This window comes from Pseudorhodoferax sp. Leaf267, from assembly GCF_001422405.1.
GTDB lineage: Bacteria > Pseudomonadota > Gammaproteobacteria > Burkholderiales > Burkholderiaceae_C > Pseudorhodoferax.
This window is the reverse complement of the sequence record NZ_LMMV01000021.1, coordinates 447,202-504,872: the sequence shown is the minus strand read 5'-3', so window position 1 is coordinate 504,872 and position 57,671 is coordinate 447,202. Positions and strand designations below refer to the sequence as shown.

Sequence of the window (57,671 nt, the reverse complement as noted above, 5' to 3'; positions counted from 1 at the left end):
ATGGGCGCCAGCGCCGCGTCGCGCACGCTAAGCCGGCCCTTGACCAGGTTGCCGAGCTCCAGCAGACGCATGCCCAGACGGTAACTGCCGGCCTCGGGCCGGTCGACGAAGCGGCCGGTGGCCAAGTCGTTCAGGATGCGGTGCGTGGTCGAGGGGTGCAGGCCCGTCTTCTCGCTGATCTCCTTGAGCGACATCGCTTCCTCGCGCGAGGCCAGCACGTCGATCAGCGCGAACATGCGCTCGATCACCTGCACCGTGGGCACGGCCGGCGTTTGCGGGTCGTTCTTCTTCATGAAGGTGCGCCATCCTGCCAGCGCCCATCCATGCGCAGCTGGTGGGGCCGGAAACGGGACTTGTAATTCATCTTGTCGCTTTGCCGTATCCAGTAGCCCAGGTAGACATGGTCCAGCTCCATGGAGCGGGCCTGGTCGATCTGCCAGAGCACGCTGTAAGTGCCGTAGCTGGTCCGGGGCTCGGGTTCGTAGAAGGTGTAGACCGCCGACAACCCGTCGTTCAGGATGTCCAGGATGGACACCATCTTGAGCCGCTCAGGCTGGTCGCCCTGGGCCGGCTCGTGGAATTCGACCAGGCGCGAGTTCACGCGACTTTGCAGCAGGAACTGCGTGTACTGGTCGATGCTGTCGTGGTCCATGCCGCCGCCGGCGTGCCGGCCGTTCTGGTAGCGCAGGTAGAGCTGGTAGTGCTCTGGCACGAAGCACAGCTTGAGCACGCGCGCCTGCAGCCCTCGGTGCTGCGCCCAGGCGCGGCGCTGGCTGCGGTCGGCCACGAAGGCCTTGGCCTGCACGCGCAGCGGCACGCAGGCCTGGCACCCGTCGCAATGCGGGCGGTAGGTGAACATGCCGCTGCGGCGAAAGCCGCTCTGGACGAGTTCGGAGTAGGTGTCGCTCTGGATCAGATGTCCCGGTGTGGCCACTTGCGAGCGGGCCTGCCGGTCGGCGAGGTAGCTGCACGGATACGGCGCCGTGGCATAGAACTGCAGGGTCTGCAGCGGGAGATCGTTCAGGTGTGTCACGCTGATGCCGGCGGCGAGGAGAACAACGCGGGCCAGTATACGGGGTCGAATCTCCAGCGCAGGGGGCCTTTGGCGGCGTCCCTTTGCAGCTGCAGGGTGAAGTCCGATCGCGCGATTTCGCGCGCGCCCAGCGAGGCCAGATGGGCCGTGTTCTGCTGGCAATCGATGCGCGTCACGCCGTGCGCGCGGCACAGCGCGACGAGCGCGGACAGCGCGATTTTGGACGCATCGGTCGCACGCGCGAACATGGATTCGCCAAACACAGCCCGGCCGAGGGCCACGCAGTACAGGCCGCCGACCATCCGGCCGTCGACCCATGTCTCCACACTGTGGGCGTCGCCGGCTGCGTGCAGCGCCTCATACGCCTGCACCATGTCCGCGACGATCCAGGTGCCCGATTGCCCGTCGCGTGGGCTGGCGGCGCAGGCGCGGATGACCTCGCCGAACGCGCTGTCGATGCGCACCTCGCAGCGCGGGTGGGCCGCGAAGCGTTGCAAGGTTTTGCGCAGGGAGCGGTGGAGCCGGAACTCGTCCACGTGCAGCACCATGCGCGGGTCCGGGCTCCACCACAGGATGGGCTGGCCCTCGCTGAACCAGGGGAACACCCCACTGCCATAGGCCAGGCGCAGGCTCTCCACGTCCAGGCTACCGCCGGCCGCCAGCAGGCCTGGCGCGGGATCGTGCGGTCCCCATGCGCCGCTGACCGCAGGCAGGCGGTCGCCGGGCGCGAGCCAGGGCAGAGGAGTTTGTGGATTGGCCATGAAACCGTCAGCAATGGCGCGCCCGCCGTGCCGTGCCGGGCGGAAGCGGACGCCGGATGAGTGGCAGGGCGAAAAACCCATTGGGTGGCATGGCGGCCTCATCATCCGAAATGATCAGAGCGAGCATGGTAACGAGATGTGGGCGACGGTACAGTGCACGTTTCAAATTCCGGCCACATCACGTCGTTCAACGTGAACGGTTGGTCCGGACGACAAGGAACACTATGGCGATGGATCTCGTGGGCGACCTGCTTGCCCGGCTGGACCAACTCAATGCGATCGGCGCGGCTCTGTCCAAGGAGCGGAACACCGATGCCCTGCTCGAAGGCATCCTGATCGCGGCCAAGAACATCACGCATGCCGATGGCGGCACGCTCTACCGCATGACCGAGGACGGCAGCGCGCTGCGTTTCGAGATCATGCGCACCAACTCCCTGAACCTGTTCCTGGGTGGCACGACCGGCCGGTCCATCGACTTCCCGCCGCTGCAATTGATCAATCCGGACGGCGGGTTCAACGACGTCATGGTGGCGACCTACGCCGCCATCCACGACCGCACCGTCAACATCGCCGACGCCTACGCCGAAGAGGGCTTCGACTTCTCCGGCACGCGGGCCTTCGACGCGCGCACCGGCTACCGCTCGCAATCCTTCCTCACGGTGCCGATGAAGAACCACGACGGCGAGGTGATCGGCGTGCTGCAGCTGATCAACGCGCAGGAGCCGGACCTGAACCGTGTCGTCACCTTCTCCGAGGCCGACCAGCGCCTGGTCGAATCGCTGGCGTCCCAGGCGGCGATCGCGTTGTCGAACCGCGCGCTGATCATCCAGCTGGAGGAGTTGTTCGAGTCCTTCATCCGGCTCATCAACATGGCGATCGACGACAAGTCGCCTTATACCGGTGGCCACTGCAACCGCGTGCCCGAGCTCACGATGATGCTGGCTGATGCGGTCGACGCCACGGCCGAGGGCCCGCTGGCCAGCTTCAAGATGACCGAGCGTGACCGCTACGAGCTCAAGATCGCCGGCTTGCTGCATGACTGCGGCAAGATCTCCACACCCGTCCATGTGGTCGACAAAGCCACCAAGCTGCAAACCCTGTTTGACCGCATTGCGCTGCTCGATACCCGCTTCGAGGTGGCCCGGCGCGACGTCGAGATCGAGACACTCAAGCGCCAGCTGGCATTGCGCCCCCGCACCGATGCCGCGGCCGAGGCGCGCGTGGCCGAGGAGGGCGCAGCGCAGCGCGCCGCCTTGGAGGACGACCGCAATTTCGTGCGCCGTCTCAACGTGGGCGCCGAGCGCATCGACGACGGCACCCTGGCGCGGCTGCAGGCGTTGTCGGCCCAGCGCCGCTGGACCGGCCCGGACGGCGAGGTCGTACCCTTCCTGACGGCCGACGAGCTGGAGAACCTGTCGATCCGCCGCGGCACGCTCAACGCCAAGGAGCGCGACATCATCAACTACCACATCGTCGCCACCATCCGCATGCTTGAGCAGGTGCCATGGCCCAAGCACCTGCGCAACGTGCCCGAATTCGCCGGCGGCCACCACGAGCGCATGGACGGGCGCGGCTACCCCAAGGGCCTCACGCGCAACCAGATGTCGCTGCAGGCGCGCATGCTGGGCATCGCCGACATCTTCGAGGCCCTGACGGCCGTCGACCGGCCCTACAAGGTGGGCATGAAGGTGTCCAAGGCGCTGGAGATCATGGTGCGCTTCAAGAAGAGCGGCCACATCGACCCGGACCTGTTCGACGTGTTCATGCGCGAAGGCGTGTACCGGCGCTATGCGGAGCGGTTTCTCGACGCAGAGCAGTACGACGTCGTGGCCGTCGACCAGATGGTGCAGGCCGACGAGGCAGCGCAGCCGGCCTCGCCCTGAGGCTCAGGCCAGCTTCTTCACCAGCACCTGGCTGCGCCGGTCCCAGTTGTACTTGCGCTTGCGCGCCTCGGGCAGCCATTCCGGGTCCACCACCTGGAAGCCGCGCTTGATGAACCAGTGCATGGTGCGCGTGGTCAGCACGAAGATGCTGGTCAGGCCCGCGGCGCGCGCGCGGTGCTCGATGCGCTTGAGCACTTTCTCGCCATCGCCCTGGCCCTGGCTTTGCGGCGACACCGTCAGCGCCGCCATTTCGGCCGTCTTGGCCTCGGGGTAGGGGTACAGCGCCGCGCACGCGAAGATCACGCCGTCGTGCTCGATCACGGTGTACAGCTGCACGTCGCGCTCGATCTCGGTGCGGCTGCGCTTGACTAGCGTGCCGTCCTTCTCGAAGGGCTCGATGAGTTGCAGGATGCCGCCCACGTCGTCCACGCTGGCCTCGCGCACGCTCTCCAGCTTCTCGTCGATGACCATGGTGCCCACGCCGTCGTGCACGTAGATCTCCAGCAGCAGCGCGCCGTCCAGCGAGAACGGCAGGATGTGGCTGCGCTCCACGCCGGCCTTGCAGGCCTTCACGCAGTGCTGCAGGTAGAAGCCCGAGTCGGTGGGCTGCAGCGGCGCCGGCAGCTGGGCCAGCAATTGCTCGGCGGCGGCCAGCGGCAGTTCGGTGTCGATGGGGTTGTCCTCCGACTCGGGCTCGGTCGGCTTGATGCGGATGCCGGGAACCTCGGTCAGGAACACCAGCTTGTCGGCCTGCAGCGCCGTGGCCACGCTGGTGGCCACCTCTTCCATCGCCAGGTTGAAGGCCTCGCCCGTGGGCGAAAAGCCGAACGGCGACAGCAGCACCATGGCGCCCATGTCCAGCGTGCGCAGGATGCCGGCCACGTCGACCTTGCGCACCGAGCCCGAGTGCTGGAAGTCCACGCCGTCCACGATGCCGATCGGCCGCGCCGTGATGAAGTTGCCCGAGATCACGCGCACCGTGGCGCCGGCCATGGGCGTGTTGGGCAGGCCCTGGCTGAAGGCCGCCTCGATCTCGTAGCGCAGCTGGCCCGCGGCCTCCTGTGCGCAATCGAGCGCCACGCTGTCGGTGATGCGCATGCCGTGCGAGAACTTCGCCGCATGGCCCTTGGCGCGCAGCTGCTCGTTGACCTGCGGCCGAAAGCCATGCACCAGCACGATCTTCACGCCCATGGCCTGGATCAGCGCCAAATCTTGCGCGATGCTTTGCAGCTTGCCGGCCGCGATCGCCTCGCCCGCGATGCCGACCACGAATGTCTTGCCGCGGTGCGTGTGGATGTAGGGCGCCACCGACCGGAACCAGGGCACGAAGGTGAAATTGAAGACTGCGGACATGGGCGGCGGGTGGGCGCTGAGGGCTTGGGGTTGTGCAGGGGCTGCACTGGGATAATCCCGGATTCTCTACGAAGTCCCCCCGCGGAACGCGCCCCATCTCCATATGCCCGAAGCCCCCGCGGCGCCCCCGGCGCCAGCCTTCACGCTGAGCTTTCCCGAATCGCTGCCCGTCTCCGGCCGGCGCGAGGAAATCATGGCCGCCATCGCGGCTCACCAGGTCGTCATCGTCTGCGGCGAGACCGGCTCGGGCAAGACCACGCAGCTGCCCAAGATCGCGCTGGCGCTGGGCCGCGGCAAGTGCAACGCGCCCGAGGGCAGGGGCCGGCTCATCGGCCACACGCAGCCGCGCCGCATCGCCGCCAGCTCGGTCGCCAAGCGCATCGCCGAAGAGATGAAATCGCCGCTGGGCGAGGTCGTGGGCTTCAAGGTGCGGTTCCAGGACCGCCTGTCGCGCAACGCCTCGGTCAAGCTGATGACCGACGGCATCCTGCTGGCCGAGACGCAGACCGACCCGCTGCTCAAGGCGTATGACACGCTGATCATCGACGAGGCGCACGAGCGCAGCCTGAACATCGATTTCCTGCTGGGCTACCTGCGCCAGATCCTGCCGCGCCGGCCCGACCTCAAGGTCATCGTCACCTCGGCCACCATCGACGCCGACCGTTTCGCGAACCACTTCAAGAGTGCGAATGGCCCGGCGCCCGTCATCATGGTCTCGGGCCGCATGTTCCCCGTGGAGCAGCGCTGGCGCCCGTTCGAGGAGTCGCGTGACTTCGGCTTGAACGAGGCCATCGCCGAGGGTGTGGATGAGCTTTGGCGCGACCCGCGCCAGGCCGGCGACATCCTGGTCTTCCTGCCCGGCGAGCGCGAGATCCGCGAGGCCGCCGACCACCTGCGCGGCCACCTGCAGCACCAGCCCGTGCTGCGCGACGCCCAGGTGCTGCCGCTGTTCGCGCGCCTGAGCCAGGCCGAGCAGGACGAGATCTTCGTGCTGCGCGGCAAGAGGCGCATCGTGCTGGCCACCAACGTGGCCGAGACCTCGCTCACCGTGCCCGGCATCCGCTACGTGATCGATGCCGGCACGGCGCGCGTCAAGCGCTACAGCCTGCGCAGCAAGGTCGAGCAGCTGCTGGTCGAGCCCATCAGCCAGGCCGCGGCCAACCAGCGCGCCGGCCGCTGCGGCCGCGTGGCCGACGGCATCTGCATCCGCCTGTATGGCGAGGACGACTTCAACGGCCGCCCGCGCTTCACCGACCCCGAGATCCTGCGCAGCTCGCTCGCCGGCGTGATCCTGCGCATGAAGTCGCTGCACCTGGGCGAGGTGGAGGATTTCCCCTTCGTCGAGGCGCCGTCCAAGCGTGCCATCACCGACGGCTACCAGCTGCTCAACGAACTCGGCGCGGTGGACGACAACAACGTGCTGACCGCTGTCGGCGCCGAGCTGGCGCGCCTGCCGCTGGACCCGCGCGTGGGCCGCATCATCCTGGCCGGCCGCGACCGCAAGGCCCTGAGCGAGGTGCTGGTCATCGCGTCCGCGCTGTCGGTGCAGGACGTGCGCGACCGTCCCATGGACATGCAGGCCCAGGCCGACCAGCAGCATGCCAAGTTCGACGACGAGAAGAGCGAGTTCAGTGGGTATCTGCGGCTGTGGCACTGGATCCATGATGCGCGGGGCGGGGCACCCTCACCCCAACCCTCTCCCGCGGGCGGGAGAGGGGGCAAGACCGGCGCGCCTGCCGAGGTTCCGCATGCCACGCACAAGCTCAGCAACCGCCAATACGAGCAACTGCTGCGCCAGAACTTCATCAACATCCGCCGCGTGCGCGAGTGGCGCGACATCCACAGCCAGCTGCTGACCGTCGTCACCGAACACCGCTGGAAGCTCAACGACGAGCCCGCCAGCTACGAGCAGCTGCACATGGCCATGCTGGCCGGCCTGCTCGGCAACATCGGCCTGAAGCCCGAGGACGACGACGCGTACCTGGGCGCGCGCGGCATCAAGTTCTACCGCCATCCCGGCGCGCACTTGAAGAAGAAGCCCGGCCGCTGGATCGCCGCTGCGGAATTGGTCGAGACCACGCGCCTGTTCGGCCGCGGCATCGCCAACATCGAACCGCAGTGGCTCGAAGAGGTCGGCGGCCACCTGCTCAAGAAACAACTGCTCGACCCGCACTGGGAAAAGAAGGCCGCCGAGGTCGTGGCGTTGGAGCGCGCCACGCTGTACGGCCTGGTCATCTACAACAACCGCCGCGTGCCCTTCCACCGCGTGGACGCGGTCGGCGCGCGCGAGGTTTTCATCCGCGAAGGCCTGGTCGCGGGCCAGTGGGAGACCAGGCTGCCGTTCGCCGCGGCCAACCAGCGCACCATCGCGCAAGTGGAGGCGCTGGAGCACAAGTCGCGCCGTCAGGACGTGCTGGTCGACGAAGAGCTGATCTACGCCTACTACGACAAGCAGCTGCCGGCCGACGTCTACAGCGGCCGCACCTTCGAGGCCTGGTGGCGCGAGGCCGTCAAGACCAACCCCAAGCTGCTGCTGCTCTCGCGCGAGGAGCTCATGCGCCACGAGGCCGCTGGCATCACGACCGACGCCTTTCCGCGCACGGTGCGCCTGGGCGGCGTGGACTGCGCGGCCACTTACCTGCACGAGCCTGGCAACGCGCGCGACGGCCTCACCGTCACCGTGCCGCTGTTCGTGCTGAACCAGGTGGCGGACGAGCGCTGCGAATGGCTGGTGCCCGGCATGCTCAAGGACAAGATCCAGGCGCTGCTGAAGAGCCTGCCGCAGCGCCCGCGCTCGCGCTTCGTGCCGCTGCCCGAGTCGGCTACGCGCCTGGCGGCCGAGCTGCCGTTCGCGCAGGGCAGCCTCTCCGACACGCTGCTCAAGGCGGTGCGCGATGCGAGCAGCCTGGACGTCAAGCGCACCGACTTCAAGCTCGACATGCTGAGCCCGCATTTGTTCATGAACCTGCAGGTGGTGGACGAGCATGGCCGCCAATTGGGCATGAGCCGTAACCTCGCGGCGCTGAAGGCCGAACTCGGCGCGCAGGCGCGCGGCGCATTCCAGGCCCTGGCCGGCCTGAAGCTGGCGGCCACCGTGCAGGCGCCGCAGCCCGAGGCTCCCAAGGCGCCCGTGAAGGGCCAGGCGCCCGACAAGCCCAAGCCCGTCGTGCCCGAAGGCCAGTCCTACACCGCCTGGACGTTCGGCGAACTGCCTGAGCTCATGGAAATCCGCAAGGGCGGCCAGTCGTTGGTGGGCTTTCCGGCGCTGATCGACGGCGGGGACGCCGTGCGCATCGAGGTCTTCGACGAGCCCGATGTCGCCGCGGCCAGGCACCGCGCCGGCCTGCGCCGCTTGTTCGCGCTGCAGATCCGCGACGCGCTGAAGTACCTGGAAAAGAACATCCCCGACCTGCAGAAGATGGCGGTCGCCTTCATGCCGCTGGGCACGGTGGAAGAGCTGCGCACGCAGATCATCGCCGTGGCGCTGGACCGCGCCTTCCTGCTCGACCCGCTGCCCAGCGACGCCATCGCCTTCAAGCGCCGCGTGGAGGAGGGCCGGGGCCGCCTGACCCTGATCGCGGGCGAGGTCGCCCGCCTGGCCAGCGGCATCCTCGTCGAATATGCCGCCGCCGTGCGCAAGCTCAAGGACGCGCGCCCGCCGGCCGACATCGCGGCCGACGTGCAGCAGCAGTTGCAGCGCCTGATGCCCAAGCGCTTCCTCGAAGACACGCCCTGGGCGCAACTGCAGCACGTGGTGCGCTACCTGAAAGCCATCACGCTGCGGCTGGACAAGCTGCGCGCCGACCCGGCGCGCGACGCCGCCCGCATGGCCGAGCTGCGCCCCCAGGAGCAGCGCTACTGGCGCCTGGTGGCGGACCGCAAGGGCCAGGTCGACAGCCGCATGCTCGAGCTGCGCTGGCTGCTCGAGGAGCTGCGCGTGAGCTTCTTCGCGCAGGAGCTGCGCACGCCGCAGCCGGTCAGCGTGAAGCGGCTGGACAAGACCTGGGCGCAGCTGAACCAGTAGCGCCGACAATCCAGCCCCTTTCGTTCACCTGGAGACGGTGACCCATGCAGTCCCACAAGCCCACGCAGTTGCGGCTGGATCTGACCTCCGACCTGCAGAAATGGCGCGCCTTCCTGGCCATCGCCGAGCTCGGCAGCCTCACGCGCGCGGCCCTGTTCCTGGACAGCAACCAATCGCTGCTGAGCCGCCACCTCAACGCGCTGGAGCGCGAGTGCAAGGCGCGGCTGTTCAACCGCACGGGCCGCGGCGTGGCGCTGTCCGATGTGGGCCAGCGCATCTTCCCGCTGGTCAAGGCCTTGCTGTCGGACGCCGAGCAGCTGGAGGCCGAGATCCTGGGCGAAGCGCGCGAGCCGGCCGGCCGCGTCACGCTGGGCTCGCTGCCCTCCATCACCAACCCCATGGTCGGCCGGCTGTTCAAGCAGCTGCGCGAGAAGCACCCGGGCGTGCAGCTCAAGGTGCTGGAAGGCTCCAGCGGCCAGGTCGAGGAATGGTTGGCCGACGCGCGCGTCGACATCGCCATCCTGTACCGCTACGGCAGCGCGCCGCCCGAGAGCGAGCAGGCCCTGGCCATGGTGGACAGCTACCTGATCGGCGCCGCGGGTGATCGGCTCACGGCTGCCGACGAAGTGCCGTTCTCCGCGCTCGATGGGCTGCCCTTTATCCTGCCCGGCGTGCCCAACGGCCTGCGCACTGCGCTGGACGCCATGGCCCGACACGAGCGCATCACGCTGGCCCCCGTCATCGAGGCCGATTCGCTGCCGCTGATGCGCTCCACCGTGGCCGAGGCGCGGCTCTACACCGTGCTGCCGATCCATGCCGTGTGGTCCGAGGTGCAGGAGGGCAAGCTGCAGGCGGCCCGTATCGCGTCGCCCACGCTGCAGCGCATCGTGTCCATGGCGATGGCGCGCAGCAAGGGCCCGAGCCGGGCCGTGGCCGCGGTGGCCGCCGAGATCGTGCAGATCGTGGAAGACAGCGCGCGCAGCGGCATGTGGCGCTCGGGCGCTGCCACACCTGGCGGTTTGCCGGCCGCCGCATAGCAGCCTTGCGCACGTCGGCCACGCGGCCCGGCATGCAGCCTCTAAGCTGGCGGGCCAGCTTTGGCCGACAGGAGACGACCGCATGCCCCGCATCACGCTATTTCCCACCGACACCATGGACGACGCACAGCGCGCCGTCCACGACCGCATCGTGTCCGGCCCGCGCGGCCGGATCCAGGGCCCGCTGCGCGCCGCGCTGCACAACCCAGAGCTGGCCGACAAGTGGCAGGCTTTCGGCGCGCTGCTGCGTTACGGCACCACGCTCACGCCGCGCCAGTCCGAGATCGCCATCCTCGTCACGGGCCGCGCCTGCCAATCGCCCTTCGAGTGGTACGCCCACCGCAGCGAGGCCGAGAAGGCCGGCATCGAGCCCGCCGTCATCGCGGCCCTGCTGGCGCAGACCGAGCCGGCCGGCCTGTCGGAAGACGATGCCGCGCTGCACGCCTACGCCGTCGAGCTCAACCGCCACCGCTCCGTCTCCGACGCCACCTACGCCCGTGCGCTGGCCCGCTTCGGCGAGCGCGGCGTGGTCGAGCTCACGGCGTTGATCGGCTACTACACGCTGGTCGCCATGACGCTGAACTGCCACGAGATCCCGCTGCCCGAGGGCGTGGCGCCGGCTTTCCTGCTGCCGCAACACGGCGCGCTGGCATGACCCGCGCCGGCTGGGACTGCCACGCCCACCTCTTCGGCCCCTACGCACGCTACCCGCTGGCCGCCGAGCGCAGCTACACCCCGCCCGAGGCCGTCGAGTCGCAGTACGACGCCCTGCTGCAGCGCCTGGGCCTGGCCCACGGCGTGCTCGTGCATGCCAGCGCCTACGGCAAGGACCGCGCACTGCTGCTCGACGCCCTGGCCGCCCGGCCCGGCTGGCGCGGCGTGGTCGTCGTGCAGCCTGGCGACACGCTGCCACTGGCCGGCCTGCACGCACGCGGTGTGCGCGGCGCGCGCTTCAGCCACCGCAGCGGCCCGGGCAACAACTTCGCCGGCAGCGCCTCGTTCGACGATCTGCTGGCGTTGGCACCGCACCTGGCCGATGCCGGCCTGCACGCCGAGCTGTGGACCGACTGCAAAGTACTGCCCGCCATCGCGGCGCAACTCAAGGCCTTGCCCGTACCGGTCGTCATCGACCACATGGGCGGCTTCGACGTGGCGGCCGGTGTCGATGACCCGGGCTTTCGCACGCTGCTGGATCTGCTGGCGACGGGCAAGGTCTGGGTCAAGCTCTGCGCCTACCGCAACCTGCTGCACGCGCCCGATTGGCAGGCCGGCCGCGTGTTCCAGCAGAGGATGGTTGAGGCCAACCGGGAGCGCCTGGTCTGGGGCAGCGACTGGCCGCACTTGCGCATGGTGCCCGAGCCGGATGCGGCGCGGCTTCTGGCGATGTTCAAGGAATGGGCCGGCGACGATGCCCTAGTGCAGCGGGTGCTGCAGGCCAATCCCGAAGCGCTGTACCGCTGACACTGCGCGGCAAGCGCGCATCGCCTGTCAACGTCCGGGTTTCCTGGGTGAACCCAATTGCTTCAACGCACTTTGCAGCGCTTTGCTGAACCGTGGGTCCATCACGGCACCCACGTTGTAGCGTGACCATGGCGAGATCGCCGCGGTGTCAACGCTGAAAATCCTGCCAGGCGCCAGTCGGATGTTCTGCGGCAACAGCGCTGTGGCCAGGGCCATCGAATCCTCCACGCCAGGCAGGGATGCCCACAGGTAGAGCGACTGGGCGTTCTTCGCGAAGATGTGCGCGCCGACAGACTCGAACAGCGCTCGCGCACCATCGGTCGCTTCGCCCAGCCGGTTGCGCAACCGGGTCAGATGACGTTGGTAGTGGCCTTCGCTCAACATAACGTCGACCGTCCGCTCGCAATACTCGGAGCTGCTCACGTGGATCAGCGCCTTCAGGTCGGCCAGGTCGCTGGCCAGGTCAGCGCCGCAGGCGATGAAGCCCACGCGCAGCGCGGCCGAGAACGACTTCGAGAAGCTGCCGATGTAGATCGTGCGCTCCAGCTGGTCCAGTGAAGCCAGGCGCGGCGACGAGGTCGGCTTGAAGTCTGCCAGGGGATCGTTCTCCACGATCAGCAGGTCGTATTTCTGTGCCAGTTGCAGCACGCGAAAGGCCTTCGCCGCGGACAGGTCCGAGCCGGTCGGGTTGTGGGCGAGCGACTGCGTGAAGAACAGCCGGGGACGCTGGGTGATCAACAGCTGCTCCAGCGCTTCCAGGTCCGGCCCGTCGTGCAGGCGCGGCACGCCCAGCACCTCGGCGCTGGCCATCTTCAGCTTGCCGAACAGCGGGTAGTAGCCGGGGTCGTCGACCAGCACCTTGCCGCCGGGCGGCACGAAGTAGCGGATGACGATGTCCATCGCTTCGTTGGCGCCGTGCGTCAACACGATTTGCCGCGGCTCGGCGCCGATGCCGAAGTCTGCGAGCTTGCGCACCAGGTGCTCGCGCAGCGGCGCGTAGCCGAAGCGGCTGCCGTAGCGGAACAGCGAGCCCAGCCCCGTGCGCACCACCTTGTGGTGGTACTTGTCGAGCCGCACATCGGCCAGCCACTCGACCGGCGGAAACCCGTCTGCCACGGCCAAGGCGTCTGGCTCGGTCTTGAGCTGCTCGCGCATGAGCCAGACGATGTCCATCGCCCGGCCCAGGCTGCCGGCTTCGTCGTCGGCCGATCTGGACGGCGGCTTGTCGACGACGAAGTAGCCCGCACCGCGGCGCGGCTCCACCAGGCCGCGCGACACCAGCAGCTCGAACGCGGTGACCACCGTGTTCTTGGCGTACTTGTGCAGATCGGCCATCTCCCGCAGCGAGGGCAGCCTGTCGCCGGCCTGGTAGGCGCCGTCCCGGATCTGCCGTTCGATGGCGTCGGCCACGGTCAACGGCAGCGTCGCAGACCGGCTCCGGCGTGTCTTGGATGTGGCATCAACTGTCATTGGTTGACTATGACACACCGAAAAATTGTCACCAAGCATCGGCGTCTGTTTGGCAAAACTGTACCTTTTTAACTTGGTACAGATCTTCTACAGTTTGCCCATGCCGCAACCTTCCCTCAGGAGACAGCCCTTGGTCGATTCCCGCCTGCCCAACTTCCGATCCCTCACGCCCGCGCAACGTTTCGAGCACGTCGCGCGCATCGCCCACCTGTCCGAAGACGAGATCGCCCTCATGACCAGGCCAGGTGCGCTGAGCGTGGAGCGCGCCAACGGCATGATCGAGAACGTCATCGGCACCTTCGAGCTTCCATTCGGCATCGGCAGCAACTTCCTGGTCAACGGCCGCGATGTGCTCGTGCCGATGGTGGTCGAAGAGCCGTCCGTCGTGGCCGCGGCCTCGTTCATGGCCAAGCTGGCACGTGACTGCGGCGGCTTCGAGGCGTCCAGCACCGGGCCGCTGATGCGCGCCCAGGTGCAGGTCATCGGCATCGCTGACCCCTACGGCGCGCGCCTGGCCCTGCTGCGCCAGCGCGCCGAGATCCTGGAGATCGCCAACAGCCGCGACAAGATCCTGATCGGCCTGGGCGGGGGCTGCCGCGACATCGAGGTCCATGTGTTCCCGGACACGCCACGCGGCCCGATGGTCGTCATGCACCTGATCGTCGACGTGCGCGACGCCATGGGGGCCAACACGGTCAACACCATGGCCGAGTCGGTCTCTCCGCTGGTCGAGAGGCTGACCGGCGGCACGGTGCGCCTGCGCATCCTGTCGAACCTGGCCGACCTGCGCCTGGCCCGGGCCCGCGTGCGGCTCACCCCCGAGGTGCTCCAGACCGGGGAGCGTAGCGGCGAGGAGATCGTCGAAGGCGTGATCGATGCCTACACCTTCGCGGCCGTCGACCCCTACCGCGCGGCCACGCACAACAAGGGGATCATGAACGGCATCGACCCCGTCATCGTGGCCACCGGCAACGACTGGCGTGCCGTCGAAGCCGGTGCCCACGCCTACGCCTGCCGCAGCGGGCGCTACACCTCGCTGACCACCTGGGAGAAGGACGCCAGCGGTGCACTCGTCGGCACCATCGAGATGCCGATGCCGGTCGGCCTGGTGGGCGGGGCCACCAAGACCCACCCGCTGGCCCGTCTGTCGCTGAAGATCATGGGTGTGCAGTCGGCGCAGGAGCTGGGCGAGGTGGCAGTCGCCGTGGGCCTGGCCCAGAACCTCGGCGCCCTGCGTGCCCTGGCCACCGAAGGCATCCAGCGCGGCCACATGGCCCTGCACGCCCGCAACATCGCGCTGGTCGCGGGTGCCACGGGCGATGAGATCGACGCCGTCGCCAAGCGCATGGCCGCCGAGCACGACGTGCGCACCGACCGGGCGGCCGCGCTCCTGCAGGAACTGCGTCGCACGTAAGCCAACGCCCCTCCATCCATCCAACAAATCGGAGACAACAGAAATGACACACCTTCAGATCACGCGCCGCGCCATCCTCGGCTCCCTTGGCGCCGCGATGTTGCCAACGTTCGCGACCTCCACGCTCGCCCAGGGCGGTGCGTACCCCAACCGGCCGATCAAGATCATCGTGCCATGGGCCGCTGGCGGCGGCGGCGATGTGATCGTGCGCCTCATGGCCCCGAGTCTGCAGAAGCGGCTCGGCGGCCAGGCGATCGTGGTCGACAACCGTCCAGGCGCCATCGGCACGATCGGGAGCGTGGCTGCGGCGCGCAGCCCTGCCGACGGCTACACGCTGGTCTACGGCGGCCTGGAGTCGCACACCATCGCGCCCAGCGCCATGAAGAAGGCGCCGTACGACGCAAAGAAAGACTTCGTCGCCATTGCACCGCTGGGCTTCTTCCCCGCGGCCCTGGTCGTGAGCGCCTCGCACCCGGCCAAGAACCTCGCCCAGTTCCTGCAGATGGCCAAGGACGCCAAAGCCCCCTTGAGCTTCGGATCATGGAGCACCGCGACGTCCGGGCACCTCATCATGGAGGCGTTCAAGCAGGCGAAGGGCGTCGACCTGCTGCATGTGCCCTACAACGGCACCGCGCCGCTGTTGCAGGCCCAGCTGTCCCAGCAGCTCGACTGTTCGATCAATGTGCTGTCCACCGTCGAACCGCATATCCGCAACGGCGCGCTGCGCCTGCTGGCGGTTGCCATGCCGCAGCGGCTGCCGGAGTTTCCGGACGTTGCGACGTTCAAGGAGAACGGCGTTGATGTCGCGAGAGGGCCGTGGGTGGGCATCTTCGGCCCGTCCGGCTTGCCGGCGGACGTCATTGCGCGCGTGCACGAGGCGGTCGACGCCACCCTCAGCGAGCCTGCCGTCGCCGAGCAGACCAAGAAGATGTTCTTCGTCTCCGAGCACATGGAGCAGCGCGCGTACCAGAGCTTCTACCTGAGCGAGATCGATCGCTGGGGCCGGTACGTCAAGACGGCCAATGTCGCCATCGAGTGACATGCGCACTGTTCGGTCCGCCAAAGCCTGGAGCGCTGCGTAGCGGTGATGCACAGGCGACTCGGCCCGCAGCCCCAACCGATCCCAGCCTACTTGTCCAGCAGATTGAGCTTGCCCAGCAACTGCCCCATCGCCACCTTGTCGGCCTGCACGAACGCCGTGGTCTGAGCGGGCGACAGCTCCAGCCGCTCTGCGCCCAGCGACGTCAGCAGCGTCTGGTAGGCCGGGTCGGCTTGCGCCTGTGCCACGGCCTTGCGCAGCACTTCCAGCACAGCGGGCGGCGTGCCCTTGGGTGCGGCCAGCGTGTACCAGGTGGAGACTTCCGAGCCCTTGAAGCCGGCCTCGGCCATGGTGGGCACCTGGGGCAGCAGCGGCGAGCGCTGGGCGCCGCCGTAGGCCAGCGGTATCAACTTGCCGTCGGCGATGAAGGCCTGCGTGGCTCCCAGGTTCAGCATGCCCATCTGCAACTGGCCGCCCAGCACGTCCTTGATGGCCGGCGCCGCGCCGCCGTAAGGCACGTGTGTGATCTGGATGCCGGCGCGCTGCAGGAAGGCCTCGGCCCCCAGGTGCGTGGCGCCGCCGCTGCCGGCCGATGCGTAGTTGAGCTGGCCGGGCCTGCTCTTGGCGAGTGCCACCAGTTCGGCCACGCTGGCCACGCCTACCGAGGGGTGGACCACCAGCACGCTGGGCTGGTTGGCCACACCGGCGATGAACGCGAAATCGGCCACGCCGTCGAAGGGGATCTTCTGCATCAGCGGCGTGACCACGTGGCCGGCCGAGGTGCCGATCAAGAGCGTGTAGCCGTCGGCACGCGCGCGTGCCACGAAGCCGGTGCCGATGGTGGCGGCACCGCCGGGCTTGCTGTCGACCACGATGGGCTGCTTGAGCCTGGCCTCCAGCAGGCGCGCCAACCCGCGCGCCAAGGTGTCGGCCGGGCCGCCGGCCGCATAGGGGTTGACCAGCGTGATCGGGCGCGCGGGGTAGGGCGCCTCGGCATGCAGCGCGGGCGCCAGGGCCAGCGCGGCGGTGGCGAGCAGGATGGAACGGCGGGGGATCAGATTCATGGCGTGTCTCCGGGTCTGTTGTGGTCGGGCGTCGGCGCCCAGCCTTCGCCACCGGGCGGGCGCTGCAGCATGGGCCGGTGGAAGATCTCGCCCAGGCCCGCGTAGAACGGGCCGCCCAGGCGCGCGATGGGCCGCATGCGCTCGGTGTCCACACGCTGACCGTCGTAGACCTCGGTGGCGAGATGGAAGGCCACGATCTCGCCGATGTACAGCGTGTTGATGCCCCGGCCCAGCACGATGGCCTGGTCGAGCCGGCATTCCATCTGCACGGGCGAGATCGCGATGCGCGGTGGCTTCACATGGCGGCTGGGCAGCAGCGCGATGCCAAGCGCCTCCACCTCGCTGACCTCGGGCGCGAACTCCTGCGCGCTCTGGTGCATGAGCTCCATGTTGTGCTCGGTCGCCACGTTGACGACGAACTCGCGGCTGGTGAGGATGTTGCGCGCCGTGTCCTTGGTGCGGCCGTCGCCGGCACGCTGGGCGATGTTGATGGCCAGCATCGGCGGGCTGGTCGCCACGTAGTTGTAGGAGCTGAAGGGCGCGGCGTTGACGCGGCCCTGCTCGTCGACGGTGGTGATCCAGGCCACCGGGCGCGGCGCCACGCAGCCCACGACCAGGCGGTAGGCGGTGTCGGTGTCCAGGCCCTGGCCATCGACGCAGACGAAGCCGGCGGGCGCGTCAGCCATCGACGGCCACCGTTGCCTGAAACGAAGGCCTGGCGCTGAGCTGGGCGAACCATGACGCCAGCCGTGGCGCCTGTTCGCGCCAGCCGAAGCTGTCGAAGCGGTAGTCCAGGTAGCCCAGCGCGCAGCCCACGGTCAGCGTGCCGATGGAGAACGGGGCGGCCTGCAGCGCGACCGCCTGCGCGTCCAGCAGGGCCAGCGTGGCGCGGGCCTTGCGCTCGAAGGCATCAATCAGCGGCTGCAGCGGCTGTGTGCGTTCGCGCTCGTTGCGCCACAGGATGGACAGGTCCAGCAGGCCGTCGCCCAGGGCGTGCCAGCGCAGCGCCTGCCAGCGCGCGGCGCCCGCTTGCGGGAACAACGGGCCGTCGGCCAGCGCGTTGAGGTACTCGCAGATCACCACCGAGTCGAACAGCCGCGTGCCGTCGGCGCAGACCAGCGTGGGGATCTTGGACAGCGGGTTGTCCTGCATCAGCGCCGCATTGGGCCTCTGCATCGCCGCCACGGAGCGCACCAGCGCCAGCTGCGGCACCAGCCCCAGTTCGTGCGCGCAGACCATCACCTTGCGCACATAGGGCGATTTGGGCGACCAGTGCAGTTGCATCGTGGGGGTGTCCATCAGATCGCTCCTGCCGTGCGCAGCCTGGCGATGCGATCGGCGCCGTAGCCCAGCTCCGAGAGGATGTCTTCGCTGTGCTGCCCCAGCAGCGGCGGCGCGGCGGGCACCTGCAGCGCCGCGTCGGCAAAGCGCATGGGCGTGCCGACCTGGGGCACGTCCACGCCACAGGGGTGGGGCACATGGCGCAGCATGCCGCGCTCGCGCACCTGCGGTTCCTCGAACACCTCGGCCACGTTGTTGATCGGCCCGCAAGGCACGCCGGCCGTGTCCAGCGCGGCGATCAGCTTGTCGCGCGGCCACTGCGCGAAGTCCTCGCGCAGCAGGGCCGACAGCGTGGCGATGTTGCGCACGCGCTGGGCGTTGGTGGCGAAGCGCTCGTCCGTGGTCCAGTCCGGGCGGCCCAGCACCTGGCACAGCTTGGCGAACTGCCCGTCGTTTCCCACGACCAGGATGGCATCGCCATCGGCACAGGCGTACACGTCCTGCGGCTGGATGTTAGGGTGGGCATTGCCGTTGCGCTGGGGCAGCTTGCCCGAGACCAGGTAGTTCATGGCCTGGTTCGATAGCGTGGCGACCTGCACGTCCAGCATGGCGATGTCGATGCTGTCGCCCACGCCGCTCTCGTTGCGGCGCGCCAGCGCGGCCAGCACCGCCACTGCGGTGTACATGCCGGTCATGAGGTCCACGATGGGGATGCCCACCTTCTGCGGGCCGCCGCCGGGCAGGCCGTCCTTCTCACCGGTCACGCTCATGAGGCCGCCCATGGCCTGGATCAGAAAGTCGTAGGCCGGCTGGTCGCGGCGCGGGCCGGTCTGGCCGAAGCCGGTCACCGAGCAGTAGATCAGCCGCGGGTTGATCTTGCGCAGTGCGGCCTCGTCCAGCCCGTAGCGCTTGAGCGTGCCGGCCTTGTAGTTCTCCAGCACGATGTCGGCCTTGAGCGCCAGGTCCTTCACGATCTGCTGGCCCTCGGGCGTGTCCAGGCTCACGGTGATCGAGCGCTTGCCGCGGTTCACGGCCAGGTAGTAGCCGGCCTCCTTGGTGTCGCGGCCCTCGGCGTCCTTCAGGAACGGGGGGCCCCAGGTGCGCGTGTCATCGCCGGCGCCGGGGCGTTCGACCTTGATGACATCGGCGCCCAGGTCGGCCAGGATCTGGCTGGCCCAGGGGGCGGCGAGGATGCGGCTGAGGTCGAGCACTTTCACGTGCGACAGCGGGCCTTGGGCGGTGGTCATGGGCGGGGTCTCCTTGAGATGCAGCCGATTCTGTAAGCCGCCCGCTCTCGGAGCTACCAGCCAGTCGGCAAGGCTGTGATGCGCCGCGGCGCATAGCAGCGCCGGCTTTGCATAGCAGGTATGCGCGTGGCCCCGGTGGCAGGCGGGCGGCTGATTCCTACAGTGCCTGCACGTTCAATCCCGTGGAGACATCGCCATGCACAAACTCATCCAAACCGCTGCTGCCATCGCGCTGGGCATCGCCGCGCTGTCTGCCGCAGCCCAGGGCTACCCCAACAAGCCGATCCGCGTGGTCGTGCCGTTCCCGGCGGGCGGCCCGGTCGACCAGACGGCCCGTGCACTGGGCGCCAAGATGGGCGCGGCGCTCGGGCAGACGCTGGTCATCGACAACAAGGGCGGCGCGGGCGGCCTGATCGGTGCCGACGCCGTGGCCAAGGCCCCGGCCGACGGCTACACCGTGCTGTTCTCATCGGCCGGTGCGCTGGCCATCGTGCCGCACATCGCGGCCTCCATGCCCTACGACCCGCAGAAGGACCTGATCCCCGTCACCCAGGCGCTCAAGGTGCCGGCCGTGCTGGTGGTCTCCAGCGCCTCGCCGTATAAGACCTTCGCCGAACTCAAGACCGCCGCCACGGGCCAGGGCAGCAAGATCAACTACGCGTCGGCCGGCAGCGGCACCACGCCGCACCTGCAGGCCGAGCTGCTCAAGCGCGAAGCCCAGCTCACGATCAACCACATCCCCTACCGCGGCGCGGCGCCGGCCATCACCGACATCCTGGGCGGGCAGGTCGACATGATGATGGTGGACATCCCCGTGGCGCTGCCCTTCATCCAGTCCGGCAAGCTGCGCGCGCTGGCCGTCACCAACAACAAGCGCATCCCCGTCGTGAAGGACGTACCCACCATGGCCGAGCTGGGCCTGCCCAAGGCCGAGGCCTACAACTGGTACGGCATGCTGGCGCCGGCCCGCACGCCGGCCGACATCGTGGGCAAGCTGTACACGACGACTGGGGCCGCGTTGCGCTCGCCCGAGCTGCTCAAGCAGTTCGAGGAGCAGGGCGTGGAAGTGGTGGGCAGCAAGCCGCAAGAGTTCGGCCCGTTCATCGCGGCCGAGTCAGCCCGCTGGGGGGCGTTGGCGAAGGCCGTGGGGGCCAAGCTCGATTGAGCGAACAGTGCTGGCTTTCGAAAACACACGGAGACACCATGCAAAAGAAAAGAGCCCTGGCCTGGCGTCCATCCAGCATGCGCATTGGCGCCGCTGCCTTGGCCTGCCTGAGTCTGGGCGCCTGCGGCGGCAGCGGCGATGACGAGCCCACGTTCGTCGACACCAGCGCCTTGCCGCTCCAGGCGCCGCGCACACCCTGCGCGGCCCTGGCCGGCACCAGCATTCCCGCGGCGGCGATCGCACTGCCGACCTCCGGCGCCACCGTGACATCCGCTGCCCTGGTGCCTGCGGCGCCGGAAGTGGTGGGAGCTGCCCGCGTGACGCACGCGCTGCCGGAGCACTGCCGCATCCTCGGATCGATCCGGCCCGTCGATCCTGCGGCACCGCCGATCAACTTCCAGCTCAACATCCCGACGCAGTGGAACCAGAAGACGATCCAGGTCGGCGGCGGTGGCCTCAACGGGGCGATCCCGGCGAATCTTGCCGCCATCGGTGCTTCGGGCTCGCCGATCAGCGGGGCTTTTCCGCCGGATGCGCCGTATCCGCTGGCCAGCGGCTATGCGATGTTCGGCGGCGACTCCGGGCACCAGGTGTCGAGCACGGCGGCCGACTGGGCGTTGAACGACGAGGCCTGGACCAACTTCGGCCATGCGGCACTGAAGAAGACGCACGACGCGGCCTTCGCGCTGGTCGAGGCGCTGTACGGATCACGCCCGCGCGTCAGCTACTTCATGGGCCAGTCCCAGGGTGGTCGCGAGGCGATGGAGGTGGCCCAGCGCTACCCGGAGGACTACGACGGCATCGTCGCCACGTCGCCCCTGATCGGCTACACCGCGCACGTGGTCCACAAGACGCTGCTGGCGGCCGCGCAGACCGGCCCGCGCTGGATCCCGCCGGCGAAGCAGGCCACCATCGGGGCCGAAGTGCTGCGCCAGTGCGACAGCCTGGACGGCCTGGCGGACGGGGTGATCGGCAACTACCTGGCATGCGCGGCACGCTTCGATCCTTTGAGAGTGGCGCAGCCCTATGCGGCGATCCGCTGTGCCGGCGGCGGCGACACCGGCGACAGCTGTGTCTCGGACAGCCAGATCGAGCTGCTGAACCAGATGCACGCACCGCTGCGCTTCGGCTTCGAACTGGCCAACGGCTGGTCGGAGTTTCCGGGCTACGAACTGGGCCGCGAATCCGAGGGCGGCTGGCTCAACATCACGCCGCAGCCGTCGCTGCAGGCCCAGCCGGCCCTGGGCCAGCCGGGCGCGACCGTCAGCTACGGGATCCTCAAGGACCCTGCGTTCAACCTGAGCCAGTTCACCGTGGCGGCGTTCCAGGACCGCATCGTGCAGGCGTCGGCCCTCATCGATTCGACCAACACCGACCTGAGCCGCTTCTTCGCGCGCGGCGGCCGACTCATCATCAAGGCGCAGGGGTCCGACTACGCATCCAACCCGCACACGGTGATGCGCTACTACGACGGCCTGGTGCAGCGCTTCGGCCAGCGCGCCGTGGACCGCCATGTGCGCTTCTACATGCTGCCGAACGGCGACCACAACGGCGGCGTGCAAAGCCTGCCGGCCCGTACCGCCGAGCCGCAGGTTGTGGACCTGATCCGGATGTCGACGGACTGGGTGGAGAAGAACGTGCTGCCGGCGGATGCGCCAGTCGTGTCAGCCAAGGAGGCGCTGCCGCCTTACACCGTCTCGGCGACGCGGCCGATGTGCCGCTATCCCGCGTATCCGCGGTACGTTGCGGGGGATGCGCGCCAAGCGGGCAGCTACCGCTGTACGGTGGAGTAGAGGGGGGCGCTTGCCGGCGGGCTTGGTGCGCTGCGGTTGGCGCGCATCGCCGTGGGGAACTGCGATTCGCTACCAGTCCACCAGCGTGGGGAACAGCGCCTTGGCGACCAGCGCGAAGGTGTTGAAGGACTTGCTGGCGTCGTCCAGGTCCAGCCGGTTGACGCTGACGACGATGGTGGCGTCGGCCTCGGGCAGGTACCAGACCTCGGTGCTGAAGCCAAAGATGGTGCCGTTGTGCCCGCAGAAGCGGCCGATGCGCGCCAGCCCCTCGCCGTAGCCGATGAAATCGGGCTCGTTTTCCAGCACCGTCGGCCGCAGCCGCTCGGCCTGCGTCTGCGGGCGCAGCAGGTCGCCGCGGCACAGCGCGCGCGTGTAGATGCGCAGGTCCTCCAGCGTGGACACCATCGCGCCGGCGCCGCCGGCCGCGCGCGGGTCCAGCTGCGTGCGGTCCTGCAGCGGCCCGTCTTGCGTGGCCCGGCCGTAGCCGCGCAGCGCGCCCGGCAGCACGGCATCGCGCGGGTAGCTGGTGTGGGCCAGGCCCAGCGGGCGCGCGATCTCGCGGTCCAGGAAGCTGCGGATGTCCTGGCCGCTCACCTGCTCCACGATGCGCTCGAGCAGCATGAAGTTCACGTTGGTGTAGCGCGTGACCGTGTCCGGCGCGACCGCCTCGGCGCCACGGGCGGCGGCGCGGGCGATCATGGCCTCCGCGTCCAGCGGCAGCAGCGGGTCGTTCCAGTATTCCTCCAGGAAGCCTTGGTCGGCCGAGTCGGGGATGCCGCTGCGCATGCGAAGCAGGTCGGCCACGGTGATGGACGCCGCGTTCGGAAAGCCCGGGTACCAGCGGTCCAGCGTGTCGGTGCGCGCCAGTGCGCCGCGATCCACCAGCACCAGCGCTGCCGTGCCGATGAACGTCTTGGTGATGCTGGCGATGCGCAGCAGATCGTCCACCACGCGAGCACGGCCGGTGACCAGGTCGGCCACGCCCTGCGCTGTCACGTGGCGCTGCCCGCCGATCCATACGCCGACCACCGTGCCGGGCAGCTGCTCGGCCTGGATCTGCTGTTGGACGATGGCGTCGATGCGTGCGCGGCTGGCCGTGTCGAGCGGGCCGGTGTCGTCGTCATCGCCGTCGGCGCCGCAGGCGCTGCACAGCGCGAGCAGGCAGACGGCAGCCGCGGCGCGCCAGAGCGGCGGGCGACGTTGCACGGGGGGTCGGGCGGGCGGTGTCGGGTGGGGCATGGTGTCCAGCGGCATGGGTCAGGAAGGAAGAGTGAGGGAGGGCGGTCAGCTGCAGCGCACTTCCACGGTTCGCATGCGCACCACGTGTTCGTGGCGGGTGCCGGGGCCGGCGACGACATGGATCGGATGGCTGCCGCAGGTGCGCGCGTGGAACGCCACGCGCAGGTCGTAGACCGCGCTGGCACGCAGATAGGGCTGGCGGTGCATGCCGACCAGCCGGCCGCCGGCACCGGGCACGCCGTCGTAGAAGGCCACTTTCAGACCGGAGCGCAGCGGCGCGTCGCCGACCTGCACGCGGGCGCCCAGCAGCGTGGTCTGGCCCAGCCCGATCCGGTGGTCTTGCGCACCCACCTCGACCACCTGCAGCACCGGCGCGCCCGAGGCGGCCGGCGGCGCATTCGCAACGGCGGTGCCCGGCTCCAGGATATGGAATGGCGCGTAGTACAGCCCGACGTTGTTGCCGTAGGCCTGCTCGAGATGGGCCACCTGCTCGAAGTCCATGCCGTCCTGGGGCCGGTCGTTCAGGCCGCGCTGGTGTGGCTCGGCCACCAACTGGCCGGACGAGTCCTCCATCCACACCACCACCCAGAAGTACAAGTCCTTGCCGCCGTGGGCGCTCGTGTCGAAGGTCTGGGAGATGAGCGCCCAGTTGGGCTGGTCGTTGTCGGTGTGGTAGGGCAGCACCGGGGCGGTGAGCGTGTGCACGCATGGGCCGCCCGTGCCGCAGACCGGGATGCTGGGCCCTGTGCGCTTGTTGTGGGTCAGGTCCCAGGGCATGGCGTAAAAGCGCGCCTTGACCACGGTGCCGGCGGGCATGGCGGAAAGGCTCAGGTTGTGCACGCGCGCCTGGAGCACGAGCTGGTCGCCCGCCGTGGCCACCGTGAGCTGTCCGCCCTGGCCCGGCGCGGAAGCATCGGAGATGAAGAAGCCGCGCATCCAGCGCGAAATGTCGTGGGCCTGCTGGCCCGGCGCCGACGGCGTGGCCTGTGCGCAGGCGGACAGCCCGGCACCCAGCGCCACGCACGCGCTGCCCGAGCCGGCGCCGGAGATGGTGATCCGATTGGGATGGAGCAGCGCAAGATCGGGCCCATGGGTGTAGTTGCGCTGCCAGAACCCGCGTGGAGCGCCGGCGGTGCCGTTGAGGTCGACCACGAAGCCGCTTTGCAGCACGCCGAATCCATCGGCGGCCGGATCGGCGGAGCCGGCGCCGGGCAGCGTCTGCTGCGCGAACAGGAAGGGTGTGAAGTCGTAGCTGTAGTCCGGCACGTTGGCGAACTGGGCGGTCTTGCTGAACCCGAGCCCGACCGTGTTGGTCACGGTGTTCTGCGATTCGGTCAGGTTCTGCAGACCGGTGCTGCCGCCGATGCTGAACGACAGGCTCGCACTGCCCGAAACCACGCCGGCCTTGTACTGGCCGGTCACCGAGAGCGTGTTGTTGCCCGAGTAGTTGGCGCTGGACGCGACGCTCTTGCCGCTGTCGGTCACGCCCGTCCACGTCAGCGTCTGCTCCGCGTTGGTGTCGTCGATCGACCAGGTGCGCGGCTGCGAGAGCGGCTTGAACTGGCTTGGATCGGACAGGGCGGCCGCCTGCAGCTGGCCCTGCGTGGCGGGGTAGGAGAGCACCTGGCCGGCGACCCACGGCGGCTGGTACCAGGTCGCGATGGTGCCGTCCCCGCTGTGCGGGCGCACGGTGTCGGGTCCGGCCACGAGCAGGGTGAGCGGTACCTTCTCGGCGTCGCTGCACGCGGGCCTGGCCGCCGGGCAGGTGGTGCGGCCGATCACCGGGTAGGCATAGACGGTGAGCGTGGAGTCGGTGTACCAGATCACGTCGTCGAAGGCCGTCTGCTGGCTGATCTGCACCGCCTTGCTGGCAACGCGGCTGTTCCACGCGGCCGTGCTGCCGCCCAGGTCCTGCTTGGCCGACACCTTGTCTTCGACCGTGACGCAACCCCCCGCCGTGGCGGTCGGGTCGCACGTGCCATAGCTCAGCTTGCCGTCCAGGCTTTCTTCGGCCGCGAAGGACCAGGTCGTCGTCGCGCGCGTGGTCGCGCGCGACGCCTCGGTCGTGCCGGTGGTGTAGCGCGCGAAGAAGCCCGGGGGCGCGGCCGTGAGATTGGTCAGCCGGCCGCCCACCCAGTCCACATGCATGGGCGGGGCCGCCACCACCACGCTGGGCTGCGTATGGGCGTCCAGCACGATCACGCGCGGCGGCCCCAGCACCTCGGAGCGGCCCTGCAGGTCCAGCACCGCCAGCGACACGCCGACGATCGGATCGCGAACGGGGAGCGCCCCGTTGATGGGCAGCAGCGCCGCCGCGGTGTCCGGGCCGGTGCCGCGCAGCACCAGCGGCAGGTTGGCGGCCGAACCGGCGGCCGGCGACACCTGCCAGATGGCTGCCTGCAGCGTGCGCGTGACGCCGCCGCCGCAGTCCAGGCCCAGCAGCAGACCAAGCTGCAGGTTGCGGTTGGCCAGCAGCACGCCGTTGTCCTGCGGCACGCGGCGGTCGAAGTTGCCGCTTTCCATGCCGAACGAGCAGGCGCCCGAGGGCACGTTGGCAGCACCCAGCACACGGGGCGACAGGTCCGGCTGGTAGCCCACCAGGCTCACATCGATGCGGCCCTGCGCGGCCGGGCCGAAATCCTGCATCACGGCCAGCCCCTCGTAGGCATCGCCGGCCAGCATGCGCCCCTTGGCCAGGCGGATCTGGCGCGATGCCGCGCCGGGCAGCACGCCGGAATGCACCGTCTGGCGCATGGCGCCGCTGCTGTCGCGGTCCAGCAGCACCAGCGTCACGCCCAGGGCGTTGCCGCCCGCATCCAGCTCGTCGAAGGCCAGCACGATCTGCTCGTAGCCCGGGTCGGTGAAATGGCCGGCGACGACGCGCGCCGAACCCGGGGCGGCCGAGTGGCCCGCGCGCAGCGCGACGGTGGCCGTGCGGTCGGCCAGGTATGTGATGGCCTGGCTGCCTGCGGTGTCCACGCCGAAGAACTGCACCTGCAGCGCCGCGCCCGTGACGGCCGCCACGGCGACCGGCTCCGCATTGAAGAAGCGGGCTGCGGTGAGGCTCGCGGTGCTGCCGATGCCGAGCGCGGGCCCGGCCGCCCACTGGCGGACGGCGTCGCCGTCGAGCACCGCTGCGGCGTGGCCGATCCAGTCGCCAGCCACGTAGACCAGCGAATCGGTGCCTACCCCGAGGAAGTCCGCCGCCACCGCATGCAGGCGAGCGTTGGCCGCGCCGAGGAAGTTGAAGCTGATCGTCTGGTCGGCGCCATCGGTGCGCAGGCGCAGGGCATAGGTACTGAGAGATCCTGGCTCCCACAGCTGCAGGCTGACAAGGTTCTCGGCCGGCCCGTTGCGCAGGCGGGCGCCGAGGGCCGTCGCGTTGCGCAGTTGCACGCCGGGCGCGGTCCCGGCATCTGCGATGCCGTTGGAGACGAATGCCGAGTTGGCCGTGGTGAGTGTGACCGTGCGCTGCTGCACGCCCTCGCCGAGCTGACTGAGCAGCACCACCTGCATGTCGTCGATGCCGGCCAGGGTGCGCTTGCCGTTCAGGATGTCGCCCTGGGCCTCGAAGCAGGGCTGGGTTGCGTCGGGGCACCGGCCCGTGTCGCCGGCCTGCGCGCGCAGCGGGGCCGGCGTGACCACGGTGGCCGGCGCGAAGACCATGCGGTCCTGGTAGGCCGGCGGGCCGGAACTGCCGCCATCGCCCAGACAGGCCGACAGCAGCAGCGGCATACCGAGCGCCGCCAGGGTGGAACGGGGGATGGTGAGGGCAGCGTGCATGGGGCCGGGCAGCGGAGTGGGTGGGTTCGCGCCGCTGGGCCGGGTGCTGCGGGCGCGGGCCGATGCTCGGGTGGGGCCCGCACCCTGGCAATGGCGCGCACGGCGCCGGCCGCCAATGACGGCAGGTTTTGAACGTGGCGGTGCAGGATCCGTCCGTTCGTCTGCGCCCGCGCCTTCGTGAAGCGGGCGGGCTTCAGCGCGCGCGCCGCGCGCCGGGCGCCACGCCGAAGCGCCGCAGGTACGCCGCCTTGAAGCGCCCCGGGTGGCTGAAGCCGTACAGGCGCGCCACTTCGGCCGGGCGCAGCTGGTCGCCGCCAGACTCCAGCAGGGCGCGAACCGCGTCCAGCCGCATGGCGTGCAGCGCTGCCAGCGGCGTGGTGTCGCGGAAGCGGCGGAAGGCAAGGTGCAGCGTGCGCAGGCTGCAGCCGGCCGCGGCGGCGATGTCGGCCAGCGCGATGGGCTGGGCCGCATGGCTTTGCATGAAGTCCTCCGCGCGTTTGATGTGCCGCGGCACCGGCCCGCCGTGGTGCCGCGCGGCCAGTGCGTCCTGGTGGTTGTGCGGCAGGCCGTGCAGCAGGGTCTGAACCCACAGGTCGGTGAAGCTGTTGAGTGCGAGCGGGTTGGCGGCCAGGCCGTCGCTCTGCGCCAGCTCGTGCGCGAACAGCGTCATGAGCCGCAGCACGCTGGCGCCCGGGCCGGCGGACAGGTCGGCACAGGGCGCGAACACCAGCGGCCGCACCAACACGTGGCCCAGCAGCGCGGCCAGCATGGTCTCGACGCGCTGGGCGCTGACCCACAGGTTGAAGCGCGCATTGCCGTCGCTGCTCACGAAGCTGGTGCCGGGCTCGCCGCGCAGCACGAGGCCGCGCCGGCCGGCCGCCTGCACCTCCTCGCCCGCCGCGGTGCGCAATGTCAGCGACTGGCCGAGGATGGCGCTCACGCAGAAGCGGTCGAATCCCGGCGCGACGATCTCCACGTCGGTGGCGTGGCGGTCGGCCACGTAGGCGGCCAGCAGGTCGCCCACGGGGCGCATGGCCAGGCGCGTCAGCCAGCTGCCGCGCTCCGGCGCGCCGCGCGCCGTCAGCCCGCGGTGCAGCCGGTAGCGGTGGGTGTTGTTGTTGCTCGGAAAGCGCCTGCTGACGCCGGAGTCGGCGCCCAGTTCATGGGGGTCGTGGACATCGATGACAAGAAAGGTCTGGAGCAGTCCGGCAGGCAGTTGGATCATCGCGTTCCTGTCGGCCCGGTACGGGTGCACCTGGCCAGATTCTGCAACACAACGTACAAATTCTGCCGCCATTTGCCAGTTCCTGCAGACGCGGAGCGGCGCTTGCGGAGCGTCTGCGCATGATCGGCGCATGACCGATCGCCACCCCTGCACCCCGGGCCGCCGCCCGGACCTGCCCCGGCCTGCACGCCGGCCCCTTGTCGCCGCCGTCATGGCCGGCATCCTGCTCGCCGCCTGTTCCGGCGGCGACGACGGTGACGACCCGCTGCGCGAGGATGCCCTGCTCACGGCCGGCGTGGGCGCCGTGCGGGCTGGGCTCGAGCAGCAGATCGGGCACGAGGTGCCCTCGCTGTCGGTGCTCATCGAGACCCCTGGCGGCGCCTACTTCACGAGCGCCGCCGCGCCCGGCGCGGTGGTGGTCACGCCCGACACCCGGCTGCGTTTCGCCAGCAACACCAAGACCTTCGCCGCCGCCTCCATCATGAAGATGCACCAGGACGGCTGGCTGCGCTACACCGACCTCGTGACCGCCCACATGCCGGGCAGCACGGCGCCCTACCTGCCCGACACGCCCGACTGGAACCTGCCGTACAAGTCCGCCATCACGATCCGCCAGCTGCTGCAGCACAGCGCCGGCGTGTTCGACGTGGGCAACGACGCGGTGCCGGGCTCGGACTGCGCGGACACCTACGAGGACTGCGTGCTGGCGCGCGAACCCGACCACCAGTTCACGGTCGAGGAACAGGTTGCCCAGGCCGTGCGCTTCGGGGTGTCGTACTTCCCGCCGGGCACGGACCACCACTACAGCAACACCGGCTACGCGATGCTGACCGAGATCGTCGCGCGGGTGTACAGCCAGCGCAGCGGACAGACGCGCAGCTGGGCCGACTACGTGCACGACCACCTGACCGGGCCGCAGACACCGGTGCCGCTGCCGGTGCGCTTTCCCGACAGCGGCACCGACCAGGCGTTGCCCGAGCCGCGCGTCTGCGGCCGCGTGATCCTGCCGGACGCACCGGCCCCCGTGATCTGCGATGCCAACGTCAGCGCCAAGGTCGGCGAGGGCAACGGCATCGGCAGCATGCGCGCGTTGAACCGCTGGGTGCGCACGGTGCAGACGGGGCGCAACGTGCTCTCGGCCGAGACCGTCGCCACCATGCGCGATGACCTGTCGCCCGGCAATCCGGCCTACGGCCTGGGCACGCTGCGCGTGGAGAACCTGGGCTTCGGCCACAACGGCGCGACGCTGGGCAACCTGTCGCTGATGCTGTACGACCCGGCGCAGAATGTCTCGGTGGTGGTCTACATCCCGCTGTGGGACTTGTCGGACGGCCGCACCTCGTTCCTCAAGGTGTTCAACGCACTGGAGTGTGCGGGCTGGCGCGCGCGCGAGGCCTTCGGCTACCCGGGCCGACCGGCGTCGGCCGTCTGCCCGGGCTGAGGGGACCATCAGGCGCTGCAGCCTCGCGCGAGCGGCCCTTCAGTCGCCGCGCAGTGCCAGCACACCGGCCACCACCAGGCCCACGCCCAGCGCGCGCCGCGCTTGCTGCCAGCACTTGGGCCGGTCAATGGCTGGAATGCGCCCTAAGCGGGTTTTCGACTGTGGCCTGAAGCGGCCGCTGAAAATGGTCTTTTGGCATGATCGCATGTCCGTCAGCACACTATTCCTAGCGGCTCCAATCAATCTGCGCCAAGATAGTTTGCCAATGCTTTTGAGATAGCTCCTTCGGCACGCCTGTCATACCCTTGATAGGCGGGCATGCTATTCGCCTCCAAAAAGTACCATTCGCCCGTGTTTTGGGCTACCTTAAAATCAATACCAAGAAATGCGCAATCTAGTTCAGCACCAATTTGGGCGCAAAAGTTATCTACATAGCGAGGCACTTCAACGACTGCATGCGATTTATTCTTGGAAAATCGATAGTCAACATCACTGCTGAATATCGCCTCAGCAAAGGATTTTCCACCTACTGTGTGAACACGCACGTCAGGGCCAAATATGTACTGCTGAAACAGGGTCGGGCACCGCTCAATTAATTTTAGCCTAAGGAAGTCGCTTTCCTCGAGTAGCCTGGCGGTTGACTTGAATGCACTTGCCCCCTTGCAAATTACGCCCTGCTTATTTTCTGCAATAAATTGGGCTGCAGATTCCGGAGAATTCGTTACTATTGTTCTTGGCGTTCGGATGCCGTTAAGCCGTGCAATCGAAGTCAACTGAATAGAGTGAAATATCTTTGACAGGTTGCTAAGGTCCAATGAGCGTCCAATAATCCGCTCTAGCTTCGATACGCGAATCGCTGTCGCCAATTTAATGAAGGTATTGGCACACCGGGTGCCGGTGATGCTGTCTGGCGCTCCTGCGGATATATCATAAGCTCTGACGTACGCTGCCGAGAAATCATCTATACTCCACCGTCTCTTGGCGAAGTTAATGCTGAACGATTGCCGGCGCCAATCTAAATCAATGGATCCACAGATTAGCAATTCAGCCAAATCGACGACGACAATATCTAAAGATTCTTCCAAAAAACGATGCAACGTATAGCGAAATGTTCTATCGACGCTCGATCCGATGCAAAGAATTTTTCTCATCGGTAGTGCTTTGAAATTGCCTTGGCCACCGGTGTTGCATAAGCCTGGATAAAGTCTGCTGCTGGCCATGGATTGATTTCAAGTACCGATGGGTGGTTGTCTTCAACAACTACCGCAACAAAGGCAAAAACAATCCCTTCGTCCGCAAGATTCTTTAGAAGAGCTGGAAGTCTGTTGCGAATCTCTGAATTCTCATTGCCTCCCAAAATTGGGAGGATACTGTCGGCAACCAAAAGGAAGGCGAAGCAGGTTTCAAGAGCCTGATAGCCCTGGTTAAGTGAATATCCCTTCGATCCCAAATCACCAATCGAAGCGCCAAAAAGGCGCGAAAATCGCCACCCTAAATTGTAAAATTTTTTGGCCAAATAACTCAGATCAGTTCCCGGAAAAAGGCCGATATTGGATGGTCGATTTAAAACTGGAACCGAGAGCGAGGACAGCACTGCCCATAAGCATGCAGCGATCTCACTTTGCCGAAAGAGCGAAAGCGAAGCATTTTGATATGGACTCAGACGGTTGACTACGAGAGCATGGGTATGCCTATTAACTTCAGAACCTCGATGATTCAACTGGCATGCGACACTTTTCGAATTGCACGAAATCTCAAAAACCAATGAATCAAGCGATGGCTCGATTAGAAATTCATACCCCGCGCTAGTTAGCGGCTGCCTCATGGAGGTGGCAAAGACATCAGTTTCCGCAGCCAGAACCAATATTTTTCGCACTAGAAATCTCGCTTGTTTCTTTTGGCTCCGCTCTAGCAAAATATTCGACCCAAATCAGCGCTATTAGGTCCGAATGCGTCTTTGGCTTCTGATGTTCGTTTAAAAATGTTTCATCCTCGAAATCGGGGGGATCAATCAGAATCACTTGATTTTTCCTTTATTCCGAAGAAATTCTTCGACAATCTTCACATCAAAATTTGGTCCTAGTATGAGATCAGCGTCAGGTCTTTTGATAAGGGATGCGATTCGGCTATCGAGTGATTCATTGTTCTCTGTGTCTTCGCTGTTCTCTGAGTCTTCGCTGTTCTCTGTGTCTTCAGTTCTCTCAGAGTCCTCGCTGCTTTCAGAGTCTTCGCTACCTTCAGACTCCTCAGTCCCATCCTTATCTTCTTTGTTCTCACTGCCTTCGCTGTTTTCCGTGTCCTCACTGGTTTCGCTGGCTTCGGTGCTTTCGCTGTCTTCTGTAGTTTCGCTACCGTCTGTATCACCGGCGGCCGTCGTCACGCCCAGCCCAAAACGTTTCATCCCAAGCCGCAGAATTTCGGCGGTCTGCGAGTCTAGCTTTGGCTTAGTCATGTGTTCTCCTTGGTGTATGCGGCGAAAGAAAAGCGCTACTTGCCGCAACAGCAACGCCCCATGCTCTATCACTGGCTAATTGTTTTAATTCCGATGCTCAAAAAATAGCTCACCAGGTGATGAAGTGGTGCGCCGAAGCGACTCCCAGGAAATCAGGGGCGGCCAGCCATGGCAACTACAGCACCCAATGCGGTGCCAACTGCGACCCAAACTTTCGCGGCCATGTCGGCGTAAAGCTTAGTTGAAGTAAGAAAGTCTGCTTTCACCTTGGCTACCTTGTCCGTCAGCTCTGTAGCGTCCTGTGCTGCTCGCTTCGCCGTTTCGATTAGCTGCTGGGATCCTGTGGGAAGAAGGAAAACTTCCCGATCAAAGGAAAGATACTCCACAAAGAACCACATTGGCGGGAAGAGCCCCCAGAACAGGGCGAGAGCTACGAGAACAGGATCAGTAAACCAGGGTTGACCTTTGTGATCTCCCACAACATCGAACGCGCGAAGGAGGCCAAAGACCATGAGTACCAGCATTACGACGATGGCTGCATGTCTGCCAAATTCATACGTCTTGAACTGGAATGTGTGAAAGCCGAGCGTTGCATTCAAAAGTAAAAAACTCAGCGGGAGGGCCCACAGTAGAGTGAGAAACAGAATGCGACGACGTGGAACTGGCTGTGGCATCGAAGGCGCGTCAGCAGACTGTGGATGCAATGGTGTGCTCATCGGTGATTCCTACCGTTTAAGTTCACCGGCTTGGCCTGTTGCACCGAGGCGCGCCGCGTGAAGATGTTGCCACGAGCGCGTCCGCATGTCTTCATCTGTGTTGCCATTTTTTCTCCGCACGCGTGTGCAGTCCGTGCTAGCACCGTTTCCGGCACTCAGCGCTGTCTGATTGCTTGATCGGCTGCGTGCGCGAAATCGGCTCGTGCACTACCGCCAATGCGCCGATGGCCCCAATGGCATGGCGATGTGCGGGTTGGACAATAGACGGCTTTCCGGAGTTAGGCCAACGATCTGCATGACTGCTTATGGCCGACTGCGGGTCTCCACAGACGGCGGCAGTGAGCCCCCTGCCAACATCCCCGCCATGAACCCGAACTTCAGCGGTGCAGCGGTTGGAGCCGTTGCGACTTCAAAGGCGAACGAATGGTCTGCGCCTGTCTGTGGATGCTCAGGCTTTCGCAGCTTGCGTGGCGCGAACGACCGCACTGAAGTGCGCTGCGGTCATCCAAGTTTTCGTGGCTCGCCAGATAATCCGGCGGTCACGCCATTGGCATGGCGCCTGGCACCCCCAGCTAGCCCAGTTTTTAGAGTGCGTTCACCACGGTCACCGCGTCGTCTACTGCCTTATAGACCTCGCTCTTCGTTAGGCTGCTCGAAACTGTGCTGTTAATCACATCGAACATCGTCTGCGCTGTTGTCACCAGTCCTTGCGCGTTGAACAGTTGGGACTGAGTAACACGACTTGCGTCCTTCTGCCGGAATGTTGCCGCGCAATCCGCCACCTTCTTAGCCTGTCGAACCAGATCATTCCGGTCGGCTATAGCGAAAGGCGGCCTGGGGTGAATCGCCTGCTGCGTCTCGGTGTAGGTCAGTTTGGTAACGCTGGAGTATAGGTGCGCAGCGCTTGATTGGTCAGCCATGTTGGTCCACCTTAAAAGAGTTGGATGAGTGTGGCAACGTCTTCAGCAATCATCTTGAACTCCTGAAACCTGGCGTCCGCGATGGCTTGCTTGTCTTTTTCGGATGGGTTCATCACTAACTGGATAAGCGCTTCGTGAGATTTCGTCATCGCGTCGAACAGCGTATCGACCGCCTGCAGCGATTTTTCCCCGTCGACGTAGGAATACTTTCCACGCTCTGAGAGGAGTATTGAGCGGGAATATGCATCTCCCGCACTCGCATACCGCCTCTGGTAATCAGTACGTGCTTGAATCTGGGCGAGATTGCTGTACACGGCCCCAAGCATGGCGTCGCTGCCCGCAACCTCCTTGATGCTTGCGACGAGCTCCTGGACGTCCTTGCTTCGCCCTACAACATGCTTGCGTATCGCGTGAGCATCTTGCGCGTTTGCAGCGATCACCTGAAGGTCGCTCACGAACTTGCCCATGGCCGCAATGGCATTTGTAACTTTGGTCTGGGTCTCTTTACCCTCGGTGGACAGTTGCTTTCCGGTCAACTTGGTTATCTCACCCATCGTGTCGGTTATTCTCTTGGAGAGTTTTTTAGCGTCTTCAGCGACCTCGGATTCCCGCTTGACAGCCAGCTTTTCCAGCATATCCAGGTACTCGGTCAAGATAATAAGGTTATCTTTCACCAGAACAGCTGCAACAGGCTTGACCCGACCATACTCGGACTGCGAGATTGCATTGGCTACCGGCTGAACAGCGGTGGAGAAGCTGTCGGCCTCGGCACCCTTTAAACTCTTGAGGTGAATCGCGAGATTTTCCTCGACGGTGGCGATGCAGTTCGCTTCTTCTGCGGAGGCACAGGAGTTTCGGCAAGCCGCTTGGTTCGGGTTTGTGTCGCAATCTACCAGTTTCTTGCAGTCCTCCGGTACGGTCGCTCCGGGGACCATGCCAAGCGCCGCCTTTAGCTGCTTACTGAGCTCCGGGCTCCGCAGGAAAATGCGCTGTTCAGCAATCGGGCAGTTTGAGTTCGAAGCCACCTGGCTTGCTTTCAGCTTGTCTTGGGCATTGGCCAAGGACGCGGCCGCGTCCGCGACGCTCTTAGTGGCTGCCCGCCCAGCTGTTGCGTAGGTACTGGCAGCGTCCTTGTAAACAATGCTTCCACACCCTGTGAGCAGCAGTGCGGTGAGAGCGCAGCCTGCCCGATAGATAACTTGGCTCCAGCGCATCGGCATGTCCCTTCTGATGAATCTCTATGACCGCGCCTGGCGCGGTGGGCGCCATGCAACTCAAGCGGCGGAGCGGATGGTCGCTCAATGGCTCGCGGAAGCACATCCTCAGAGTGGAGGATGCGTCGCAGTGAACCGGGGCGGCGCTCAGGTTCCTACCTAAACCATATGGCAGATGCAAGCGGAAGCAACGCGCCGGGTGGTTGCGCTGAAGAGCCTTTCGGGGCATCTTCGGCAGCAGATGTGGCGGCCGAGAAGGACTTCCTGGAGTTGCCTGCCGCGCTCGAAGGCGAGGAGGTTGTGCGCGACTACGAGGCGGCGGGGCTCATGTTGCGCAGCTAGCAGTTCGACGATCCAGTCGATGAACAGGCGCAGCCGATGGCGGTTGGCTACGCGAAGGATGCAAGAGCGGCGCAGGAAATCATTGGCACCACTACAGGTAGTAGCGGTGTTTGCAACAAGAATGTTTGAGTTCGGGCTTTCGTTACCCTTGATCGGACACTTCTGGTTCTACCCACTCATCATCCCAGTCTCGCTCAAAGCTTGGGGAAACATCTCCGTAGTCAACGTCGTGATATCGCGACGACAACTCAACTTCTATCTCTGCTAATTCAGGGTTTTCAGCCTGAATATCCTCGAACGTAAACAGTACACGCGCAGTGACCGTCGCATTCGCGGTTTGGCTTGTTGAGCCAATTGGCACCATGTCTTTGTCGATACCATCTTTGATAGAAAAGGAGAAGCCTGTCGTTACGGAGTAGGTTATCTCTACGTCAGCCGCTACCACAATCACGTCTTCTTCCGGACGCTCAACGACAATTAATGCGCTGCCATCATCCTGTTCGTGGAACTGCACATCACCGACTTCGACCTCTTCCACGTCGTAGTCAAAACTGTAGGCAGAACTAGCTTCTGGTATGAAATCAGAAGTATCTACTGCAGCTGAAAGTCGATATCGGACTTCGGTCTCAAGTGCACCTCCCCGAAGCAACTGAGAGAGCTTATGGCATATCGCCGATGAACTCTGTTGAAAGTGGCCGATGGCCGCTGCGAGGTCTTTTACGCAGACTAGCCGGGGTGAGGTAGCGCAGTACGCGGACCAATCGTTGTCCTTGGAGACGACCAAAACTTGGCAGTCCGTTTCCTCGGCCCAGTGATCAAGCGCACGTAGAGCGATGGCATCAGGAAACTCATTCTTCTTGTCTGCCGTTTTTCCAAACGGCGCCTTGGTCGTGAAGTAGTCTTCGACCAAATCCTCAACTTTCACTCGCTCAGCATGACTGATGACCTCAATCCCACTGTCCGACAAGAACTTCTCAACGCGCTGCTCTGCAAATGAGGCAGGAGTTTGGCCATTAAACAGGGACTTGAGGATCGAATCCCGAAGCTCCGGCGCAACCTGCCAGGCGAGTCCGACTCCGCGTAGCGCTGATTTTAGCTTGCTCTGTTCTTCTGCTGCAGCTCTTGCTACATGGCCTATGACTTCTCGACGAATAACTTCGGCGAGAACGATTTTGACGTCTGTATCTTTGAACTGTCGCAGTCGAACGAGCAGGCCATGCTTAAAGCGATTGTTCTCGCCATCGAAAATGGAGGTGTCCATCGTCAGAGATTTGATGGTTCCATCATTGATTGCCGCCGATATTTCCTCCTCACTCAACCTCATGAAGTTCCTTTTTGTTCAAGAAGGTGACCAAGCCCGGTGGAGGACTCGAACCCATTGCCAGCCCATTCTTCCCGCCCTGTACAAGTGGCTGTCGCGGTCATCCGCCTGAATTCAGCAGTCATCCCTTGCAGAACATAGGCGGTGTAGCTGGGTCAGCCGGTACTTGGCCAAGACGAACTTTAGCCGGGTTCTCCTCGTTCTCGGCGGCAGACGTTGGCTAAGAGGAAGACCATGGCCGCCTACAACCTCACGCGGTTACGCACTTTGGAACAGGTGCGTACGCAGTGCGCCACATGAGCAGCAAGAGCGCCGAAATCGTCCTGAGGCCCCGTGAACGACTGCGTCCGCCCGACCTGTCGGCCTTCTGATCAGGCGCAGGGTCGGGCGACCGCGCTGAATCGGATGCCAAGGTCATCGCACGTATGCATCGGCGGTATTTCTACGGCGTGCTAGCGCAGGAGCCGTCATCCGTGGCTTCGCGTTGAAAGACCGCAGATGGCCGGCAGCGGGTCTACGCGGGCTGGCGGTTGTGCGCCCCAAGCGGGTCTTCCGCAATGCCAGGAAGCAGCTGCTCAAGGTCAGAGTTCAGCGGCACTTGACTTAAACGAGCACCCGCGACTCCGGGCGATCGGTTGAGTGAGGTGTCCGCTGCAACGAAAGGTTGGGTGTCCGCTGTTGCAACCCACGCCACCGGCTACGGGTGTGTAGCCGCAACAGGCTTTTGAAGCGCCTTTGGTACGCGCCTTTGTTCTATGCCGGTACTCAAAAAACGGGCCGGGCCGGTTCATGACAAAGCCAATCGATGAACTGGCCGTGCGGGCCCGTAAATGCCACAGGAACACCGTTCATGGACAAAATGAAGCAGCCCTGGGGGACAGCGGCGCTCAACCGTGCGTCTATCTCCGGGAACACACCGTAAGCTTCATTGCTGACCCACACGACGTCTAGTCCCCTTATGTGTCGCACAAATGCATCTCGGTCTACCTGATTCAGATAGGACAGGACGGCCGAATGGAAGACTACGCGGGTCCCGCCACTCGGGGCAAGTGCGACAAGTTCAGGCAGATCTGTAGTGAGATTGCCAGGCGAAACTTGAGGTAGCGTCTTTTGCGCAATGTTGATAGCCGCGCCCAACCTTTCCATCCTCCCATTCTGGCCGGGCCAAACCAGCGATTCCAGCCACTTCACCTCAACTGGATCGCAAAGGTCGATCGGATGAAGGTCCAGCCCGCGGCGCCAAACCACTTTCGGCAACGCGTCTGGGATCGGGGTTGCGTCGCTCGCGCGGCAGGGGAAGACAGGGACGTTGCTGCACTTGAAACTGTCTGGGTAAATCCGCACGCGGCCGTAGTCGTAGCCATACCGATCCGGGAACAGGCACAGTCCTGCGGCGGCGCCGACTTCGATCAGGGCGAGTGGTCCGGGAAGCCGGGCGAGGACAGGAAGGATCGTGGCACATCGTCCGGGCTCGTTCGTCTGCGTGCTCCGAGCCAGCATGACGGCCCGGATCGACTCGGAGTGATCTAACACCAATTGCTCGAACTGATCGGCATCGCGGGCCGTACCGAAGAGGAACTTGGCGGCAGCAAGCAGAAGGTTGGGCTGCTGCTTTGGAATCGGGAGTGTGGAAAGGAACCGTAGCACGTCATCGGATCCAGCGATCTGACATGCGATTTGCTCGTATAGAGGACAAATAACATGCGCCTCGCGTTCAGCAAAAGTGCGATATCGCAGGCGGAGGTTTTCGGTCACTGTAGCGGCAGAGTTTGGACTCATGAAAGGACTCCGTATCTTGTGCGTAAGTGTTCTTGACGCTCAGCCTGTTGTATGTCGAACGCGCATTGGGTGGACCGGCTGAAGGTCCGGAGTGGCCGGACGTGGCCGTTCACTGGCGAGGTGTTCCGCGACTCGTTTACATGAAACGCCGAATCACGTTGGCTGCTTCGTTGGGCTGCACGGCGACGTGTCAACTACCACATCGTATGGGCGAGCAAACGCTGCATGTCCAAGTTGCTCTCGTGCCATGCCGGTCGCTCGGTCATCACGGACGCTTTTCCCTGTTCAAGGGTGTCGAGGGGGGCCTTGATGCCGACCAGGCAAAGCGAACGGGCTGACAAAACGTCGATGCAGGCCTGTAGCTCCTCTTTATCACGAAGCACCGGGTCTAGGATGATTTCAAAGTCAGTGTCGACAAGCCGGCGAAGTGTGGAACGAAGGTTCTTGCAGTGGATTCGATATGACAAACGTTGCTCTTCCGAACTTCGCATATCGCGACGCCTAGACATCGTCACAAACGCGTCCAGGGTCACATGAAATGCGGGGGTCGGGGCGCAATCCTGAAGCGCGGTCGCAGTGGTCGATTTCCCCTTGCTAGTCGGGCCGTGCAGGACTATGGCGAATGGTTTCATGGAACCCGTGAATGTCTGGTCTTGAGGGAATTCTGCCTCGCGAGCGGATGACTGCTCCTGGCCGCAAGCAGCCCACCCCAGTGAGTCCCGTGAAGCCCGGCACGTCGGCTGAGCCTCCCGGGTTTCGCTGCACTGCGCTCCCGGCGCGCACGGTACGCAACTGGCTTTACGACCCGCGGATGCTGGGGCACGCAGTCCGGCAAAGCGGCCTTGGTCGCCGCGCCCCCCCACTTCAACGCCGCTTCGCCAGCTCCAGCTTCGCAATCGCATTGCGGTGCACCTCGTCCGGCCCATCCACGATGCGCACCGTGCGCTGATGCGCGTAGGCCTCGGCCAGCCAGAAGTCCTGGCTCACGCCCGCCGCGCCATGGGCCTGGATCGCCCAGTCGACCACCTTGCACGACATGTTGGGCGCTACGACCTTGATCATCGCGATCTCGGCGCGGGCTTCCTTGTTGCCCACGGTGTCCATCTTCCAGGCGGCGTTCAGCGTCAGCAGCCGGGCCTGGTCGATCATGCAGCGCGACTCGGCGATGCGCTCGTGCCAGACGGACTGCTCGGCCAGCCGCTTGCCGAACGCGATGCGGGCCTGCAGGCGGTCGACCATCATCTCCAGCGCGCGCTCGGCCGCGCCGATGGAGCGCATGCAGTGGTGGATCCGCCCCGGGCCGAGGCGGCCCTGCGCGATCTCGAAGCCGCGGCCTTCGCCCAGCAACATATTGGTGACCGGCACGCGCACGTTCTCCAGCAGCACCTCCATGTGGCCGTGCGGCGCGTCGTCGTAGCCGAACACCGAGAGGTGGCGCACCACGGTCACGCCCGCCGTGTCGCGCGGCACCAGCACCATGGACTGCTGCGCGTGTCGCGGCGCGTCCGGGTCGGTCTTGCCCATCACGATGTAGATCTTGCAGTCCGGGCTGCCGGCGCCAGACGAGAACCACTTGCGGCCGTTGATGACGTAGTGGTCGCCGTCGCGCACGATGGAGCACTGGATGTTGGTGGCGTCGGACGAGGCCACGGCCGGCTCGGTCATGAGGAAACCCGAGCGGATCTTGCCGGCCAGCAGCGGCTCCAGCCACTCGTCTTTCTGTGCCTCGGTGCCGTAGCGCTCGATGGTCTCCATGTTGCCGGTGTCGGGCGCCGAGCAGTTGAACACCTGGGCCGACCACGAGACGCGGCCCATCAGCTCGCACAGCGGCGCGTAGTCCAGGTTGGAGATGCCGGGCACGCCGCGGTGCTCGTGCGGCAGGAACATGTTCCACAGGCCGGCCTCGCGCGCGATGGGTTTGAGCTCCTCGATCAGCGGCGAGACCTGCCAGGCGTTGCCGGCGCGGCGGAAGGCCGCCATCTCCTCATGGTGGCGCGCCTCGTTCGGGTAGATGTGGCGGTCGAAAAAGGCCCGCATGCGTTGCAGCAGGTCGGCCGTCTTGGCGGATGGTTCGGCGAACATCGGTGTCTCCTTGCGTGAACCCGCGCTGTGTGCGCGGCCGGGCACGGTAGCACGCGCGCCGGGCCGCACGCGTCACACGCCGGACAGCCCGGCGCGCTTCAGTCCAGCCGGATGCCGGCGCGCTGCACCACCTGGCGCCACTTGGCCAGGTCGCTGCGGATCCTGCTTTCGAACTCCTGCGGCGAGCTCAAGCGCACCTCGATGCCGGCGTCCGCCATCTGGCGCGCCATCTCGGGTGTGGACATGGCTGCGCCGATCTCGCGGTGCAGCGTTTCGACGATGGCTTGTGGCGTGCCGGCAGGCGCCAGAACGCCCAGCCACAGCGTCATGTCGTAGCCCGCCATGCCGGGCGCTTCGGCGATGGTCGGCACCTGGGGCATGGCCGGCGAGCGCTTGGCACCGGTCACGCCCAGTGGGCGCAGCTTGCCGGTCTTCACGTAGTCGACGAAGTTCGACGTGGTGTCGAACATCATCGAGATGCGCCCGCCCAGGAAGTCCGCCATGGCCGGTGCGCTGCCCTTGTAGGGCACATGGGTCAGCTCGACCTGGGCCATGCTCTTGAACAGCTCGCCCGACAGATGGCTGGTCGTGCCGTTGCCGGCCGAGGCGAACGTCAGCTCGCCGGGCTTGCTGCGCGCCAGCGCGACCAGCTCGGCCACGTTCTGCGCCGGCACGCCGGGGTGCACCACCAGCAGGTTCGAGGTGCTGTGCGTGAGCGTGATCGGCACGAAGCTCTTCACGGGGTCGTAGCGCAGGCTTTTGTACAGGCTGGGGTTGATGGTCAGCGAGCCCATGGTCGCGAACAGCAGCGTGTAGCCGTCCGGCGCAGCCGTGGCCACGGCCTCGGCACCGATGCCGCCGCCCGCACCGGCCCGGTTGTCGATGACCACGCTCTGGCCCAGCCGATCGGCGAGCTTGCTGCCCATGGTGCGCGCCATGAGGTCGGTGGCGCCCCCGGCAGGGAAGGGCACCACGAGGCGGATGGGCTTGTCGGGGTAGCCGGCCGCGTGGGCGGTGGCCGCCAGGCAGAGCGCCGCGGCGCCCAGCAGCAGATGGCGGCGCGCGGTCTGGTACGTGCTGTGCACTTCAGCGGCCGGTAAAGACGGGAGGGCGCTTTTCCGCAAAGGCGCGCTGCGCTTCCTTGGCGTCGTCGGTCTTGCCGATCTGCGCCGTCATGTCCTGCTCGTAGCGGTAGCCGTCGCGCAGGCTCATGTCCTCGATCACATTCAGGGTGTGCTTGCCCATGCGCGTGGAGACCGGGCTCTTGGACGCGATGCTCTGGGCGATCTCCATGGCAGTGGCCATCAGTTCCTCGGGGGCCACGCAGGCCTCGACGATGCCCAGCCGGTACAGCTCGGCACCCGGCACGCGCATGCCCGTCAGCGCCATGCGGCGCAGGCGCGAGTGGCTGAACAATCGCATGGCATGGCGGCAGCCGCCCAGCAGGCCGACGTCCACCTCCGGCAGGCCCAGCGATGCCTTGTCCGAGGCGACCAGGATGTCGCTGGACGCCGCCATGGCCACGCCCGAGCCCAGCGCCGCCCCGTTGATGGCGCAGACCACGGGCTTGGCGCATTCGCGGATCGCGTGGAAGCACTCGCGCGTGCGGCGCGAATGGGCGGGCAGGTCGCCAGGCCCCTTGATGACGGACGCGCGGCCCTTCAGGTCGGCCCCGGCGCAGAACACCTTGCCGGCGCCGGTCAGCACCACGGCGCGCACTTCGTCCATCTCTGAGATGCGATCCAGCGCCAGCGTGAGCTCGTCGTTGAGCGTGCGCGTGAGCGCGTTGACGGGCGGCGCGTTCATCGTCAGCGTGGCCACGTGGCCGTTCAGTTCGTAGATGAGTTGGGTCAGATCGTCCATGGGGTCTCCGGTGTGCGAGAGGGCGTGGCTCCGAACACAAAAGTCTAGGGTGCGCAGCGCCTGCTGGGGCCGTGGTGGGTGGCAGGGCTGGTATGCGGATCGAGACATGTCAGGCACCTGCAGGGTGCGGCGGCAACCCGGTCGTCCGAATACGATCAAAAAATAACCTAAAGATTGGATTGGTTGTGCCGAAATCAGGAACAAATCCCTGTCCCGCAGCAAAAGAACCACCAAAAATGCACAGCTGCTTTACCGTATCCGGAGCTGTGTGCAACATCAGTCTTCTCTTTCACGCCTGCGCCCTGCAGCGCGCGCAGTCCTCGGCTGCATCCTGGCGCTGTCGGGTTTTCATGCTGCCGCCCAACTGACCGACCCTGCGGTCGAGCGCGCGCGCGCGCTCATGGCCGAAGGCCAGCCGCAAGCGGCATTTGCCATCCTGGAGCCGCTGGAGCCGGAGCGGGCGCGCGACCCTGCGTACAGCTTCCTGCTGGGCATCTCTGCACTGGACGCGGGCCACAACGCCCGCGCCATCTTTGCGCTGGAGCGCGCGGTGCTGCTCAACCCCGAGGACAACCTGGCGCGGGCCGAGCTGGCCAGGGCCTACCTGGCCGCTGGCGAAACGGCCGAGGCGCGCACCGAGCTGCGCCGTGCACGGCAGGGCCAGATGCCGGCCGAGGCCGCTGCCGCGATCGACCGGGTGCTGGGCGCCATCGACCAGGAGCCGGTGGACACCACGGCAAGCATCTGGCGCGGCTATGTGGAAGGCTTCGCCGGACACGACAGCAACGCCAACAGCGCCACGGCCGCCGGGCAGTTCGCACTGCCCGCGTTCGGCGGCATCGTGTTCGAGATGTCGCCGGAAAACCAGCGCCGCAGCGCCGCGTTCGGCGGGGCCGGTGCCGGCCTCGGCGTGCGGCTGCCACTGAACGCAGCCTGGGAACTGGAGGCTGCGGTCAACGCCCGCACCACGTTCTACCGGCATGCCGATGCGTTCGACAGCCGGTATCTGGACGCCAGCGCGGGTGTGGCGTACACGCGCGGCGCCAGCCGCTTCACCACCGCACTGCAAGGCAACCTGCAAGACATCGACCGCCAGCGCTACCGTCGCAACGCGGGCCTGAGCGCGCAATGGCAGTACACGCTGGACCGCCTCTCGCAGGTCAGCGTGTTCGCCCAGCACGGCCGGCTCGACTACGCCATCGACCCCACACGCGACGCCGACCGCACCGTCTACGGCCTCGGTTACGCCCGGGCACTGAACGAGGGCCGGCAGGTCGCCTACGGCAGCGTCTACCGCGCGCAGGAGAAACCGCGCGCCAGCGGGGTGGAGAACTACGGCCACCGCGCCGTCGGCGCGCGTGCCGGTGCAGAGGCCACGCTGACGGACCGCTGGCAGGCCTTCGCGGCGGTGCAGTACGAGCGCCGGCGCTACGGCGGCAGCGAGCCGTTCTTCGACATGGGCCGTGTGGACCGGCAGTTCGACTTCACCACCGGGCTGCACTTCAAGCCGGCGCCCGCCTGGCGCATCTCGCCCCAGCTGGCCTTCGTGCGTGCGCAGTCCAACGTGGTCCTCTTCGAATACCGGCGCGTGATCTGGCAACTGGCCGTTCGCAGGGAGTTCCCATGACCGCGCCGTCGACCCTCCGGCTGCACGCCAGCGCGTCCCGTCCTGCACCGCATCCAACCGTCCATTCCGCCATGCACCCGCCACGCCCCACCGCCCGAACCGGACGACTGCGCCTGCCACGCCTCGGTGTCCTGTGCCTTGCATTGGCGATGGCCGGCATGGCGCACGGCCAGGCCAGGCCCTCGGCCACCGTCCTGTTCGCGTCCGAAGGCGGCAGCATCATCGGCGCCGGCGGTGAGCGGCGGCCCGTGCAACAGGGCATGACGCTCACGTCCGGCGACACCATCGACACGGGCGGCGCCACGGTGCAGCTGCGCATGGTCGACGGCGCCATGATCGCCTTGCGGCCGCAGACCACGCTGCGGCTGGACGCCTACCACGTCGCGGGCGAGGGCGTCGAGGAGCGCGGCTACATGCGCCTGATCAAAGGGGGGCTGCGCACCGTGAGCGGCTTCATCGGCAAGGCCAACCCGGACAACTACCGCATGGAAACGCCGGTCGGCCTGATCGGCATCCGCGGTACCGAGTACACGGCCGTGTTGCGCGACGGGCTGACCGTCAATGTGACCAGCGGCCGCATCGCGCTGTGCAACGACAGCGGATGCAACGATGTGGCGCGTGGCATGTCGGCCTTCGCCGCCAGCCGCACGTCACAACCCACCATTTCCAGGCTGGTGTCCACCGCCGTTCCTGCAGGCAGCGGCCAGTCGGGCACGGCCACCACCGCGGGTGTTGCGAACGCGCCGGTGGCAGACGCATCCGTGCCGCCCGCGCGGCTGGCCGCCAACGAAGTCCAGGGCTATCTGCAGGCGCTGGCCGCACCGGCGTCCGAAGAGGCAGGCCCCGCCGCGCCCGCACCGGCCGACGGCGGCGGCGTGCTGACGGCGCCGCCACCGGGCCGCTTCACACCGCCCCCCGGCATGGCAGCGCCGGTCCCGGTGGTCGAACCGGAGCCGGCCGTGCCTGCACCTGCACCTGCACCTGCACCTGCACCAGGACCCGGCGGCACGGCGCCAGCGCCCACGCCTGCACCTGGCGGTGCTGCACCGGCTCCGTTGCCCGTCCCGCCCCCCCGCCCTGGCACACCACCTTCCGCGCCGTTCGTCGAATCGCCTCTGCCGTCCTCGGCCGGCACCGTGATGGCCGTCTCCAGCGACCGCGACGGCAGCACGCAGGTGGTCAGCGCAACAGGCCAACGCACCTTCGACGGCACGGCCCTGACGGAGGTGCGCGAGCGCGCGGGCTCCGGCAAGAAACTGCTGAAGGACGGCGCGGCCGTCCAGACGCATTCGGACGGCCGCATCGCCTGGGGCCGCTGGACCGACGGCAAGCACGACGTCAAAGGCAGTGAGGACGACGACGACGAAGGTGGAAAAGGGCGCGCACGGGCCTTGCACTACTTCACGTTCGCCGGCACCCCGTCTTTGCCCGTGCTGAAGAACTTCCAGTCCTTCGCATCGACGGCCACCACCATCACGTCGCGGCAGGGCCAGGTGCTGGTCACGGGCGCGGAGAACGCTGCCAGCGGTTCGCTGCGGGTCACCTTCCCGGGGCCGATCGGCGGCTTTGCCACCTTCAATCTGACGGTGCCCGTTCCAGACCAGACCTACACCCTGACCGGCACGGCGGCCCAGACGGGCAGCTTCGGCTTTGCCGGCGGCGCCCTCATCACCAGCACCGGTGCGGGTTGTGCTGCCACGTGCACCGGCGCCCTGGGCAACGGCGTAGCGGTGCGCGGCATGGTGGGCGACACCGGCAGCGCGCGGGCCGGCTTGCTGTACGGGTTTCGGAACAACCTGGGCGTGGTCTCCGGCGCCATCGTCTTCAAGCCCTGAAGCCAGGCACGGCTGCCATGACCGACTCCGAACGCGGCCCGCGCTGGGCTGTGGCCGCACGCGCCACGGGCTGGCTCGGTGGGCTGTTGCTGGCCTGTGGGCTGCTGCTGGCCGACCCTGCCTGGCTGCAGACGCTGCGCCATGCCCTGTTCGACCAGTTCCAGCGCTGGCACCCCCGCGTGTACCAGGACACCGCCGTGCGCATCGTCGACGTCGACGAAGAGAGCCTGAACCGCCTGGGCCAGTGGCCGTGGCCACGCACGCGCATGGCCGAGCTGGTCGAGCAGGCCCACCGCGGCAATGCAGCCGCCATCGGCTTCGACGTGGTGTTCGCCGAGCGGGACCGCACGTCGCCCCAGCTGGCCAGCAACCAGTGGGCGCTGTCCGCCGTGCAGCGGGTCGCGTTCGCGGCGCTGCCCGACCATGACACGGTGTTCGCGCGGGCCATGGACCACGCCCGGGTCGTGCTGGGCGTGTCGATGCTGCCCGCCACCACGGCGGGTGCGCCCGGCCAGGCCGACGCGGCGGCTCCGTCCGTGCCCATGCAGGCGCGTTTCGTGGAGGTGGGCGCCGCCGCGGCGCCGTTCCTGCCCGCTTTCGGCGGCACGGTCGGGGCGGTGCAGCCGCTGGCCGCGCACGCAGCCGGCCACGGCGCGCTCGCGTTCATGCCGGACTCGGACGGCGTGGTGCGCCGCGTGCCCACGCTGCTGCGCTCTGGCGACCAGCTCGTGCCCAGCCTGTTGACCGAGATGCTGCGGGTCGCCCAGGGCGAGCGCAACATCGTCGTGCGCAGCGCCAGCGACGGGCTGCAGCAGGTGCGCATCGGGGCGCTGACCATCCCGACGACGGCGTCGGGCGAGCTGTGGGTGCACTACACGCCGCCCGCACCGGCGCGCACCATCGCGGCCTGGAAGCTGCTCCAAGGCCAGGTGCCCGCGCACGAGCTGGACGGCAAGCTGCTGCTGCTGGGCACGTCCGCCTCGGGCCTGATGGACCTGCGCTTCGGCACGCTGGGCCAGGTCGTTCCCGGGGTGGAAGTCCATGCCCAGGCACTCGAACAGGTGCTGACGGGCCAGACCCTGGCGCGGCCCGGCTGGGCCCGTGCACTGGAGGCCCTGTGCCTGCTGTTCGGCGGCGCCACCGTAGGGGTGCTGGCCCTGCGCACGGGGCCGGCCGTGGCGGGATCAGCGACTGCGCTGGTGCTGGCCGGCCTGGCCGCCGGCGCCTGGTGGGCCTTCACCGACATGCGCTTGCTGCTGGACCCGCTGACGCCCTCGCTCGGCGTGGCCGCGGCCTTCCTGGCGCCCAGCCTGCACCGCCACCACATGAGCGAGCGGCGCCGGCGCTGGGTGTCGCAGGCGTTCTCGCGCTACGTCTCGCCCAACCTCGTGGCCCACATCGTGCAGCACCCGGAGCAACTCGCGCTCGGTGGCGACCGGCGCTGCTGCAGCTTCGTGTTCTCGGACCTGGCCGGCTTCACCGGGCTGATGGAGCGCATCGACCCTGCTGCCGCGGTCGGGCTGCTCAACGACTACCTGGACGGCATGATCGCGATCGCGTTTCGCCACCAGGGCACGCTGGACCGCATCGTCGGCGACGGCATCGCCATCATGTTCTCGGCCCCGGTGCCCCAGGTGGACCACCGCGAGCGCGCCCTGGCGTGCGCCATCGAGCTGCAGCGCTTCGCCACTGCGTTCGCGGGCCGCCAGCAGTCCGGCGGCGTGTCCTTCGGCCACACGCGCATCGGTGTGCATTGCGGCGACGTGATCGTCGGCAACTTCGGTGGCGGCACCATCTTCGACTACCGGGCACTCGGCGACCCGGTGAACACGGCCTCGCGCCTGGAGGCGGCCAACAAGCACCTGGGCACGCGGCTGTGCGTGTCGCAAGACGTGCTGGCGGCCAGCACCGGGCTGGCCATGCGTTGCGCAGGCCGGCTGGTGTTCAAGGGCAAGTCCAGGCCGCTCAAGGTCTTCCAGCCTGCCCACAACGGGCTGGACCTGCCGGCCGACCGGGCCGCCATCGCGCGCTACGAGGCCGCTTACGCACTGATGGCGCAGGAAGACCCGGGCGCACTGGCCGCGTTCGAAGCGCTGGCCCGTGAGGATGCGGCCGAGCCCCTGGTGCAACTGCACCTGGAACGCCTGCGCCGTGGCGAGCGGGGCGACATCCTCACGTTCACCGACAAGTAGCCGGCGAGGCGGCGATGGCAACGGCAACGGAGCGCGACTCGCTCAGAAATTATGCCAATTACTTGCACCATTAGTATCGTTTGGTAAGCCAAAATCGGAAGGACCCTGTGTTGGCGCAAGCCCGGTTCCGCCGGACGGCGCCGCACTGGCAAACGGAAACACATATGGCCCGGAACGGAGACAGCAGATGGGGTTTGGAGTCGGTGCTGTGCGCCGCGCTCATCGTGATCACGCTGGCCGTGACGGCGGCGCTGGTCCGCATCACCTTCGTCAAATTCGAAGCCATGTCCATGCAGAGCGGGCAGCTGGTGTTCACGCAGCAGGTCCAGCGCAGCAGCGATCTGGTCACGGGCCTGGTCGATCATGCGCGCGGCCATGTGGATGCCGTGGCGCTGGCCGTCGCGGGCCCAGGCGCGGGTGAGGAACAGGCCGCAGCGCTGCACCGCCAGTGGATCGCGGCGCTCGCCGTGGAGCGCAGCATCCAGTCTTTCCAGTTGACCAGGACCGACGGCCGCTTCTACCAGGCCGTGGCCCTGCGCGGCAACACGGCGCTGGCGCAGGCGCTGGGCGCGCCGGAAGGCGCACGCTTTGCCACGCGCACCGTGCAGGCGCCCGCCGTGGCCGGCGGCCGGCCCGAGACATGGCGCTTCCTCGACGCCGCCGGCAACCTGCTGGCCGAGCGGCACGGCAGCACGGGCTTCGATGGCTGGCAGGACCACGTGAGCACCGCCGCGGCGGCACGCGCGGACGCTCTGGTGACCAAGATCGAGCCCTTCTTCACGACGCGCGGGACCGGCATCACCGTGGCGCGCCGCCTGGCGGACGGCTCCGGCGTTGCCGCTGCGCAGATCGGCCAGGCGGACCTGGATGCGCTGTTCGCCGGCCTGTCGTATGCGCCGCATACGGTGGGCGCTCTGATCGATCCATCCGGCCGCATCGCCGCAGCGGGCGCCGGGGCAGGCGCCTCGGCCCCGGCCGCGGGTGCGCACGCGCCCGCCGTCGCGAGCGGTGCCCACGGCGCGCTTTTGGACCTGGAGCGCTGGCGGGCCGCGGGCCCGACGCCCGAGGTGCGGGTGGAGAACGTCGCCGGCGAGGCGCAGGTGATGGCGCAGTCCAGCCTGGAGTTCATGCCGGGCGAGCGCTGGCGCGTCGTGGCCTACGCGCCGGCCGCGCAGATCTTCGGCTTCATGTTCGCGGCACGCGACCGGCTGGCCTTGCTGGCCCTGCTGGTGCTGGCCACCGCGCTCTTCACGTCGCTGGTCGTGGCCAAGCGCGCCGTGGGCGCGCTGAAGGCGCTCACGCAGGACGCATTGCGCATCAGCAGCCTGGACTTCGGGCCGGCCCCGCGCGTGCGCTCGCGGCTGCAGGAGTTCAGCACGCTGGCAGACGCGCACGAGGTCATGCGCGAGTCGCTGCGCGCCGGCACGCAGGACCTGCACAGCTCGCGCCGCCGCCTGGAGGAGCTAATCGAGGCCGGGCTGTCGATGTCGCGCGAGCGGAACATGATGGACCTGCTGCACCAGATCCTGTGGGGCGCCAAGCGCCTGACGCGCTGCGATGCGGCCACGCTGTTCATCGTGACCGAGAACCGCACGCTCCGGTTCGCCCTGCGCACGCGCGACGACCCGCTGCCCAGCAACGAGATCCCGCTGGACGGCGCGGACGGACGCGAGAACCTGCACTTCGTTTCCGTCTATGCGGCGTTGCGCAACCAGCCGGTGGTGATCGAAGACGTCTACACCGAGACACGGTTCGACCTCAGCGGCACGCGCAGCTTCGACGAGCGCACGGGCTACCGCACCGTGTCGATGCTGGCCCTGCCGCTCGCGCCGCGCGAGGGCGAGGTGATCGGCGTGCTCCAGCTCATGAACGCGCTCGATCCCATCACCGGCAAGGCCGTGCCCTTCAGCGCCGAGGACGTGCAGCTGGCCATGGCCCTTGCCGCGCAGGCGGCGGTGTCGCTGGACAACCACCAGCTCGTGCAGGCGCAGGCCGGCATGGTCGACTCCATGGTGCAGCTGCTGGCCGGCGCCATCGACGCCAAGAGCCCCTACACCGGCGGCCACTGCGCGCGCGTGCCCGAACTGGCCGTGATGCTGGCCGAGGAGGCGACCCGCGTGCAGGAAGGTCCGCTGGCCGCCTTCCGCTTCGAGACGCCGGACCAGTGGCGCGAGTTCCGCATCGGTGCCTGGCTGCATGACTGCGGCAAGATCACCACGCCCGAGTATGTGGTCGACAAGGCCACCAAGCTGGAGACGCTGTACGACCGCATCCACGAGATCCGCACGCGCTTCGAGGTGCTGTGGCGCGACGCCGAGATCGACCACCTGAAGAGCTGCCTGATCGGCGGCGACATGGCGGCGTCCCGTGCGCAGCGCGACGAGCGGCATGCGCAATTGCAGGAAGACTTTGCGTTCGTGGCCCGCTGCAACGTGGGCGCCGAGTCCATGGACCCAGCGCACGTGACGCGGCTGCACAGCATCGGCAGCCAGATCTGGTGGCGCCATTTCGACGACCGGGCAGGGCTGAGCCACGAGATGATGGCGCTGCTCGAAGGCGTCGCCGCATCGCCCCTGCCGGCCATGGAGCAGCTGCTGCAGGACAAGCCGCAGCACATCGTGCCGCGCCCGGCCACGCCGGTGGCCGACCCGGCGCACGGCTTCAAGATGGACATCCCCGAGCATCTGTACAACCGGGGCGAGCTGCACAACCTGGCGGTGCGCAGCGGCACGCTCACGCCGGAGGAGCGCTACAAGATCCAGGAGCACATCACGCAGACCATCCTGATGCTGGAGTCCATGCAGTTCCCGAAGAACTTGCGCCGCGTGCCCGAGTACGCCGGCACCCACCATGAGACGCTCAAGGGCAATGGCTACCCGCGCCAGCTGACGGCCGAGCAGCTGTCGGTGCCGGCGCGCATCATGGCGGTGGCCGACATCTTCGAGGCCCTGACCGCGGCAGACCGGCCCTACAAGAAGTCCAAGTCGCTGTCGGAGGCCGTGCAGATCCTGTGGGGCTTCAAGCGCCGCGGCCACATCGACGCGGACATCTTCGACCTGTTCCTGACGTCCGGCGTGTACTTGCGCTTTGCGCGCAAGTACCTGAGCCCCGAGCTGGTGGACCATGTGGACATCTCCCGATTCCTGGGGCCCGTGCCCGCGACCGCAGGGGCGGATGCGCGCAGCGCAGATGGGCATCGCCTGAAGACGTGAGCGCCTGCCGGCCCGTGTGCATCGAGGCCGGCGCCGCTAGGCGGAAGGGGCCGCGTCCGACACGCAGGGCGGCCGGGGCCGCGCCGGGGAGCGGTACAGTTTTGCCCACGCTCCACGCCGCGCACCATGCACCCCTCGACACCACGCGCACGCGGCAACCATCTCCCACCCTGGCGGCCGGCCTACCAGGCTGAACGGCCCGGCGCATGCGCTCGCTGAGGACGCAACTGACGCTGTTCGGCGCCTTGCTGCTGGCCTTGTGCGCCACGCTGGCCGTGGTCATGGTCGTGCTCTACCGCAGCAGTGCCGGCGCGCAGGTGGACGCTGGCCGGGCGGCGGCGCAGCAGTCCTGCGCGGCGATCGCGGCCCGCTATGCCAGGTCGGTGCCCGGCCCCACGTCCGCGGCGCCGCAGCTCGATCTGCTGCAGGTGCTGCTGCAGCTGGTGCTGCGCGAGACGCCGCATGTGGAGGGCGGCATCTGGCAGGCGCAGGGCGGGCTGCTGGCCTATGCCTACCCCACCTACGAGGGCACCGGCGTCAAGCGCGATGTGCCGGCCGCCGAGCAGCCGCTGATCGTGGAGCTGGCGCAGCAGGCCGCGCGCACGCAATCACCGCAGCTGGACATCGTGCGCGGCACGCGCGAGGCCTTGATCGTCGCTTCCTGCCCGCTGGCCGCCCCGGGCCAGGACCTGGCCGCCTGGACCATGACGCGCACGCATGCCGGCGCGCTGGCCGCGCAGGGCAGCCTGTACACCGGCCTGGCCGTGCTGCTGGTGGTGGCGCTGGTCTCGGCGCTGTGGCTGGGGCTGATCCTGCGGCGCGGCCTGCGCCATGTGGAGCAGCTCGAAGGCCAGCTCGTGCGCGCCCAGGGCGACGGCGTGCCCGAGCTGGCCCGCACCGGCGTGCAGGAGCTCGACCGCATCGTCGACAGCTTCAACCGCTACCGCGCGCGCTTCGAGCAGGCGCGCGCGCAGCTGCAGCAGGCGGCGCAGCAACGCAGCCGCGACCAGCGCCTGGCTGCGCTGGGCCGCATGACCGGCGGCATCGCGCACGAGATCCGCAACCCGATTGCGGCCATGCGGCTCAAGGCCGAGAACGCGCTGGCCGCCGCGCCCGAGCGCCAGGGCGCCGCGCTGCAGGCCATCGTCGGCCAGATCGACCGGCTCGAGGGCCTGGTGCAAAGCCTGCTGGCCCTGGTGCAGCCCGTCACGCTGGCGCCGCAGCGCGTCGACCTGCCGGCCTGGCTGGCCGAGCGGCTGGCGGGCGTGCAGCCGCAGGCGGCCGAGCGGGGCGTGCGGCTTGCGCTGCAGGGCGGCGCACCGGGCACCGCGCGCTTCGACCCCGTGCACCTGGCCCGCGCCACCGACAACCTGCTGGACAACGCCGTGCGCCACACGCCGACGGGCGGCACAGTCGCGCTGTCGGCGCACCACACGGCCGCCGGCACGCTGCTGCTGCGCGTGGACGACAACGGCGCGGGCGTGTCCGAGGCGCTGCTGCCCCAGCTGTTCGAGCCCTTCGCCACCGGCCGCGCCGACGGCACCGGCCTGGGCCTGGCGCTGGCGCGCGAGGTGGCGCTGGCGCATGGCGGCGAGCTGCGCCATGTGGCGCTGGCGCCCGGTGCCCGCTTCGAACTGGAGATCCCATGGCACGCCTCTTGATCGTCGACGACGACCGGGCTTTTCGCGAAACGCTGGCCGAGACGCTGGACAGCCTGGGCCACGAGGCGGTGCAGGCCGCCAGCGGCGAGCAGGCCCTGGCGGTGGCAGCCGCCAGCCGCTTCGACGCCGTGTTCCTGGACCACCGCATGCCCGGCATAAACGGCCTGGACACGCTGGCCGCGCTGCGCGCCCGGCTGCCGCGCCTGCCGCCCGTGGTGGTGCTCACGGCCTACGCCAGCGGCGGCAACACCATCGAGGCCATGCGCCTGGGCGCCTTCGACCATCTGACCAAGCCGATCAGCCGCCAGTCCGTCGTCGACGTGCTGGCCCGCGCGCTGCGCAGCGAGGCGCCGGCCGAGGCGACGCGGCCCGCGCCCGCCGAGCCGCACGACACGGACGAGCTGGTCGGCCTCAGCGAGGCCATGCGCGAGGTGCACAAGCGCATCGGCCTGGCCGCCGCCAGCGCGGCCCCGGTGCTGGTGCTGGGCGAAACCGGCAGCGGCAAGGAGATGGTGGCGCGCGCGCTGCACCGGCATTCGGCGCGCGCCCAGGGGCCGTTCGTGGCCATCAATTGCGCCGCCATCCCCAAGGAGCTGCTGGAAAGCGAGCTCTTCGGCCATGTGCGCGGCGCCTTCACGGGGGCCACGGCCGACCGGCCCGGCTGCTTTCGCGCGGCCGACGGCGGCGTGCTGCTGCTCGACGAGATCGGCGACATGGCGCCCAGCGTGCAGGCCAAGATCCTGCGTGCGCTGCAGGAGGGCGAGGTCACGCCGCTGGGCGGCCACCGCACGGTGAAAGTCGATGTGCGCGTGGTGGCCGCCACGCACCGCGACCTGGCGCTGGCCGTGCAGGGCGGCAGCTTCCGCGAAGACCTGTTCTACCGGCTGAACGTGCTGGCCGTGCGCCTGCCGCCTTTGCGCGAGCGGCTGGCCGACATCATTCCGCTGGCCGAGCACTTCCTGCGCCGCGCCGCGGCCCGGCAGGACGGCGGCGCGCCCAAGGCCTTGTCGGCCGGCGCGGCACAGGCGCTGCTGCGCCACCGCTGGCCCGGCAACGTGCGCGAGCTGCGCAACCTCATGGAGCGCTGCCAGGCTCTGGTGCGCCACCGCGTGGTGGACGCGGCCGATCTGGCGCTCGAGGGCGACGCGGGCAGCGCGGGGCAGGGCGACACAGCGCTGCCGGCCGCATGGCTGGAGGGCAGCCTGCCGGCCACGGTGGAGCGGCTCGAGCGCGTGCTGATCGCCCAGGCCTTGTCGCGCAGCGGGGGCAACCGCGCCGAGGCCGCGCGCCTGCTGGGCATCCACCGCCAGCTGCTCTACCGCAAGATGGCGCAATACGGCATGGGTTGAACTGCGTCCGCAAAGCGGACACCACCTGTCCCGCAAACATCCAGCCTCGCGCATGGCGGGCCCCGAAGAGCGTTGATTCACAAGGACATCGCAGCTGGCATGCGGCTTGAGTGCCTGCAGGGCATCCCCTCATCGGAGCCACGCCATGCGACACCTTCGCCACCCTCTTGCCATCGCCGCGCTGCTGCTCGGCGCCAGCGCCTTCGCGCAGCAACCGCCGCCGCCTGCGCCTGCAGCGCCCCCGCCTGCCGGCATGGCCGCACCAGCCGATGCCAGCGCGGCCGCCCCCGTCGCCGCGGGCAAGGTACAGCGCTGGCTGCTCAACCCGAACGGCGAGGTCGACGGCTTCCTGCTGGCCGACGGCACGCAGGTCGCCTTCGCGCCGCACCTGTCGGCCGCGCTGCTGCAGGCCGTGAAGCTGGGCGACGCGGTGCAGGTCAGCGGCTGGCGCACGCCCAACCTGCCCAATGTGCGTGTCGTGCGCGCGGCCAGCGTGCAGGCCAGCGCCAGCGGCCGCAGCGTCGTGGACACGCCGCCGGTGCCCGGCGCCCGCGCCCCGCGCGAGAGCGGCGCGCTCACCGCCATGAGCGCCAGCGGCCGTGTGGCCCAGGTGCTCTACACCGACCGCGGCGACGCCAACGGCGTCCTGCTGGACAGCGGCAGCATCGTGCGCTTCGGCCCGCGCCGCGGCGCGGCACTGCTGCCCAGCCTGCAGGTCGGCAGCACCGTGCATGCGCGCGGCTGGGGCAGCCGCGGCGAGCAGGGCAGCGCGCTCGAAGCCACGGCCATCGGCCCCACGGCCGACACCATGCAGGAGCTGTTCGCAGGCCCCGGCCAGCAGCCGGGGCCGCCGGGCGGCCCACGTGGCCCCAGGGGGCCGCGTGGCCCGCAGCCGCCCATGGCCGGCCAGCCCATGCCGCCGCCGCCCGCGTCCTGATCTCCACCTCTTTTCTTCATCGCTTCACTCCGAGGATTTCCAACATGCCCCGTCCCCATCACGACACCGACGTCTGGTCCGTCGAAGGCCGCTTCCAGCATCTGGTCTACAGCCCCAAAGGCGGCATCGAAGGCCTGCTCATCGACACCGACGGCATCGCCACGCAGTTCGTCGTCGACCCGCACGAGGCGCCCGTGGTCGACCAGCTGCTGGCCCTGCAGGCGGGCCAGGCCCTGGTCGTCGAAGGCCGCAAGACCGGCCCGTCGCCCAAGGGCGAGGGCGATCACGTCGTCTACCGCTTCGAACGCCTGGCGGCCATCGACGGCAAGGAACCCACGGCGCCGCGGCGCGACGCCAAGGTGCATGGCACCGTGGCGCGGTTCAACTTCGCCAAGCACGGCGTGCCCAATGGCGTGGTGCTGGACACCGGCGACTTCGTCCACACCCGGCCCGACGGCCTGGAGCGTCTGCAGCTGAAGATCGGCGACACGGTCAAGGCCGAGGGCGCCGCCCACTCGCTGGCCACGGGCAGCGGCCGCGTGATCGAGGCGCGCACCGTCAACGGCCAGCACGTCGCGCCCGCGCTCTGAGCCAGCGCCATGGCCGCCGCCCCAACCTCCCTGCTGGCCCTGACCTGGCTGGCCTTCTTCATGGCCGACGTGCGCGACGGCCTGGGGCCGTTCCTCGCCACCTACCTGCAGGAAAGCGGCGTGCAGCAGGAGCTGATCGGCTACACCATGACGGCCGGTGGCCTGGCGGCAGTCGCCATGACACCGCTGGCCGGCGCCTGGGTCGACAACAGCCGCGCCAAGCGGGCGCTGACGGTGGTGGCCGCGCTGGCCGTGACGGCGGCCAGTGCCGTGGCGTTCACAACATTGGCCGGCCCCTTGCTGGTCGCCTCGCAGGTGGTGACGGGCATGGCCGGCGCCGTGCTGGGCGCGACCATGGCCGCGCTCACGCTGGGGCTGGCGCGCGCCAGCGGCTTCAAGCACCAGGTGGGCCGCAACGAGGCCTGGAGCCATGCCGGCAACATGCTCTCGGCCGTCTGCGCCGGGCTGGCCGCGCACTGGCTCGGGGCGCCGTGGATCCTCGTGGTCATGGCGGTGATGGCGGCGGGCATGCTGGTCTCGGTGCTGGCCATCCGCCCTGCCGACATCGACCATGCCGCGGCGCGTGGCGACGAGTCGGCCGATGCGCCGCCGCGCGCGGCGGACGACCCGGACGCCGGTGGCGTCGGCGCGCTGCTGCGCAACCGGCCGCTGCTGCTGTTCGCGCTGGCCTGCGCGCTGTTCCACCTGGGCAACGCGGCCATGCTGCCGCTCTTGAACCAGCGCCTGGCCGCGACGGTGGCCGACTCCGCGCCGCTGCTGTGGACGGGCATCGCTATCGTCGTGGCGCAGGCCACCATGGTGCCGGTGGCGCTGTGGGTTTCGCGCAGCAAGCGCTTCGACGTGGCGTGGTTCGTCTACGCCGCCATCCTGATGCTGCCGCTGCGCGGGCTGCTGGCCTATGCGTTCACCAGCGCGTGGAACAACATCCCCGTGCAGATCCTCGACGGCCTGGCCGCCGGCGCGCTGGGCGTGGCCACGCCGCTGCTGGTGCAGCGCTACACCGCGGGCAGCGGGCGCTTCAACACGGCGCTGGGCTTCGTGATGACGCTGCAGGGCATCGGCGCCGCGCTGAGCCCAGGCGTGGCCAACGTGATCGTGGGGCGTGCGCTGCACTTCGGCCCGGCCTTCGTGTGTCTGGCCGGGGCGGCCGTGCTCGCCTTGCCGCTGTTCTGGTGGGCCGAGCGTTCGGTGAAAGGCTGCGAAGTCCGCGGGGCTGTGCGCATGGCGTGAACCCGCAGACCGTGCCTTCCCAGTGCCCCGGCTGAGGGGATGACGCGACCTGCACGTTGCTGAACTCGAAGGAGTTCACGACCATCGGCGCTTCCTTCGCCATGCGGCGGTAGTCGGCCCGGCCGAAGCGCATGGCGCCATGGCCGCTCACCGGCATCGAAGGCTCGGTCATCAGGCTCTCGGCCGTTGCCGTGTGAGAAGCCGGCACTGGCTCTATAGGCCCACCAGCCTGTCGCCTGATTTTTCTGCATGCGATGGCCGGATCTGCCGCCGTGGCCCGTTCAGCGCAGCGCCAGCCGCTGCTGCGTCAGCGCCGCCACATCGCGCAGCCACGGCCGCCGCGCCCAATGCTGCTGCGCGAACGCTTCGATCTGCTGCTGGTAGGTCAGCGACAAACCGATGCTGTCCAGCCCTTCCAGGAACATGCGCCTGTGCCGCGGCAGCAGGTCGAAGCCGGCCTGCACGCTGCGGCTGCGCAGGGTCTGGGCCGCGATGTCGATGGCGACTTCGTTGTGCGCCGCGTCCTCCGCGTCCGCCATGAGCCGCTCGATGTCCGCCTGCGGCAGCGTGACCAGCAGCAGCCCGTTGTTCATGGCGTTGGAATGGAAGATCTCC

Annotated in this window: 45 protein-coding genes (2 of these 45 only partly in view); 19 read left to right on the top strand and 26 right to left on the bottom strand. The window is 67.6% G+C overall.

Features of this window, described 5'->3' with window-relative positions; genetic code table 11:
* The 3 genes in view from ASF43_RS19395 to aat are tightly spaced (each overlapping or abutting the next) and all read right to left on the bottom strand, a layout consistent with a single transcriptional unit that may run on beyond the window.
* Window positions 1–293: the start of an IclR family transcriptional regulator gene (locus tag ASF43_RS19395; protein ID WP_056184378.1), read on the bottom strand. Its footprint begins 502 nt before the window's first position; the window shows 293 of its 795 coding nt (coding positions 1–293); the start codon lies at window positions 291–293; the stop codon falls past the left edge of the window.
* Window positions 290–1,033, bottom strand: coding sequence for an arginyltransferase (locus ASF43_RS19390; protein WP_056184376.1), 744 nt, complete (start codon window positions 1,031–1,033; stop codon window positions 290–292). Before ASF43_RS19390 ends, ASF43_RS19395 begins: the two co-directional genes overlap by 4 nt.
* The gene (gene aat / locus ASF43_RS19385) at window positions 1,030–1,794 is read right to left on the bottom strand and encodes a leucyl/phenylalanyl-tRNA--protein transferase (RefSeq protein WP_056184374.1); all 765 of its coding nucleotides are present in this window, start codon (window positions 1,792–1,794) and stop codon (window positions 1,030–1,032) included. The genes ASF43_RS19390 and aat overlap by 4 nt, the downstream gene beginning before the upstream one ends.
* A 224-nt stretch (window positions 1,795–2,018) precedes the next feature.
* On the opposite strand from aat, the gene ASF43_RS19380 reads away from it, so the two are divergent.
* Window positions 2,019–3,677, top strand: coding sequence for an HD family phosphohydrolase (locus ASF43_RS19380; protein WP_082497982.1), 1,659 nt, complete (start codon window positions 2,019–2,021; stop codon window positions 3,675–3,677).
* A 3-nt stretch (window positions 3,678–3,680) separates the two neighbouring features.
* On the opposite strand, the gene argA is transcribed toward ASF43_RS19380, so the two are convergent.
* Window positions 3,681–5,030, bottom strand: a complete 1,350-nt coding sequence (gene argA / locus ASF43_RS19375; RefSeq protein ID WP_056184372.1) for an amino-acid N-acetyltransferase — start codon at window positions 5,028–5,030, stop codon at window positions 3,681–3,683.
* Between the two features lie 103 nt (window positions 5,031–5,133).
* On the opposite strand from argA, the gene hrpA reads away from it, so the two are divergent.
* From hrpA to ASF43_RS19355, 4 genes are all read left to right on the top strand, one after another.
* On the top strand, window positions 5,134–9,054 hold the full coding sequence (hrpA, locus tag ASF43_RS19370; protein WP_056184370.1) for an ATP-dependent RNA helicase HrpA: 3,921 nt from the start codon (window positions 5,134–5,136) through the stop codon (window positions 9,052–9,054).
* Window positions 9,055–9,098: 44 nt separating this feature from the next.
* Window positions 9,099–10,091, top strand: coding sequence for a LysR family transcriptional regulator (locus tag ASF43_RS19365; protein ID WP_056184368.1), 993 nt, complete (start codon window positions 9,099–9,101; stop codon window positions 10,089–10,091).
* A gap of 82 nt (window positions 10,092–10,173) precedes the next feature.
* On the top strand, window positions 10,174–10,746 hold the full coding sequence (locus ASF43_RS19360; RefSeq protein ID WP_056184366.1) for a carboxymuconolactone decarboxylase family protein: 573 nt from the start codon (window positions 10,174–10,176) through the stop codon (window positions 10,744–10,746).
* A complete protein-coding gene (locus tag ASF43_RS19355) occupies window positions 10,743–11,552 on the top strand; it encodes an amidohydrolase family protein (protein ID WP_056184364.1) in 810 nt (269 codons plus the stop codon). Before ASF43_RS19360 ends, ASF43_RS19355 begins: the two co-directional genes overlap by 4 nt.
* A gap of 27 nt (window positions 11,553–11,579) precedes the next feature.
* Here the strand turns inward: ASF43_RS19355 and ASF43_RS19350 are convergent, their stop codons facing one another.
* Window positions 11,580–13,022 carry a PLP-dependent aminotransferase family protein gene (locus tag ASF43_RS19350; protein WP_056184362.1) on the bottom strand — a complete coding sequence of 481 codons (1,443 nt, stop codon included), beginning with the start codon at window positions 13,020–13,022 and terminating at the stop codon, window positions 11,580–11,582.
* Window positions 13,023–13,122: 100 nt separating this feature from the next.
* Between ASF43_RS19350 and ASF43_RS19345 the strand changes: the two genes are divergently transcribed.
* Window positions 13,123–14,436: a hydroxymethylglutaryl-CoA reductase, degradative gene (locus ASF43_RS19345; RefSeq protein ID WP_056184628.1), complete on the top strand. Its 1,314-nt coding sequence runs from the start codon at window positions 13,123–13,125 to the stop codon at window positions 14,434–14,436.
* A gap of 43 nt (window positions 14,437–14,479) precedes the next feature.
* Window positions 14,480–15,475: a tripartite tricarboxylate transporter substrate binding protein gene (locus tag ASF43_RS19340; protein ID WP_056184360.1), complete on the top strand. Its 996-nt coding sequence runs from the start codon at window positions 14,480–14,482 to the stop codon at window positions 15,473–15,475.
* An 89-nt stretch (window positions 15,476–15,564) separates the two neighbouring features.
* Here ASF43_RS19340 and ASF43_RS19335 read toward each other — a convergent pair whose 3' ends face one another.
* Genes ASF43_RS19335 through ASF43_RS19320 form a run of 4 tightly spaced genes read right to left on the bottom strand, consistent with a single transcriptional unit; the run spans window position 15,565 to window position 19,067 of the window.
* On the bottom strand, window positions 15,565–16,539 hold the full coding sequence (locus ASF43_RS19335) for a tripartite tricarboxylate transporter substrate binding protein (protein WP_056184358.1): 975 nt from the start codon (window positions 16,537–16,539) through the stop codon (window positions 15,565–15,567).
* Window positions 16,536–17,225: a flavin reductase family protein gene (locus tag ASF43_RS19330; RefSeq protein ID WP_056184356.1), complete on the bottom strand. Its 690-nt coding sequence runs from the start codon at window positions 17,223–17,225 to the stop codon at window positions 16,536–16,538. Before ASF43_RS19330 ends, ASF43_RS19335 begins: the two co-directional genes overlap by 4 nt.
* A complete protein-coding gene (locus ASF43_RS19325) occupies window positions 17,218–17,838 on the bottom strand; it encodes a glutathione S-transferase family protein (protein WP_082497981.1) in 621 nt (206 codons plus the stop codon). Before ASF43_RS19325 ends, ASF43_RS19330 begins: the two co-directional genes overlap by 8 nt.
* On the bottom strand, window positions 17,838–19,067 hold the full coding sequence (locus tag ASF43_RS19320) for a CaiB/BaiF CoA-transferase family protein (RefSeq protein WP_056184354.1): 1,230 nt from the start codon (window positions 19,065–19,067) through the stop codon (window positions 17,838–17,840). Before ASF43_RS19320 ends, ASF43_RS19325 begins: the two co-directional genes overlap by 1 nt.
* A 196-nt stretch (window positions 19,068–19,263) precedes the next feature.
* Between ASF43_RS19320 and ASF43_RS19315 the strand changes: the two genes are divergently transcribed.
* A complete protein-coding gene (locus ASF43_RS19315; protein WP_056184353.1) occupies window positions 19,264–20,232 on the top strand; it encodes a tripartite tricarboxylate transporter substrate binding protein in 969 nt (322 codons plus the stop codon).
* A 38-nt stretch (window positions 20,233–20,270) separates the two neighbouring features.
* Window positions 20,271–22,025 carry a tannase/feruloyl esterase family alpha/beta hydrolase gene (locus ASF43_RS19310; protein ID WP_082497980.1) on the top strand — a complete coding sequence of 585 codons (1,755 nt, stop codon included), beginning with the start codon at window positions 20,271–20,273 and terminating at the stop codon, window positions 22,023–22,025.
* A gap of 69 nt (window positions 22,026–22,094) precedes the next feature.
* On the opposite strand, the gene ASF43_RS19305 is transcribed toward ASF43_RS19310, so the two are convergent.
* The 3 genes from ASF43_RS19305 to ASF43_RS30880 form a co-directional block, all read right to left on the bottom strand.
* Window positions 22,095–23,279: a serine hydrolase gene (locus ASF43_RS19305; RefSeq protein ID WP_082497979.1), complete on the bottom strand. Its 1,185-nt coding sequence runs from the start codon at window positions 23,277–23,279 to the stop codon at window positions 22,095–22,097.
* Window positions 23,280–23,309: 30 nt separating this feature from the next.
* Window positions 23,310–27,047 carry a hypothetical protein gene (locus ASF43_RS19300; RefSeq protein WP_156373423.1) on the bottom strand — a complete coding sequence of 1,246 codons (3,738 nt, stop codon included), beginning with the start codon at window positions 27,045–27,047 and terminating at the stop codon, window positions 23,310–23,312.
* 193 nt (window positions 27,048–27,240) lie between these two features.
* Complete coding sequence (locus ASF43_RS30880; RefSeq protein ID WP_056184344.1) at window positions 27,241–28,272, bottom strand: helix-turn-helix transcriptional regulator; 1,032 nt, start codon at window positions 28,270–28,272, stop codon at window positions 27,241–27,243.
* 130 nt (window positions 28,273–28,402) lie between these two features.
* On the opposite strand from ASF43_RS30880, the gene ASF43_RS19290 reads away from it, so the two are divergent.
* Entirely contained in the window at window positions 28,403–29,713 is a 1,311-nt protein-coding gene (locus ASF43_RS19290; RefSeq protein WP_162241830.1) for a serine hydrolase, read from the top strand.
* 239 nt (window positions 29,714–29,952) lie between these two features.
* Here the strand turns inward: ASF43_RS19290 and ASF43_RS30875 are convergent, their stop codons facing one another.
* The 13 genes from ASF43_RS30875 to ASF43_RS19260 all read right to left on the bottom strand — a co-directional run bounded on the left by ASF43_RS30875 (window position 29,953) and on the right by ASF43_RS19260 (window position 42,402).
* Complete coding sequence (locus tag ASF43_RS30875; RefSeq protein WP_156373421.1) at window positions 29,953–30,933, bottom strand: RimK family alpha-L-glutamate ligase; 981 nt, start codon at window positions 30,931–30,933, stop codon at window positions 29,953–29,955.
* Window positions 30,861–31,538, bottom strand: a complete 678-nt coding sequence (locus ASF43_RS30870; protein ID WP_162241829.1) for a hypothetical protein — start codon at window positions 31,536–31,538, stop codon at window positions 30,861–30,863. The genes ASF43_RS30875 and ASF43_RS30870 overlap by 73 nt, the downstream gene beginning before the upstream one ends.
* A gap of 16 nt (window positions 31,539–31,554) precedes the next feature.
* Window positions 31,555–31,734 (bottom strand): hypothetical protein, encoded by a 180-nt coding sequence (locus ASF43_RS31270; RefSeq protein ID WP_162241828.1) that lies wholly within the window; start codon window positions 31,732–31,734, stop codon window positions 31,555–31,557.
* Window positions 31,731–32,165 (bottom strand): hypothetical protein, encoded by a 435-nt coding sequence (locus tag ASF43_RS30865; protein ID WP_156373419.1) that lies wholly within the window; start codon window positions 32,163–32,165, stop codon window positions 31,731–31,733. Before ASF43_RS30865 ends, ASF43_RS31270 begins: the two co-directional genes overlap by 4 nt.
* 152 nt (window positions 32,166–32,317) lie before the next feature.
* Window positions 32,318–32,881: a hypothetical protein gene (locus ASF43_RS30860; protein WP_156373418.1), complete on the bottom strand. Its 564-nt coding sequence runs from the start codon at window positions 32,879–32,881 to the stop codon at window positions 32,318–32,320.
* 584 nt (window positions 32,882–33,465) lie between these two features.
* Window positions 33,466–33,801 carry a hypothetical protein gene (locus tag ASF43_RS19285; RefSeq protein ID WP_056184341.1) on the bottom strand — a complete coding sequence of 112 codons (336 nt, stop codon included), beginning with the start codon at window positions 33,799–33,801 and terminating at the stop codon, window positions 33,466–33,468.
* Window positions 33,802–33,812: 11 nt separating this feature from the next.
* The gene (locus tag ASF43_RS30855) at window positions 33,813–35,015 is read right to left on the bottom strand and encodes a hypothetical protein (RefSeq protein WP_156373417.1); all 1,203 of its coding nucleotides are present in this window, start codon (window positions 35,013–35,015) and stop codon (window positions 33,813–33,815) included.
* A 484-nt stretch (window positions 35,016–35,499) separates the two neighbouring features.
* Window positions 35,500–36,618 carry a PIN domain-containing protein gene (locus ASF43_RS30850; RefSeq protein ID WP_156373416.1) on the bottom strand — a complete coding sequence of 373 codons (1,119 nt, stop codon included), beginning with the start codon at window positions 36,616–36,618 and terminating at the stop codon, window positions 35,500–35,502.
* Window positions 36,619–37,443: 825 nt separating this feature from the next.
* The gene (locus ASF43_RS29985; protein WP_082497976.1) at window positions 37,444–38,457 is read right to left on the bottom strand and encodes a DUF2332 domain-containing protein; all 1,014 of its coding nucleotides are present in this window, start codon (window positions 38,455–38,457) and stop codon (window positions 37,444–37,446) included.
* A 194-nt stretch (window positions 38,458–38,651) separates the two neighbouring features.
* Window positions 38,652–39,089 (bottom strand): AAA family ATPase, encoded by a 438-nt coding sequence (locus ASF43_RS31265; RefSeq protein ID WP_162241827.1) that lies wholly within the window; start codon window positions 39,087–39,089, stop codon window positions 38,652–38,654.
* A 232-nt stretch (window positions 39,090–39,321) separates the two neighbouring features.
* Window positions 39,322–40,539, bottom strand: coding sequence for an acyl-CoA dehydrogenase family protein (locus ASF43_RS19270; RefSeq protein ID WP_056184334.1), 1,218 nt, complete (start codon window positions 40,537–40,539; stop codon window positions 39,322–39,324).
* Between the two features lie 98 nt (window positions 40,540–40,637).
* A complete protein-coding gene (locus tag ASF43_RS19265) occupies window positions 40,638–41,624 on the bottom strand; it encodes a tripartite tricarboxylate transporter substrate binding protein (RefSeq protein WP_082497974.1) in 987 nt (328 codons plus the stop codon).
* A 1-nt stretch (window position 41,625) separates the two neighbouring features.
* The gene (locus ASF43_RS19260) at window positions 41,626–42,402 is read right to left on the bottom strand and encodes an enoyl-CoA hydratase/isomerase family protein (RefSeq protein ID WP_056184332.1); all 777 of its coding nucleotides are present in this window, start codon (window positions 42,400–42,402) and stop codon (window positions 41,626–41,628) included.
* A gap of 268 nt (window positions 42,403–42,670) precedes the next feature.
* Between ASF43_RS19260 and ASF43_RS19255 the strand changes: the two genes are divergently transcribed.
* From ASF43_RS19255 to ASF43_RS19215, 9 genes are all read left to right on the top strand, one after another.
* Window positions 42,671–44,029 (top strand): surface lipoprotein assembly modifier, encoded by a 1,359-nt coding sequence (locus ASF43_RS19255; RefSeq protein WP_156373415.1) that lies wholly within the window; start codon window positions 42,671–42,673, stop codon window positions 44,027–44,029.
* A gap of 158 nt (window positions 44,030–44,187) precedes the next feature.
* Window positions 44,188–45,864 carry a FecR domain-containing protein gene (locus ASF43_RS19250; RefSeq protein WP_162241826.1) on the top strand — a complete coding sequence of 559 codons (1,677 nt, stop codon included), beginning with the start codon at window positions 44,188–44,190 and terminating at the stop codon, window positions 45,862–45,864.
* A gap of 17 nt (window positions 45,865–45,881) precedes the next feature.
* A complete protein-coding gene (locus ASF43_RS19245) occupies window positions 45,882–48,056 on the top strand; it encodes a CHASE2 domain-containing protein (RefSeq protein ID WP_082497972.1) in 2,175 nt (724 codons plus the stop codon).
* A gap of 203 nt (window positions 48,057–48,259) precedes the next feature.
* A complete protein-coding gene (locus ASF43_RS19240) occupies window positions 48,260–51,268 on the top strand; it encodes an HD family phosphohydrolase (protein ID WP_235578312.1) in 3,009 nt (1,002 codons plus the stop codon).
* Between the two features lie 206 nt (window positions 51,269–51,474).
* Entirely contained in the window at window positions 51,475–52,929 is a 1,455-nt protein-coding gene (locus ASF43_RS19235; RefSeq protein WP_056184326.1) for a HAMP domain-containing sensor histidine kinase, read from the top strand.
* Window positions 52,914–54,278, top strand: coding sequence for a sigma-54 dependent transcriptional regulator (locus ASF43_RS19230; RefSeq protein ID WP_056184324.1), 1,365 nt, complete (start codon window positions 52,914–52,916; stop codon window positions 54,276–54,278). Before ASF43_RS19235 ends, ASF43_RS19230 begins: the two co-directional genes overlap by 16 nt.
* Window positions 54,279–54,423: 145 nt before the next feature.
* Window positions 54,424–55,215, top strand: coding sequence for a hypothetical protein (locus ASF43_RS19225; protein ID WP_056184322.1), 792 nt, complete (start codon window positions 54,424–54,426; stop codon window positions 55,213–55,215).
* Window positions 55,216–55,259: 44 nt separating this feature from the next.
* Window positions 55,260–55,805: a hypothetical protein gene (locus tag ASF43_RS19220; RefSeq protein WP_056184320.1), complete on the top strand. Its 546-nt coding sequence runs from the start codon at window positions 55,260–55,262 to the stop codon at window positions 55,803–55,805.
* Window positions 55,806–55,814: 9 nt separating this feature from the next.
* A complete protein-coding gene (locus ASF43_RS19215; protein ID WP_082497971.1) occupies window positions 55,815–57,056 on the top strand; it encodes an MFS transporter in 1,242 nt (413 codons plus the stop codon).
* Window positions 57,057–57,337: 281 nt separating this feature from the next.
* On the opposite strand, the gene leuD is transcribed toward ASF43_RS19215, so the two are convergent.
* Window positions 57,338–57,671: the 3' portion of a 3-isopropylmalate dehydratase small subunit gene (gene leuD / locus ASF43_RS19210; RefSeq protein ID WP_056184318.1), read on the bottom strand. The gene runs 302 nt beyond the window's last position; 334 of the gene's 636 nt are visible here — the last part of the coding sequence; its start codon lies beyond the right edge, outside the window — the gene reads right to left on this strand; its stop codon occupies window positions 57,338–57,340.

Excerpts from the sequence above, each read along its gene's own strand:
- ASF43_RS30875 (WP_156373421.1), bottom strand. The coding sequence starts at position 30,933 with ATGGCCAGCAGCAGACTTTATCCAGGCTTATGCAACACCGGTGGCCAA.
- ASF43_RS19335 (WP_056184358.1), bottom strand. The coding sequence starts at position 16,539 with ATGAATCTGATCCCCCGCCGTTCCATCCTGCTCGCCACCGCCGCGCTG.
- ASF43_RS30870 (WP_162241829.1), bottom strand. The coding sequence starts at position 31,538 with ATGAGGCAGCCGCTAACTAGCGCGGGGTATGAATTTCTAATCGAGCCA.
- ASF43_RS19345 (WP_056184628.1), top strand. The coding sequence starts at position 13,123 with ATGCCGCAACCTTCCCTCAGGAGACAGCCCTTGGTCGATTCCCGCCTG.
- aat (WP_056184374.1), bottom strand. The coding sequence starts at position 1,794 with ATGGCCAATCCACAAACTCCTCTGCCCTGGCTCGCGCCCGGCGACCGC.
- ASF43_RS30880 (WP_056184344.1), bottom strand. The coding sequence starts at position 28,272 with ATGATCCAACTGCCTGCCGGACTGCTCCAGACCTTTCTTGTCATCGAT.
- ASF43_RS19330 (WP_056184356.1), bottom strand. The coding sequence starts at position 17,225 with ATGGCTGACGCGCCCGCCGGCTTCGTCTGCGTCGATGGCCAGGGCCTG.
- argA (WP_056184372.1), bottom strand. The coding sequence starts at position 5,030 with ATGTCCGCAGTCTTCAATTTCACCTTCGTGCCCTGGTTCCGGTCGGTG.
- ASF43_RS19285 (WP_056184341.1), bottom strand. The coding sequence starts at position 33,801 with ATGGCTGACCAATCAAGCGCTGCGCACCTATACTCCAGCGTTACCAAA.
- ASF43_RS19230 (WP_056184324.1), top strand. The coding sequence starts at position 52,914 with ATGGCACGCCTCTTGATCGTCGACGACGACCGGGCTTTTCGCGAAACG.
- ASF43_RS19380 (WP_082497982.1), top strand. The coding sequence starts at position 2,019 with ATGGCGATGGATCTCGTGGGCGACCTGCTTGCCCGGCTGGACCAACTC.
- ASF43_RS30865 (WP_156373419.1), bottom strand. The coding sequence starts at position 32,165 with ATGACTAAGCCAAAGCTAGACTCGCAGACCGCCGAAATTCTGCGGCTT.
- ASF43_RS30855 (WP_156373417.1), bottom strand. The coding sequence starts at position 35,015 with ATGCGCTGGAGCCAAGTTATCTATCGGGCAGGCTGCGCTCTCACCGCA.
- ASF43_RS19215 (WP_082497971.1), top strand. The coding sequence starts at position 55,815 with ATGGCCGCCGCCCCAACCTCCCTGCTGGCCCTGACCTGGCTGGCCTTC.
- ASF43_RS31265 (WP_162241827.1), bottom strand. The coding sequence starts at position 39,089 with ATGAAACCATTCGCCATAGTCCTGCACGGCCCGACTAGCAAGGGGAAA.
- ASF43_RS19220 (WP_056184320.1), top strand. The coding sequence starts at position 55,260 with ATGCCCCGTCCCCATCACGACACCGACGTCTGGTCCGTCGAAGGCCGC.
- ASF43_RS19305 (WP_082497979.1), bottom strand. The coding sequence starts at position 23,279 with ATGCCGCTGGACACCATGCCCCACCCGACACCGCCCGCCCGACCCCCC.
- hrpA (WP_056184370.1), top strand. The coding sequence starts at position 5,134 with ATGCCCGAAGCCCCCGCGGCGCCCCCGGCGCCAGCCTTCACGCTGAGC.
- ASF43_RS19225 (WP_056184322.1), top strand. The coding sequence starts at position 54,424 with ATGCGACACCTTCGCCACCCTCTTGCCATCGCCGCGCTGCTGCTCGGC.
- ASF43_RS29985 (WP_082497976.1), bottom strand. The coding sequence starts at position 38,457 with ATGAGTCCAAACTCTGCCGCTACAGTGACCGAAAACCTCCGCCTGCGA.
- ASF43_RS19270 (WP_056184334.1), bottom strand. The coding sequence starts at position 40,539 with ATGTTCGCCGAACCATCCGCCAAGACGGCCGACCTGCTGCAACGCATG.
- ASF43_RS19290 (WP_162241830.1), top strand. The coding sequence starts at position 28,403 with ATGACCGATCGCCACCCCTGCACCCCGGGCCGCCGCCCGGACCTGCCC.
- ASF43_RS19315 (WP_056184353.1), top strand. The coding sequence starts at position 19,264 with ATGCACAAACTCATCCAAACCGCTGCTGCCATCGCGCTGGGCATCGCC.
- ASF43_RS19250 (WP_162241826.1), top strand. The coding sequence starts at position 44,188 with ATGGCGCACGGCCAGGCCAGGCCCTCGGCCACCGTCCTGTTCGCGTCC.
- ASF43_RS19310 (WP_082497980.1), top strand. The coding sequence starts at position 20,271 with ATGCAAAAGAAAAGAGCCCTGGCCTGGCGTCCATCCAGCATGCGCATT.
- ASF43_RS30850 (WP_156373416.1), bottom strand. The coding sequence starts at position 36,618 with ATGGACACCTCCATTTTCGATGGCGAGAACAATCGCTTTAAGCATGGC.
- ASF43_RS19350 (WP_056184362.1), bottom strand. The coding sequence starts at position 13,022 with ATGACAGTTGATGCCACATCCAAGACACGCCGGAGCCGGTCTGCGACG.
- ASF43_RS19325 (WP_082497981.1), bottom strand. The coding sequence starts at position 17,838 with ATGGACACCCCCACGATGCAACTGCACTGGTCGCCCAAATCGCCCTAT.
- ASF43_RS19245 (WP_082497972.1), top strand. The coding sequence starts at position 45,882 with ATGACCGACTCCGAACGCGGCCCGCGCTGGGCTGTGGCCGCACGCGCC.
- ASF43_RS19360 (WP_056184366.1), top strand. The coding sequence starts at position 10,174 with ATGCCCCGCATCACGCTATTTCCCACCGACACCATGGACGACGCACAG.
- ASF43_RS19300 (WP_156373423.1), bottom strand. The coding sequence starts at position 27,047 with ATGCACGCTGCCCTCACCATCCCCCGTTCCACCCTGGCGGCGCTCGGT.
- ASF43_RS19235 (WP_056184326.1), top strand. The coding sequence starts at position 51,475 with ATGCGCTCGCTGAGGACGCAACTGACGCTGTTCGGCGCCTTGCTGCTG.
- ASF43_RS19355 (WP_056184364.1), top strand. The coding sequence starts at position 10,743 with ATGACCCGCGCCGGCTGGGACTGCCACGCCCACCTCTTCGGCCCCTAC.
- ASF43_RS19320 (WP_056184354.1), bottom strand. The coding sequence starts at position 19,067 with ATGACCACCGCCCAAGGCCCGCTGTCGCACGTGAAAGTGCTCGACCTC.
- ASF43_RS19260 (WP_056184332.1), bottom strand. The coding sequence starts at position 42,402 with ATGGACGATCTGACCCAACTCATCTACGAACTGAACGGCCACGTGGCC.
- ASF43_RS30860 (WP_156373418.1), bottom strand. The coding sequence starts at position 32,881 with ATGAGCACACCATTGCATCCACAGTCTGCTGACGCGCCTTCGATGCCA.
- ASF43_RS19340 (WP_056184360.1), top strand. The coding sequence starts at position 14,480 with ATGACACACCTTCAGATCACGCGCCGCGCCATCCTCGGCTCCCTTGGC.
- ASF43_RS19365 (WP_056184368.1), top strand. The coding sequence starts at position 9,099 with ATGCAGTCCCACAAGCCCACGCAGTTGCGGCTGGATCTGACCTCCGAC.